The organism is Streptococcus merionis DSM 19192, from assembly GCF_000380085.1.
GTDB classification, from domain to species: Bacteria; Bacillota; Bacilli; order Lactobacillales; family Streptococcaceae; genus Streptococcus; species Streptococcus merionis.
Genome location: NZ_KB904539.1, coordinates 172,162 through 229,832, shown reverse-complemented (window position 1 = coordinate 229,832; position 57,671 = coordinate 172,162). Strand labels below are relative to the sequence as shown.

At 42.2% G+C, this 57,671-nt stretch carries 50 protein-coding genes (2 of these 50 only partly in view); 12 read left to right on the top strand and 38 right to left on the bottom strand.

Going from position 1 to position 57,671, the window contains the following annotated elements:
• The 6 genes from A3I5_RS0102920 to A3I5_RS0102895 form a co-directional block, all read right to left on the bottom strand.
• Nucleotides 1–825: the start of a hypothetical protein gene (locus tag A3I5_RS0102920; RefSeq protein WP_026216895.1), read on the bottom strand. 1,314 nt of this gene lie to the left of the window's left edge; the window shows 825 of its 2,139 coding nt (coding positions 1–825); it begins with the start codon at nucleotides 823–825; its stop codon lies off the left edge, out of view.
• Between the two features lie 10 nt (nucleotides 826–835).
• Complete coding sequence (locus tag A3I5_RS0102915; protein ID WP_018373130.1) at nucleotides 836–2,245, bottom strand: CotH kinase family protein; 1,410 nt, start codon at nucleotides 2,243–2,245, stop codon at nucleotides 836–838.
• Nucleotides 2,246–2,257: 12 nt separating this feature from the next.
• Complete coding sequence (locus tag A3I5_RS0102910; RefSeq protein ID WP_018373129.1) at nucleotides 2,258–2,935, bottom strand: DUF4956 domain-containing protein; 678 nt, start codon at nucleotides 2,933–2,935, stop codon at nucleotides 2,258–2,260.
• 561 nt (nucleotides 2,936–3,496) lie between these two features.
• A complete protein-coding gene (locus tag A3I5_RS0102905; RefSeq protein ID WP_018373128.1) occupies nucleotides 3,497–4,192 on the bottom strand; it encodes a polyphosphate polymerase domain-containing protein in 696 nt (231 codons plus the stop codon).
• Between the two features lie 664 nt (nucleotides 4,193–4,856).
• A complete protein-coding gene (locus A3I5_RS0102900; RefSeq protein WP_018373127.1) occupies nucleotides 4,857–6,875 on the bottom strand; it encodes an ABC transporter permease in 2,019 nt (672 codons plus the stop codon).
• 1 nt (nucleotide 6,876) lies between these two features.
• A complete protein-coding gene (locus tag A3I5_RS0102895; RefSeq protein WP_018373126.1) occupies nucleotides 6,877–7,632 on the bottom strand; it encodes an ABC transporter ATP-binding protein in 756 nt (251 codons plus the stop codon).
• Between the two features lie 638 nt (nucleotides 7,633–8,270).
• On the opposite strand from A3I5_RS0102895, the gene A3I5_RS0102890 reads away from it, so the two are divergent.
• Nucleotides 8,271–8,549 (top strand): hypothetical protein, encoded by a 279-nt coding sequence (locus A3I5_RS0102890; RefSeq protein ID WP_018373125.1) that lies wholly within the window; start codon nucleotides 8,271–8,273, stop codon nucleotides 8,547–8,549.
• Nucleotides 8,550–8,661: 112 nt separating this feature from the next.
• Here the strand turns inward: A3I5_RS0102890 and A3I5_RS0102885 are convergent, their stop codons facing one another.
• On the bottom strand, nucleotides 8,662–9,633 hold the full coding sequence (locus A3I5_RS0102885; protein WP_018373124.1) for a sensor histidine kinase: 972 nt from the start codon (nucleotides 9,631–9,633) through the stop codon (nucleotides 8,662–8,664).
• A 1-nt stretch (nucleotide 9,634) separates the two neighbouring features.
• Nucleotides 9,635–10,324, bottom strand: coding sequence for a response regulator transcription factor (locus tag A3I5_RS0102880; RefSeq protein WP_018373123.1), 690 nt, complete (start codon nucleotides 10,322–10,324; stop codon nucleotides 9,635–9,637).
• 328 nt (nucleotides 10,325–10,652) lie between these two features.
• Between A3I5_RS0102880 and A3I5_RS11525 the strand changes: the two genes are divergently transcribed.
• Nucleotides 10,653–11,864: a DUF2974 domain-containing protein gene (locus A3I5_RS11525; protein ID WP_018373122.1), complete on the top strand. Its 1,212-nt coding sequence runs from the start codon at nucleotides 10,653–10,655 to the stop codon at nucleotides 11,862–11,864.
• A 111-nt stretch (nucleotides 11,865–11,975) separates the two neighbouring features.
• Here the strand turns inward: A3I5_RS11525 and A3I5_RS0102870 are convergent, their stop codons facing one another.
• A complete protein-coding gene (locus tag A3I5_RS0102870; protein WP_018373121.1) occupies nucleotides 11,976–12,911 on the bottom strand; it encodes a manganese-dependent inorganic pyrophosphatase in 936 nt (311 codons plus the stop codon).
• Nucleotides 12,912–13,076: 165 nt separating this feature from the next.
• On the opposite strand from A3I5_RS0102870, the gene A3I5_RS0102865 reads away from it, so the two are divergent.
• Nucleotides 13,077–14,771, top strand: coding sequence for a M3 family oligoendopeptidase (locus tag A3I5_RS0102865; RefSeq protein ID WP_018373120.1), 1,695 nt, complete (start codon nucleotides 13,077–13,079; stop codon nucleotides 14,769–14,771).
• A gap of 323 nt (nucleotides 14,772–15,094) precedes the next feature.
• Here A3I5_RS0102865 and pflA read toward each other — a convergent pair whose 3' ends face one another.
• From pflA to A3I5_RS0102835, 6 genes are all read right to left on the bottom strand, one after another.
• The gene (pflA, locus tag A3I5_RS0102860; RefSeq protein ID WP_026216892.1) at nucleotides 15,095–15,889 is read right to left on the bottom strand and encodes a pyruvate formate-lyase-activating protein; all 795 of its coding nucleotides are present in this window, start codon (nucleotides 15,887–15,889) and stop codon (nucleotides 15,095–15,097) included.
• A gap of 144 nt (nucleotides 15,890–16,033) precedes the next feature.
• Complete coding sequence (locus tag A3I5_RS0102855; protein WP_018373118.1) at nucleotides 16,034–16,234, bottom strand: cold-shock protein; 201 nt, start codon at nucleotides 16,232–16,234, stop codon at nucleotides 16,034–16,036.
• A 426-nt stretch (nucleotides 16,235–16,660) separates the two neighbouring features.
• Complete coding sequence (locus A3I5_RS0102850; RefSeq protein WP_018373117.1) at nucleotides 16,661–17,992, bottom strand: hemolysin family protein; 1,332 nt, start codon at nucleotides 17,990–17,992, stop codon at nucleotides 16,661–16,663.
• 418 nt (nucleotides 17,993–18,410) lie between these two features.
• On the bottom strand, nucleotides 18,411–18,950 hold the full coding sequence (hpf, locus tag A3I5_RS0102845; protein ID WP_018373116.1) for a ribosome hibernation-promoting factor, HPF/YfiA family: 540 nt from the start codon (nucleotides 18,948–18,950) through the stop codon (nucleotides 18,411–18,413).
• Between the two features lie 80 nt (nucleotides 18,951–19,030).
• Nucleotides 19,031–19,585 carry a ComF family protein gene (locus A3I5_RS0102840; RefSeq protein ID WP_231869669.1) on the bottom strand — a complete coding sequence of 185 codons (555 nt, stop codon included), beginning with the start codon at nucleotides 19,583–19,585 and terminating at the stop codon, nucleotides 19,031–19,033.
• A gap of 107 nt (nucleotides 19,586–19,692) precedes the next feature.
• Entirely contained in the window at nucleotides 19,693–20,997 is a 1,305-nt protein-coding gene (locus tag A3I5_RS0102835; RefSeq protein WP_018373114.1) for an ATP-dependent helicase ComFA, read from the bottom strand.
• A gap of 55 nt (nucleotides 20,998–21,052) precedes the next feature.
• On the opposite strand from A3I5_RS0102835, the gene A3I5_RS0102830 reads away from it, so the two are divergent.
• Both A3I5_RS0102830 and cysK read left to right on the top strand, forming a co-directional pair.
• A complete protein-coding gene (locus A3I5_RS0102830; RefSeq protein ID WP_018373113.1) occupies nucleotides 21,053–21,682 on the top strand; it encodes a YigZ family protein in 630 nt (209 codons plus the stop codon).
• 281 nt (nucleotides 21,683–21,963) lie between these two features.
• Nucleotides 21,964–22,887 carry a cysteine synthase A gene (gene cysK, locus A3I5_RS0102825; protein WP_018373112.1) on the top strand — a complete coding sequence of 308 codons (924 nt, stop codon included), beginning with the start codon at nucleotides 21,964–21,966 and terminating at the stop codon, nucleotides 22,885–22,887.
• Between the two features lie 242 nt (nucleotides 22,888–23,129).
• Here cysK and A3I5_RS0102820 read toward each other — a convergent pair whose 3' ends face one another.
• The 6 genes from A3I5_RS0102820 to A3I5_RS0102795 all read right to left on the bottom strand — a co-directional run bounded on the left by A3I5_RS0102820 (nucleotide 23,130) and on the right by A3I5_RS0102795 (nucleotide 30,816).
• Nucleotides 23,130–23,495: a S1 RNA-binding domain-containing protein gene (locus tag A3I5_RS0102820; protein WP_018373111.1), complete on the bottom strand. Its 366-nt coding sequence runs from the start codon at nucleotides 23,493–23,495 to the stop codon at nucleotides 23,130–23,132.
• Nucleotides 23,495–24,895 carry a bifunctional Cof-type HAD-IIB family hydrolase/peptidylprolyl isomerase gene (locus tag A3I5_RS0102815; RefSeq protein ID WP_018373110.1) on the bottom strand — a complete coding sequence of 467 codons (1,401 nt, stop codon included), beginning with the start codon at nucleotides 24,893–24,895 and terminating at the stop codon, nucleotides 23,495–23,497. The genes A3I5_RS0102820 and A3I5_RS0102815 overlap by 1 nt, the downstream gene beginning before the upstream one ends.
• 451 nt (nucleotides 24,896–25,346) lie before the next feature.
• Nucleotides 25,347–26,438 carry a glycerol dehydrogenase gene (locus A3I5_RS0102810; RefSeq protein WP_018373109.1) on the bottom strand — a complete coding sequence of 364 codons (1,092 nt, stop codon included), beginning with the start codon at nucleotides 26,436–26,438 and terminating at the stop codon, nucleotides 25,347–25,349.
• Nucleotides 26,439–26,817: 379 nt separating this feature from the next.
• The gene (locus A3I5_RS0102805) at nucleotides 26,818–27,486 is read right to left on the bottom strand and encodes a fructose-6-phosphate aldolase (RefSeq protein WP_018373108.1); all 669 of its coding nucleotides are present in this window, start codon (nucleotides 27,484–27,486) and stop codon (nucleotides 26,818–26,820) included.
• 20 nt (nucleotides 27,487–27,506) lie between these two features.
• Nucleotides 27,507–29,963, bottom strand: a complete 2,457-nt coding sequence (locus tag A3I5_RS0102800) for a glycyl radical protein (RefSeq protein ID WP_018373107.1) — start codon at nucleotides 29,961–29,963, stop codon at nucleotides 27,507–27,509.
• Nucleotides 29,964–30,072: 109 nt separating this feature from the next.
• Complete coding sequence (locus tag A3I5_RS0102795; RefSeq protein ID WP_018373106.1) at nucleotides 30,073–30,816, bottom strand: DeoR/GlpR family DNA-binding transcription regulator; 744 nt, start codon at nucleotides 30,814–30,816, stop codon at nucleotides 30,073–30,075.
• Nucleotides 30,817–30,941: 125 nt separating this feature from the next.
• Between A3I5_RS0102795 and A3I5_RS0102790 the strand changes: the two genes are divergently transcribed.
• The 5 genes from A3I5_RS0102790 to A3I5_RS0102770 all read left to right on the top strand — a co-directional run bounded on the left by A3I5_RS0102790 (nucleotide 30,942) and on the right by A3I5_RS0102770 (nucleotide 35,058).
• A complete protein-coding gene (locus A3I5_RS0102790; RefSeq protein WP_018373105.1) occupies nucleotides 30,942–31,721 on the top strand; it encodes a glycyl-radical enzyme activating protein in 780 nt (259 codons plus the stop codon).
• Nucleotides 31,722–31,735: 14 nt separating this feature from the next.
• Nucleotides 31,736–32,707, top strand: a complete 972-nt coding sequence (locus A3I5_RS0102785) for a sugar-binding transcriptional regulator (protein ID WP_018373104.1) — start codon at nucleotides 31,736–31,738, stop codon at nucleotides 32,705–32,707.
• 353 nt (nucleotides 32,708–33,060) lie between these two features.
• Nucleotides 33,061–33,387 carry a PTS lactose/cellobiose transporter subunit IIA gene (locus tag A3I5_RS0102780; protein ID WP_018373103.1) on the top strand — a complete coding sequence of 109 codons (327 nt, stop codon included), beginning with the start codon at nucleotides 33,061–33,063 and terminating at the stop codon, nucleotides 33,385–33,387.
• A gap of 16 nt (nucleotides 33,388–33,403) precedes the next feature.
• A complete protein-coding gene (locus A3I5_RS0102775; protein WP_018373102.1) occupies nucleotides 33,404–33,733 on the top strand; it encodes a PTS sugar transporter subunit IIB in 330 nt (109 codons plus the stop codon).
• Nucleotides 33,733–35,058, top strand: a complete 1,326-nt coding sequence (locus A3I5_RS0102770) for a PTS sugar transporter subunit IIC (RefSeq protein ID WP_026216891.1) — start codon at nucleotides 33,733–33,735, stop codon at nucleotides 35,056–35,058. The genes A3I5_RS0102775 and A3I5_RS0102770 overlap by 1 nt, the downstream gene beginning before the upstream one ends.
• Before the next feature lie 166 nt (nucleotides 35,059–35,224).
• Here the strand turns inward: A3I5_RS0102770 and A3I5_RS0102765 are convergent, their stop codons facing one another.
• The 11 genes from A3I5_RS0102765 to A3I5_RS0102705 form a co-directional block, all read right to left on the bottom strand.
• Nucleotides 35,225–35,863 (bottom strand): response regulator transcription factor, encoded by a 639-nt coding sequence (locus tag A3I5_RS0102765; RefSeq protein ID WP_018373100.1) that lies wholly within the window; start codon nucleotides 35,861–35,863, stop codon nucleotides 35,225–35,227.
• Nucleotides 35,850–36,860: an envelope stress sensor histidine kinase LiaS gene (locus A3I5_RS0102760; protein ID WP_018373099.1), complete on the bottom strand. Its 1,011-nt coding sequence runs from the start codon at nucleotides 36,858–36,860 to the stop codon at nucleotides 35,850–35,852. The genes A3I5_RS0102765 and A3I5_RS0102760 overlap by 14 nt, the downstream gene beginning before the upstream one ends.
• Entirely contained in the window at nucleotides 36,857–37,558 is a 702-nt protein-coding gene (gene liaF / locus A3I5_RS0102755) for a cell wall-active antibiotics response protein LiaF (protein WP_018373098.1), read from the bottom strand. Before liaF ends, A3I5_RS0102760 begins: the two co-directional genes overlap by 4 nt.
• A gap of 256 nt (nucleotides 37,559–37,814) precedes the next feature.
• Entirely contained in the window at nucleotides 37,815–39,644 is a 1,830-nt protein-coding gene (gene pknB, locus A3I5_RS0102750) for a Stk1 family PASTA domain-containing Ser/Thr kinase (protein WP_018373097.1), read from the bottom strand.
• Nucleotides 39,644–40,381, bottom strand: a complete 738-nt coding sequence (locus tag A3I5_RS0102745; RefSeq protein WP_018373096.1) for a Stp1/IreP family PP2C-type Ser/Thr phosphatase — start codon at nucleotides 40,379–40,381, stop codon at nucleotides 39,644–39,646. The genes pknB and A3I5_RS0102745 overlap by 1 nt, the downstream gene beginning before the upstream one ends.
• Before the next feature lie 24 nt (nucleotides 40,382–40,405).
• Nucleotides 40,406–41,722 carry a 16S rRNA (cytosine(967)-C(5))-methyltransferase RsmB gene (gene rsmB, locus A3I5_RS0102740; protein WP_026216890.1) on the bottom strand — a complete coding sequence of 439 codons (1,317 nt, stop codon included), beginning with the start codon at nucleotides 41,720–41,722 and terminating at the stop codon, nucleotides 40,406–40,408.
• Entirely contained in the window at nucleotides 41,715–42,644 is a 930-nt protein-coding gene (gene fmt, locus A3I5_RS0102735) for a methionyl-tRNA formyltransferase (RefSeq protein ID WP_018373094.1), read from the bottom strand. Before fmt ends, rsmB begins: the two co-directional genes overlap by 8 nt.
• 488 nt (nucleotides 42,645–43,132) lie before the next feature.
• Nucleotides 43,133–45,526, bottom strand: a complete 2,394-nt coding sequence (locus A3I5_RS0102725; protein ID WP_018373092.1) for a primosomal protein N' — start codon at nucleotides 45,524–45,526, stop codon at nucleotides 43,133–43,135.
• 921 nt (nucleotides 45,527–46,447) lie between these two features.
• Entirely contained in the window at nucleotides 46,448–46,762 is a 315-nt protein-coding gene (gene rpoZ, locus A3I5_RS0102715) for a DNA-directed RNA polymerase subunit omega (protein WP_018373090.1), read from the bottom strand.
• A gap of 37 nt (nucleotides 46,763–46,799) precedes the next feature.
• Nucleotides 46,800–47,429: a guanylate kinase gene (gmk, locus tag A3I5_RS0102710; protein ID WP_018373089.1), complete on the bottom strand. Its 630-nt coding sequence runs from the start codon at nucleotides 47,427–47,429 to the stop codon at nucleotides 46,800–46,802.
• Between the two features lie 91 nt (nucleotides 47,430–47,520).
• Complete coding sequence (locus A3I5_RS0102705; protein WP_018373088.1) at nucleotides 47,521–49,128, bottom strand: ribonuclease Y; 1,608 nt, start codon at nucleotides 49,126–49,128, stop codon at nucleotides 47,521–47,523.
• A 239-nt stretch (nucleotides 49,129–49,367) separates the two neighbouring features.
• Between A3I5_RS0102705 and A3I5_RS0102700 the strand changes: the two genes are divergently transcribed.
• Nucleotides 49,368–49,850: an S-ribosylhomocysteine lyase gene (locus tag A3I5_RS0102700; protein ID WP_018373087.1), complete on the top strand. Its 483-nt coding sequence runs from the start codon at nucleotides 49,368–49,370 to the stop codon at nucleotides 49,848–49,850.
• Between the two features lie 286 nt (nucleotides 49,851–50,136).
• On the opposite strand, the gene gatB is transcribed toward A3I5_RS0102700, so the two are convergent.
• The 6 genes from gatB to A3I5_RS0102670 all read right to left on the bottom strand — a co-directional run bounded on the left by gatB (nucleotide 50,137) and on the right by A3I5_RS0102670 (nucleotide 56,748).
• Nucleotides 50,137–51,573, bottom strand: coding sequence for an Asp-tRNA(Asn)/Glu-tRNA(Gln) amidotransferase subunit GatB (gene gatB / locus A3I5_RS0102695; protein ID WP_018373086.1), 1,437 nt, complete (start codon nucleotides 51,571–51,573; stop codon nucleotides 50,137–50,139).
• Complete coding sequence (gatA, locus tag A3I5_RS0102690) at nucleotides 51,573–53,039, bottom strand: Asp-tRNA(Asn)/Glu-tRNA(Gln) amidotransferase subunit GatA (RefSeq protein ID WP_018373085.1); 1,467 nt, start codon at nucleotides 53,037–53,039, stop codon at nucleotides 51,573–51,575. The genes gatB and gatA overlap by 1 nt, the downstream gene beginning before the upstream one ends.
• Nucleotides 53,039–53,341, bottom strand: a complete 303-nt coding sequence (gene gatC, locus A3I5_RS0102685; protein WP_018373084.1) for an Asp-tRNA(Asn)/Glu-tRNA(Gln) amidotransferase subunit GatC — start codon at nucleotides 53,339–53,341, stop codon at nucleotides 53,039–53,041. The genes gatA and gatC overlap by 1 nt, the downstream gene beginning before the upstream one ends.
• Before the next feature lie 478 nt (nucleotides 53,342–53,819).
• Nucleotides 53,820–54,374, bottom strand: coding sequence for a cysteine hydrolase family protein (locus tag A3I5_RS0102680; protein WP_018373083.1), 555 nt, complete (start codon nucleotides 54,372–54,374; stop codon nucleotides 53,820–53,822).
• A gap of 1 nt (nucleotide 54,375) precedes the next feature.
• Nucleotides 54,376–55,164, bottom strand: coding sequence for a GTP-sensing pleiotropic transcriptional regulator CodY (gene codY, locus A3I5_RS0102675; protein WP_018373082.1), 789 nt, complete (start codon nucleotides 55,162–55,164; stop codon nucleotides 54,376–54,378).
• Nucleotides 55,165–55,533: 369 nt separating this feature from the next.
• Nucleotides 55,534–56,748 carry a pyridoxal phosphate-dependent aminotransferase gene (locus A3I5_RS0102670; protein WP_018373081.1) on the bottom strand — a complete coding sequence of 405 codons (1,215 nt, stop codon included), beginning with the start codon at nucleotides 56,746–56,748 and terminating at the stop codon, nucleotides 55,534–55,536.
• A 740-nt stretch (nucleotides 56,749–57,488) separates the two neighbouring features.
• On the opposite strand from A3I5_RS0102670, the gene A3I5_RS0102660 reads away from it, so the two are divergent.
• Nucleotides 57,489–57,671, top strand: the 5' portion of a protein-coding gene (locus A3I5_RS0102660; RefSeq protein ID WP_018373079.1) for a universal stress protein. It continues 267 nt past the right edge of the window; only the first 183 of its 450 coding nucleotides appear in the window; it begins with the start codon at nucleotides 57,489–57,491; the stop codon falls past the right edge of the window.

Genomic DNA, 57,671 nt, shown 5'->3' with positions numbered 1-57,671 from the left:
TGCTTCAAAAGCTTCCCTATAGACAAACGGATCTGTCCCTGGAGAATTAGCAAAAGAAACTAGGTGCTGGCACTGATACTTAGCACTTTCATAGCTCACCAAATCCTCCATGACACTCACTAATAAAGACTCAAAAGTAGTGGCCTTATCAGTCGTCTGGAAATAGTTGCCCTTTACTGACTTTGCATTCTCCTGATGATTGGTATAAACAATCATCCCACTATTCCAATTCTCACCTACCACAAACCCCAAAACCCATTTGGAGATATCCTTGGTATAGTTCCTAATCCCAAAGTCGGTGTTCCAGAATTGTCGGCGGCCATGAATGATATCTACAGCCGCCCGGGCATCTCTGAGAAGTTGACCAATATAACGATTGTCCGAACCAGAAATAGCTTGGTTATTGCGATAGTCATCTATCCGAACACCTTGGATAAGGTAAAGAGGATGCTTAGGATTCTTCTGATTGTGAGCGTGCAAGGCATCGTAAAAAGCCACATCCATAAGCGTCTTAACACGAATCGTGTTAGCGCCCATCTCAGAAATTTGATCCAACCATTCCTGATATCTTTTCTTGCCTATGGCAAATTCATTATGATGATAGCCAGGGTAAGAACTTTCTAGATCAACCCCCTTCACCAAAAAGGGAGTGTCTTGACCATCTTTCACTTGTATGATTTGACGATTCTGGGTTTTGAAGTTGATGTTCAAGTTGGCCTGATCTTTCTGGTGTGACAGATAAAGGCTTCCATCAAAATAATAAAAATAGTAGCCCAGCATCAAACATAGGGTCAATAAGCCAACAAAGCTCAAATACCGTTTCAAAAGTCTAACCTCACTCTACTAATGTATTGACGTTTTTAGATGGAGAAGAATATTGGTAGAGGGTATCGATGTGTTTATCCAACCAACGCCCTCTCTGCCTGATAAAATCTTTTAGTTGCTCAAGGGATTCTTGGTAACTAGTGACATTTCGCTCATAGGGCATCAGGTAATTTTGACTGTCAGGGTGCTCCAATCTAAAAACATAGCCCCATTTATCGTAATTTCGCTCAATAGCTGGCCCTAGAAAAGCTACTGTCTCATCGATGTAACGATGCAAATATTCTGTGCTAAAAACTGATTCTCGTAATTTTCGATATTTCAGAACAATAAGATTAACAAAGGCCTCATCTTTAAGCAGTTGATTGAACCATGGAACGTCAACCATGGTGAAACCAGCTGCGTCGTAATTGACGTCCATTTGGTTGTCTAAAGCGTTATTGAAATCCCACACAACTGGCTTCATCTTATCTCTTAAATCCTTATAAAAATAAGTCGAGAATTTCCCTGCATCTGTATTTCTGAAAAATTCATTGATGATAAAATAATCCGCAAAAGCTTCTCGATCCAGATATTGAGGATACTGCTTTAAATCGTACGAATAGAGAGTTCGTTCTATCTGGCTAATGTCTCTTTCAATAAATTGCTTTTGTTCTGGTGTAAGGCGATTTGGACCTGGATACTTGACATCTAACCCTGACTTACCTGCTTGGTGAATAGATTGGACATAATTATCCAAGAGATTATTTGCCTTGTGTTTTCTACCCCACTCAACAATGTAGGAAGTCTGAGGAGAGCGTTTATCGCTTTTTTCAATACGAATACGGTTGCTCCCTTGCTCGATATTTTCAACCGCTAAATAAAGTCCCTGATACTCACCATTTACCACCAGCTCGCAATACCTCACATTAGGAGCGTAGTCCATGATCTCACCGGAAATATTATAACCAATGTAATTTCTTAATAAACTACGGTCAAGAAAGGGGCCGTGCAAGACCCACTCGGAATGCTCTGCCATTCCTGCTACTGCAACCGAGCGATCCTTGCCCTTATCAGTCACAAAATGAAGTTTGAGAGATTTCTTATCAAAATGCCAAGAGGAATTACCTCGATAACCAATCAGCGCTTTGCTAGACTCTCTGGGCTTGGAGGCCTTTGTATCATAAAGCTTGACCTTGCCCTCTACCTTATCTTGGATGGCTACCGTAGAGCCTGAACTTTGGACCAAAGGAATAGGAGACTCTGTTTCAATAGCAATGACTGGGAGGTGTGTCGTGATATCAGCAACATTTCTCTGTGGAAATGGCTTTTGACGATGATGATGCTTTCGAAAATCCTGATGTCTAGGTTCAAAACGCACCAATACCGCTCCCACAACAATAAGGGTCAAGCATGTGATCAGATAAATTACTTTATGTTTCATATCTTTTTACGTTTAGCCATTAATTTCATCGCTTTGGGTGACAATGTTTACATAGTCCATGTGACCGATTTGGTACAACTTGTCTGTTAAATTGTTGTCCGCCTGATGGTATTTATCATAATCTTTCCTAGAAATTTCAAAAATCATCTCAGCTGACGCCTCACTGGTATTTTTGACACGTTGAACGACCTTACCTTCAAAGTATTGGAACACCAGTGACTCCACAGCCATTTCCTGATCGCGCAGCGTACGGACAATAAGCAGCATACGATTTTCATTTTTGACTTTCCCCATAATCAAGAGGATTATAAAGATAAGGGCGCTCCCTGTTGAAGCGACATGGTAATCTCCGACGCCACAACATATCCCAACAACAATGGTCCAAAAAATATAGACCGTGTCTCTGGAATCTTTAATCGCTGTCCGAAAACGAACAACGGATAAAGCACCGACCATCCCTAATGAAAGGGCGATGTTATTTCCGATAACAGTCATGACCGTCGCAGTCAACACTGTCAGTACCATTAGTGAAACATTGAATTTCTGACTATAGCTTGTACCACTATGAGTGTAAGCGTACGACACATAAATAGCCAAGCTAAGCAAAGCTGCAACAGTCAAGTGCATGATGATCTCTTGCACTGTTAATGTTCCATTTTGTTCTAGAACATTTCTTAAAATTTCTCTCATTTTATACTCCTTATAAAGTAAGATACAAAGCCCGTTAAGAAAAGCGTTGAAAAATGAAAAAATTGACGACGAGTCCGTAGACTCTAGGAAATTTTTGAATTTTATCTAGCTTTTTAGGGCGTGTTCAGTTGGTTAAGATACAAAGGGCGTCTAGAAATGCGATGGAAAATAAGGGAGTGACCGATGAGTCCGAAGACTCAAGGGAACTCACGCATTTTACCGAGCATTTTAGCCTGTGTTCAGTTTTAAGATACAAAGCCCGTAAAAAAAGCGTTGAAAAATGGCGGTAAGTCAGTCATCTTTGAGGACGTAGACGCCCCCGACCAGGACGACTAGGATTTTCACAGATGAAATCGAAGAAAATCCAGACGGCTAAAGCCCAGTCATACATAGCTAAATCAAGCATTTTAGCCTAAATTTATTTCTAAGATACAAAGCCGTCAAATTTTCGATATGGCTAGGCAAAAATCCGTTACTTATAAAAACCTTAACTTCGATACTCTATGTCATCATTGTTGGCACCCTACTTTCTCCGCACAGCTCCTAGTTTGATAGCTCTTTTTAAAAGTGATAGTGCTTGCTGATTGCTCTTCCCAAACAATATTTGCTCGCGCTTAACTCACTAGCATCAGCCTGATTGATTAACTCTTTGAGATAGGACAGCAAGAATCCGTTATATTTTACCTCCATGATCACAAGTCCAGCATCCAAGACGGGATATTGTAACAGGGTTGGCGAAAAAAGATCGAAACAACTTTCTGTTACCGAAATAGAGTGATCGAATGTTATTCGGATATTATTTTCCTTAGTCATAAAGGCTTTTCTCCGATAATCAATAACAGTCTTTGGGCGGTAACAATGCGCGGATAATCTGGCATAACACTCGGCTGCAAAAGGGGTCGGATGTTGCAAAAGCACACCGAATTGGCCAGCAATCAAGGCTTCTGCCTCGGATTGAGATAGCGTCAAAGAACGCTTCTTTTGATTAGCTCCTTGCTTTTGCTTCATTTCTAGCTTGGCAGAAGAGCTTCCTTTATAGGTCCTTAGGCGGAGCTTCCGCCTGAGAGCTACCCCATCTTCTTTTTCATGCCAATCCACATCTTCTAAAGAATCAAAATAAAGCGAGCGGATCCAATAGCCGTCCTCTTGGCTGTGAGAATCTTGGTGCAAAAATTGTTCAAATTGGCGTGACAAACGATAGTAATCTTCTATAGTGATGATATATTTTTTCTCTTGCCTCAATACTTCTTGTAACATAAGTCCTCATTTCATATATAATCATCCAGACAAGCTACCATAGATTTGGTTTCGAAAGTTAGTTTCTGCCCAATTTTGTCTCTGACAAAAGCAAGGATTTATACTGGGCTACCCACTAAATCTAGGGGAAGAGACTAAAAAACATCTCACATACGTAAGTGCCGCCTCCTCTTTGTCTGGATTATTAGGATAGCATTGCATTCTTTGGTCAATCTTTATTTTATATATTTTTTTCATACTTTTTAAACATATTTCTAGGTAACCTGATTCTTCAAAAAAGGAAAAGATGATGGACTAAGAGCCCGTGTTCACAATGATTATTGACGATTTACCAATCTTGTCTATCCTTGTCCTAAGTACTCTCTATTTTAGTTTCACCTTAAAACTCTTTATATTTGTGTATTATTTTACAAAGAAATTATGAATACAATATGAAATGAATAAACATTTTTCTTTACATCAAATTGAATAGGCTAAAAACTCAATGGAAAAACTGCTATGCTTCTAGTGGAGAAATTAGAGTAGCAGCATCAGATTTTGATTTTCACAGCAGATCACTTATTTTTTTCGAAAAGAAAGGGAGTAAGACAGAAGTCGATTTCAGTGAAATCAGCTTCTAGCTTACTCCTATAATTTTTTATTCAAAACGATTTACAGCTTCCTACTAGCGACTAACAATCTTGCGGTAGCTGCTAGAGGTGAGGGCAAAGACGGCTAGGTAAACGACTAGGAAAACGAAACAAACTCCGACTGTCACCGTCAAGATTTGCAAGGTAGACATGGGAACAAAGATGTGTAGAATCTTATCCAGCATCTTAAAGGCTGCGGCTAGGTGGACAAAGGCACAGACCAGAGGCAAGAGGAAGACGGCTAACACCTGTTTGCGAATGGTCTGATTCGTCTGTTTCTCGTCCAATCCGACCTTTTGCAGAATGACAAAGTTTTCACGGTCTTCATAGCCCTCAGACACCTGCTTGTAGTAGATGACCAGAACCGTTCCCAGCATGAAAATCATGGTCAGCATCATGCCAATAAAGAAGATCGAGCCAAAGAGACTGGTGATTTCCTTAGCTGTTCTGGCCTTACCAGAGGCAGACACAAGACTCGGAGAGTCTGTATACCTTTCTGCAATCACCTGATTCAACTGATTTTCAAGGTCTAGCTGCTGATCCTTAGTGAGATTGGTGTTAAATCCAGTATAGAGGTAATTGCTGAGACGGGTCACTTGGTCACTATCTGGATCATAGCTATGCAGGCTCGCAAGTGTCGTCTCCAAGTTATTGACAACGAGATAAACTCCCTGACTAACTACGCTTCCGAAGTTATCAGGAACATTGTCTTTCATAAAGTTCTTGGCAGGCTGATCCACAATCGTGAACTTCTGCCCGTCTAGGATTAGAGGTTGGCTTTTATCAATAGTAGCTCCACCCTCTGCTAGAACCATCACTTCTCCATCTGCTAAAGTGACCTTGTCTCCTGTCATGGCATGATAGTTAGCACTATCCACCATATAGACAACACCTCCTGGCATACCTTGGGAAGTTCTTCCATAAAGTGCTAATGTATTGTTAGCGACCGCATCCAACACTCCCATTGCAAATTGATAGGATACGGTTTTGCTGGTTGGCACGTGATGGTCACGGATAAATTGGTCGGTAAACTGGTCAATCTCCTCTAAACTGATCGGATCAGCTGGAACCTTTGACACAGCCACTCCAAAATCGTGAGGGTTGCTTTTTTCTATAAAGCTGTTGGTTCCCAAAAAGATACTGGAACCACCCGATAAGGTCACTAGAACCATGGTGGACAAAATAGCAATCGTTGCCAGACCCATGGCGTTTTTCTTCATGCGGAAAATCAGGTTGGAGGTTGAAATAAAGTTCTTAGGTTGGTAATAATAGCGATCGCGCTTTTTCAACCATTGGAGAAAGACAGTAATCCCTGCGTTGAAAAGCAGATAAGTCGCTGCCATCACCAAAAGGACTGCTAAAAAGAAGATAGTGATCGCTGCCACAGGATCCTTGACTGTATTGGCTAAGTAGTAGCCTGCGCCTAGAAGTCCCAAGCCAAGTAAGGTCTGCAATCCCAGCAGGCGGCCTTTCTTCTCTCCTTTTTTGCTTTCTCGGTTGAGTTCGAGCGCATTGAGTCGCGCCAGCTTAATACTGTTAAGGATAAAGGTCAAGAAAAAGATCCCTGCAAAACCAATTCCTGTCACGATGACGCTCAGCCATTGGAAAGTCGAAGCTAAAATAACTGGCCAATCCATGAGTTTAAGTAAAAGAGCATAGATGAGCTGATCCAGAGCAAGGCCTAAACCTAGACCAGCAAGACCACTGACCAAAGCAAAAATCAGTAACTCTAGCCCCATCATCTGTACCAGATGACCTTTGTTAAGGCCCAAAATCTCATACAGCCCCAACTCCTTGGTCCGATTTTTCATGACAAAGCTATTGGCATAGGTAATGATGGCCACAGAGGCTAAACCGACAATAACCAACCCCAAGCCCATGACCACGATGATTTGACCACCACCATAGACATCTCGCAAGCCCGGATTCAAGGTTAGGGAAACAAAGATGTAAAAGATAGCTACGGTCAAACTAGTCGCAAGGGCAAAAGGATAGTAGAGTGAGCGATTTTTGATAAGATTGCTCCAAGCTAATTGGCGAATAAGTCCAAACATCCTACTCACCTCCTGCCATAACGGTCAAGGTATCTGAAATTTGCTGGAACATCTGCCGCTCGGTCTTGTCCCCACGGAAGATTTGGTTATAAAGCTTGCCATCCTTGATAAAGAGAACACGGCTCGCACGGCTGGCAGCGCTGGTTGAGTGAGTCACCATGAGAATGGTCTGTCCGGTCTGGTTGATCGTCTCAAAGACATCAAGTAGGGTGGCTGAGGACTTAGAGTCTAATGCTCCTGTCGGCTCATCTGCCAGAAGAATTTCAGGTTGGCTGATAATGGCACGCGCCACTGCTACCCGTTGCTTTTGACCGCCAGACAGCTCATAGGGCATCTTATCTTTGAGGCTGGCAATCCCTAACCGTTCAAGCACTTGCAGCATGCGCTTGTTCATCTCACTGATTGGAACTCTTGACAAGACCAAGGGCAAAACGACATTATCCTTAACCGACAGGGTGTCTAGCAGGTTAAAATCCTGAAAGACAAAGCCTAATTTTTCCCGACGAAAAGCTGACGCGTCCTTAGCTTTGATAGACTGGGTATTGATCCCTTTGAGCAGGACCTGACCTGATGTTGGCGCATCTAGCATGGCTAGGATGTTGAGCAGGGTTGACTTCCCAGAGCCTGATTCCCCCATGATAGCGACATACTCGCCCTCTTCAATGGAGAAATGAATGTCTTTCAAGGCCTCAACTTGATTACTGGAAAAGCGCGTCTTGTAAATTTTTTGCAAATGTTGGACATCTAATAGTGGCATGGTGCTACCTCTTTCTAATTTTATCTGGGACTTCGTCCTCTTTCTGATACTAGTTTACCGAAAAAGAAAGTTGCCTGCCTTAGATTTACCTTTCATTTGCCCCTTTTAACCTTACATCTTCGTAAGGTACTTGGCGAATACTCAAAGTTGGGAGTGGGAGAAAACTCAATCAATCAAAAAGAGGCCGTTTTCCCACCCCCGCACAGTTACGGTGGTAACACTGGTTCAAACCGAGAAGATCCTTCGTCTTGCCCTTTCCAGTATTAAACTCTAATCGCAGTAGCTGATTGGCTTCTCATTCACCTCCTTAGTAGGTTTTGACAAGCCTAATCAGCCTTGCGGGGGTGGGACATCAAAATTGAAGCCTTTGGCTTACCAATTTTTGTCCCACTCCCAGATGTTCCACCTATGCGATAGCTGTCCAAGAGTTGCGCACTACAAGATACAAAGGCCATTATGAAAAGCGTAGAAAAATGGCGGTAAGTCAGAAATCTTTGATTTCGTTGACGCACCCCCGTCAGGACGACTAGGTTTTTCACAGATGAAATCGAAGAAAAACCAGACGTCTACGACGACAAGGTAATAAGACAGTATCCCCTGACATCTAGCTTTTTAGGCCGTGTTCAGTTCGTTAAGATATGAGGCCGTTTAAAAATGCGATGGAAAATAAGGGAGTGACTGATGGGTCTGAAGGCTCAAGGAAACTCACGCATTTTATCGAGCATTTTAGGCTGTGTTCAGTTAGTAAGCAAACGATTGGAGACAGCGAACCGCTGAGTAGGGTTCTAAACTGGATTATCCGTGTATTAGAGCCTAATCAGCAGTGGTTCATTGGTGCTAAAGCACCTAATGATCTTTGCAGGGGTAAGACTAAGTTGGCATGGCCAACAAGTCTTCTCCCAACCACTGCGATGTGATATGAGAGGTGAGGTTGGCTTTTTTCCCAGCCTCTTTCAAAAGATTGGCTGCTGTGGCAACCGTTACGCCTATTTTTGATTTTGATAGCGTACTGGCATCTTTCTTTTCTTGTCAATCCAACTGCAGGTCGGCCTGCTTGAGTCCAATGCGAACTTGAGTGCCCTCTCCAATCTGTGATGTCAAGGTCAGGCTGTGACCTAGCTTATCTGCGATAATCTTGGATAAATAGAGCCCCAAGCCAGAAGACTGCTGACTAACTCGACCATTGAAGCCAGAAAATCCGCGTTCAAAAACGCGCTGGAGATCGCCAGGCTGAATACCGATTCCCGTATCTGCAATTACTAAGTCGTCTCCTTCAACATAGATCGCAATTTCGCCAGACCGCGTGTACTTAACACTGTTGGATAGGACTTGTTCAAGAATGATCAGAAACCACTTGCAGTCCGTGACAATCGTTTTGTCAAAATCTGCTAAATTGAGCCTGATCTGCTGGCGAATGAAAAAGATAGCGTACTTTTTGACCGCTTCGCGAATCAAATCGTGCAAATCTTCTCTAGCTAACACCAGATCATCATGAAAGCTCTCTAAGCGCAAATAAGTCATAGCCATATCTGCATACTGGCCAACTTTGAAAAGCTCTTGCTCCAAGGCTTGCTGGCTATCTTTATCGGCTAATTCCTCAACTAAGAGTTGACTGGCTGTCAGCGGTGTCTTGATTTGATGAGCCCACAGGGTAAAATAATCAAGCAATTCCTCCTGCTTGGCTCGCGCCAGCACTTGGTCAGCCTTTTGCATTTCAAGAACGCTTGCCAATCGGGTCTGCAAGACCCGCTCACTAGGACTGCTACTCGCGCTTGGGACAGCTTGGTCTCTAAGAGCCAACTGGTATTTGCGCCAGTCTCGAACCAAATCCCAGCCTAGGAAAAATAGCGCTAGAACAGCTAACAAGCTCATCTGGTAGGTTAATATAGCCTGAAGATTTTCAAAAAGAAAAGCAAAACCAAAATGGCTCATAAAAATAAGAAGCAGCAAGACCAACCACGGTAAGCGAGAACGAAACCAAGCTCTGATGAATGGGCGCATGCTACACCTCCAACTGGCTCAGGCAGTAGCCTAGGCCTTTCTTGGTCACGATGAGCTGATCAAGACCCAGATCAGCCAACTTCTTGCGCAGGCGGGTGATGTTGACCGTCAAGGTATTGTCATCAACAAAAAGATCGCTTTGCCAAAGAGCTCGCATAAGAGCATCTCGACTGACCACCTGACTTCCATGAGTCATGAGAATTTGGAGAATTTGGAATTCGTTCTTGGTCAAATCCAGCGTCTCCCCCTGATGGTGCAACTGAGCAGTCTTCAAGTCCAGAACTAAGCCCTGATAGTCCAGCAAGCTACTGTCAATCTCCGAACCAAACTCATAAGATCGCCTCAAAATTCCCTGAATCTTAGCCAGTAGCACAGTCATCTCAAAGGGCTTGGTCACATAGTCGTCAGCTCCCATATTGATGGCCATGACAATGTCCATAGGCTGCTCATGCGAGGACAAAAAGACAATCGGTACCTTGGAAATTTTGCGAATCTCCTGACACCAGTAATAGCCATTGTAAAACGGCAACGTCAAATCCATTAAAACCAAATGTGGCTCTGTCTGGGTAAAGACCTGCAAGACCTGATTGAAATCTGCTATATCAGTCACCTCATAACCCCACTGGGTCAGATTTTTCTTGACCAACTGATTGATCGTCGCATCGTCTTCGACCAATAAAATTTTGTGCATAGAACACCTCTCTTACTTTTCACCGCGACAAACGCATGAAAAATTGTCCATTAAAAAAGTTATGAAAATGCAAAAACGGATTATTTATATCGTTTTAAAAAAGGATTTAAAACACTTTCGGCAACCAGCTCTTTGTTTCAAGTTCAAATCATTCAATGAAACTATAGCTGTCTGTAGATACAAGACTTACTTTTCCCTGTTTTGGAATATCAGCCTATATTTCTGAAATTTTTTCGTCATGCGTTTGTCCTGACTTCTCACTTACTATTATACCGATTTGGGCAAAAAATGGTATAATTTACTAAAATCAGCTCTTGAAAGGAAGCCTATGGCAAATCTCATTCAGTATGTAGCCGATGTGGCTCATCTCAATTTTTACGACTTGGCCCCTAGCGCATTAGACGCGCTCGTCTTGACCGAGCTTTCTTATCTACTTTTTGATGATTTGGCGCCGTCAGGGTTCGAGCCAGCAGGCCAGCTCAGACTAGCTGACCTGGCAGAGGGTTATTTCAAGAAATTTGGTGATAAGCCGACCTCTGTCATCTCCCATCACAATCGCTTGACCTTGCTAAAATCAGCTGCTGCAACCAAACGCTATAAGAATATCAAGGTTTTGGGTTATGTCAATGACTATGATTTGGATCTGCAAAAGCAGTTTGCAGCAGTGACTTACAAGTGGCAACCTGGCCATTTCCATATCGCTTTTCGGGGAACGGACGATTCCATCATCGGTTGGAAAGAAGATTTTCACATGACCTACATGCGAGTCATTCCTGCTCAGCTGGCCGCACAAAGCTATCTAACAAAAGCCATGACGCAGCTCTCTGGAATATTCAGCATTTCAGGGCATTCCAAGGGTGGCAATCTCGCCCTCTACGCAGCCAGTCAAGTCTCTCAAGCCCTACAAGATCGGATCCAATCTGTCACCGCTTTCGACGCTCCGGGCTTGCATCAGGACTTGCTAGAATCTTCTGGCTATCGCCACATTGAACCCAAAATCCAGTCTTTCATTCCTCAAGATTCTATCATCGGAATGATGATGACTCCTCCGCGACACGCTCGCATTGTCAAAAGTCGTGCCGCTGGTTTGCTCCAACACGATACTTTCAATTGGATCATCGAAGATAAACAGTTTGCCCTAGCTGAATCCCTCACGACTAACAGCATTCAGACTGACCAAGCGATCAAAAGCTGGACAGAACAGCTGACTGAAGACGAACTGAGAGATTTCTTTGATATTTTATTCGGTCTCTTTCTGGATGCTGGCATTGAGCGCATCGGAATGGCCGATACTAGTAGTCTTCAACAGCTTCAAACACTCATTGCCCAGAAAAAAGGCCTGCCCATTGAGCAAACAGAACTTCTTGACCGCTTAAGCAAGCAATTAGTGGACAACCTGATTCAAGTCAGACGAGAGCAACTCTTTAAAACCGATATTTCTGGCTTAAGAAATATACCTGAGCAAATTTCAAGTCTAACCAAAGATCTCTCTAAAATCACCGCTTCTAAAGAAAAAGCAACCAGCCAGAATGACCACTAAGGCCGTCCTGACTGGCTGCTGTTGTTTTATAAACTTGAATCAGGGGGTGATATGGCGCTTTTTAAGGAATATCAGCCTAATCCTAGATTAATTTTAGATCATACTAGCAAATTACCCTTCAAAACTTTCCGTCAACTGAGGTACGACTTGCTTTTTACGTGACACAGCTCCTGGAAGGAAGGCGTGATTATTCTCAAGTTTGAAATTGAAGGCTGCTTCAACTTTATCCATGTTGTTCCCAAGCGCTAGGATTTCAGAGTTTGAATTGACAATATCAGTAATCATCAAGACAAAGTCAGAATATCCTTCTGCAACAATCGCTGCTGAAATGGCGCTTTCTAGCTCATCTTGACGCTCCAGCACTTCAGCAATATCCACCGTATTGACCTGAGCCACACGCACAGCATTGCCACTAAGTTCAAAGGTTTTAGCGTCAATATCAATCAGTTCTTCTGCTGACTTGCTAGCCAGATTGGTTCCTGCTTTCAATAGAGCCAAACCGTACTCTTCCAAATTAACCCCTGCTAATGCCGCCAACTCTTCGGCCACTTTATGGTCACTTTCATGGGTTGTTGGTGATTTGAGCAAAAGCGTATCCGAAATTAATCCTGAAAGAAGTAGGCCAGCAATGGCTTGAGGAATTGGTGTTCCTGTTTCTTTATAGGCGCGGTAAACGATAGATGAAGCAGATCCAACTGGCTCTAAGCGCATATAAAGTGGATTTGCTGTCTCGAAATTAGCCACACGGTGGTGGTCAACAACTCCCAAAACTTCGACCTCGCGAATATCCTCGATAGATTGCTGAAACTCATTGTGGTCTGTCAACACAACCTGGTTGACACCTTCTGCCTTAGCAGATGTTACCACACGCGGCGCTTCAACGCCAAAATAAGACAGAGCAAAGGCTGTCTCTTCATTAGGTTCTCCTAGCAGGACTGCTTCTGCATCACGGCCAAAAGCTTCACGCTCTAAATTCGCCCAAGCGTAAGATGATGCTGTTGCATCTGTGTCAGGATTCTGGTGACCAAAAACAAAAACTTTAGACATGTTTTACCTCATTTTTTCTTGACCAGAGCAGAACCTCCAGTCCAAACTTATATTGGCCTTATTCTAGCAAAAAAAGCCTCCAAAGTCAATTTGTCAGTAAGTTGATATTTGGCAAGACTGCTCAAATAAGGTAAAATGAAAGAAGATTCAAGAAAGGGGTTTCCTATGAAATTTTCAGATTATACCTATAAGCGTCCTGACTATGAAACAGTCAAGGCAGAACTCACCCAGCTCACCGAGCGATTGACTCAGGCAAAAACTGCCGACGAGGCCTTGGCTGCAGTCAAATCAATCAATGCACTCAATGCTAGCATTGAGACCCAAAACACCCTCTGCAGCATCCGTCACTCGATCGATACCAACGATACCTTTTATGAAGCTGAAACTAACTATTGGGATAACCATGGTCCGCTTTATCAGGAGCTGACAACCAACTACTACAAGGCGGTCATTGACAGCCCTTTTCGTACCACATTAGAAACAGTCTTACCGGAAACGTTCTTCAAGTCTGCTGAAAACCAGCTCAAGATTTTCTCGCCTGAGATCATCCCTCTCCTGCAAAAGGAAAACGAGCTATCTACCCAGTACGATAAACTGATCGCTTCAGCTCAAATTCCCTTCCAAGACAGTGTTTACACCCTGATTCAGATGGGACCTTTTGCTCAGTCAACTGATCGCGAGACTCGTAAGGCTGCAGCTGCCGCCACAACCCAATTCTTTGTGGACAACGAAGAAGCATTTGATGAGATCTACGACCAATTGGTCAAAACTCGCGATCAGATTGCCAAAACACTTGGTTTCAAGGACTATGTCGAATACAGCTATCACAGCATGAATCGTTTTGACTACAACCGCGATATGGTCAAAACCTATCGGGAAGAGATTAAGAAACATGTCGTTCCCGTGGTGGAGAAGCTTTATCAGCGGCAAGCTAAGCGTATTCAAGTGCCAACTTTGAAGCACTACGACCTAGCTCTGGAGTTTCCAGATGGTAATGCCACTCCACAAGGAGACCCTGATTTTATCATCAAAAACGGTATTAAGATGTATCACGAACTCTCACCAGAAACGGGAGAATTTATCGACTTTATGGTTGAGCGAGATTTACTGGATCTGGTTGCCAAAAAGGGCAAGCGCGCAGGTGGCTACTGCACTTACTTGCCCGATTTCAAGAGTCCCTTTATCTTTTCAAACTTTAACGGTACCAGTGCAGACATTGATGTTTTGACCCATGAGGCTGGCCATGCCTTTCAGGTCTACCAATCTCGCTGGATCGAAAATCCTGAATCCATCTGGCCAACTTATGAGACCTGTGAAATCCACTCCATGTCTATGGAGTTTATCACCTGGCCTTGGATGGAAGGTTTCTTTGGTTCTCAAGTTGATAAGTATAAATTTAGCCATCTCGCTGGGACGCTCTACTTCTTGCCATACGGTGTTCTTGTTGACCACTTCCAGCACGAGGTCTATGAGCATCCTGAGATGACCCCTGCTGAGCGCAAAGCGACTTGGCGTCGTCTGGAAAAGGAATACTTGCCTTACAAAGACTACTCCGAAGCGCCTGATTTAGACCGCGGGATCTTCTGGTTCCGTCAGGGGCATATCTTTTCCTCACCATTCTACTACATTGACTACACTCTGGCTCAAGTCTGCGCCCTCCAGTTCTGGAGACGTACACAGGTAGAACAGGACAAAACAGCTTGGTCAGATTACCTTAAAATCTGTCAGGTTGGTGGCACTAAGTCATTCCTCCAAGTAGTTGCATTAGCCAATCTCAATTCACCATTCACCCCAGGCGCTCTTGAAGCCACTGTTCAAGCCGCAGCTGATTATCTGAAAGCTCTTGACGATAAAAAATAATATGAATCGTCATTTTGCCAAATTGATTTTGGCGTCTTCGTTTTCTGATTGCTAAGCTCAGCTATTATCATTCAGTAAAAAACAGGGCGCTATTAGCTATCTTATATACAGATGGCACAAATCACAAGATTGTACTACTCTTCAACGAGTATTGGTTTTTGTACATGAAGCCGAAGTCATTATAGTTACCTATCCCAGTCTCTTGGGAAATATGATACTCAAAAAAGACTCCATGATTTCTGTTAGAGGCCCCATTCCAGAAAGATAGAACCAATATTTAAAAGACCAGTTGGAACATCCAGCTGGTCTCGCTTTTTACATCATTACCCACGAACACGGTCCAGATACTCCGTGTAAGTCTCGGTCTGCATAAGGTCTTTAGCATTTTGGACACGCGCCTTAGTCGGCGGTTTAACACCTTCCAGAGGGTATTTAATCCCCAGTTCTCGCCATTTGAATTCCCCCATGGTATGGTAGGGCAAAACTTCAAAGCGTTCAACATTGGTTAAGTTTTCTTTGACAAAATCTCCTAGACCTTTCAAGTCATCATCTCGATCTGTCAACCCCGGTACGAGGACGTGACGAATCCAAACAGGTTTACCAATTTTGGAGAGGTACTTAGCACAAGCAAGGATAGTCTCGTTGCTATGGCCTGTCACAATCTTGTGTTGAGCTGGATTGATTTCCTTGATATCAAGAAGAACCAGATCTGTTACAGCCATCAACTTATCATACTTAGCTAGGTATTCAGGCGTTTCTTGGAAGGTCAAGGCACAAGTGTCAAGGGTCGTGTGGATTCCTTTTTCCTTTGCCAGAGTAAAGAGAGCCGTCACGAAATCAATCTGCAAGGTCGCTTCACCACCTGAAACAGTGATGCCCCCGTCTGCTCCCCAAAATCCACGATAGCGAAGGGCTTCAGCCAGAACGTCTGAGGCTGTTCGCTTCTTGGCCTTGTCATTTTTCATGGCCCAAGTATCAGGATTGTGGCAATATTGACAACGCATCTTACAGCCCTGCATGAAGACGATAAAGCGAATTCCCGGTCCATCCACCGATCCGAAACTTTCCGTGGAATGCACCAAACCCGTCACTTGCCCATAATCGATTACTTCTTCCATGACAATCCCCTTCTTTGCAAACGTTTTTACACTTTTCATTATAGCATTTTCACAATCAAAAAACCAGTACCAGCTCCTGTCAGACACAAGCCCAACCAGCTGAAAATAAAAAAACTGGACAGATAGCCAGTCTTTAAATGTGCATTACAATTTTGTAATGTTAACAGCTTGCAATCCACGTTGACCTTCTTCAATGTCAAAAGACACTTTTTGACCTTCTTCCAACGTTTTAAAGCCGTCTGATTGGATTGCTGAGAAGTGCGCAAACACATCCGCACCTTCTTCTTGAGTGATAAAGCCAAAGCCTTTTTCTGCGTTAAACCATTTTACAGTTCCCTGTGCCATTATGAGTTACCTCTTTTTTCTTATTTGTAAATCGTTAAGGAGAAAAACATCATATGACTAGATACTTTGACTCGAAATTTCATTACTTACCTACTTTAGCAGGAATATTGGCATAAGTCAAAACAAAACCTTTAAATCAGCGATTTTTATACTGGGTCATACACTTTCGTTTCATAAGAACACGCTGGTAACACTTTGAATTTGATAAGTCATCGTCTGAATCGCATGTCATCTGAGTACATAACCAAAAGACAAACCCTTTCATTGTGAGTTTGCCTTTTACTCATAGCTGAAAATCTATCTTTACTAGCAAAATGCTTGGGTAAGATGATCTTTTCAATCATCAGTGACAGAAAATGAGCTACATTTCAAAAAACTGACGGTGAGTCAACTCAAGAGCCTTTAACTTTGGCTACGAATACAGGCCTAGTTTGCTTCTTCAGCTTCCATATCGGTAATGACCAGCTTAAGCTTGGTCACTCGGCCTTCTTTGACCTTGTCATTGGTTAAAATCAGGTGTTTATTATGATTTTCAACGACAATGCTCTCTTTTTCTGACTGATCCGGAATCGAACTCATCCCTGTCAGATAAAAGCCAGCGATTGTGTCAACATCTTCACTTTCAAGTTCGGTATCAAAGTATTCATTAAAATCATTGAGGGTCATAGTCCCCTCGACGATGTAGGTATGCTCACCGATTTCACGAACTTCAAGCTCAGAACGGTCAGTTTCATCATAGATTTCACCCACAATTTCTTCCAGCAAGTCTTCTAAGGTCACGAGACCCGAAACCCCACCATATTCATCTAAGAGAATGGCCATCTGCTTTTGATTGCTACGAAATTCACGCAAGAGATCATCTACGAAAATAGTCTCAGGCACAAAGAGCGGTTCTTGTAAAAGCTTACGCAGATTGATCTGGTCAAAGCCTTTTTCATAAGCAGCAGACAGAAGACTTTTCGTATGGATAATTCCGATAATCTTATCTCGATCATCATCGTAGACAGGCACACGAGAGTAAACCTGCTTGAGAATAGCGCGGATAATGGTCTCGGTGTCATCATTGATGTCTACCATGAAGGTATCTGTCCGGTGAACCATGACCTCACGCGCCACTAGTTCGTCTAAGGAGAAAATCCCCTGCAACATCTCGATCTCTTCTGCCTCTAGCGTTTGTTCAGAATTGGTCAGCATGTAAGCAATCTCATCACGGGTCATATTTTCATCTGCGTCGTCTAATTTCATAGGCGTTATACGACTGAGGAGATTCGTTGATGCTGACAAAAGCCAGACAAAAGGCGCAGCTATTTTACTTAAAAAAAGGATAATCGGCGCTGAAATAACAGCTAAATTTTCCTTAAGATTGAGAGCGATCCGCTTGGGGTAAAGCTCACCAAGCACGATAGAGATATAGGTCAAGAGAGCCAGGGCTGCCACTTGCGCTACAATTTTCATGGTCTGACCACCACCGAACCAAGCTGTAAATTGCGTGGCTAAAGCATCTGTGAAGCTAGCACCGGTCAAAAGCGAGATGATGGTGATGCCAACTTGAATGGTCGAGAGAAACTTATCAGGACTTTCCAAAACCTTAAGAAGCCGAACATACTTGCGCTCCCCATCTTCAGCTTTTTGCTGAACGCGGCCACGATTGAGTGACACCAAGGCCATCTCTGAAGCCGAGAAAAAAGCATTGAGCAAGGTCAAGAAAAGCAAAAGTAAAAATTGTAGCCAGATGTTCTGACTGCCAGGGTCTTCCATGGAAGAAATCCTCCTTAAAAAATCTGTAATGAAGATATTATAGCATAAAATCTGAACTTTGACTAATTTGATGATAATTTGGAAAAAACGTTAATTTCCATTTTTTATTCCCGCCCATTGTTGCACATTTTTTATTCTTTTTCATTTCTCTATAGTTTCCCTATTTCCTTTGACATCTCCTCCATTTCTTACGAATCTGACCCTTTTTGGGTCATCTTTAGATTCCCCCGAATTGCTAGTGTCTAATAACTGTAGCTCGTCTGACTTAGGTCAAATTCTTGACCTATCGCATAGGAGTTTAAGCTCTATTCGAGTGATTGACCGTTGACTAACTATATAGGATCGAGCTCTCACCCTCACACGAAAAAAGCCAACCTATTCTATAGGTCAGCTCTGCGTTGCATTTCGTTAATGTCTATCACTTTGCTTCTAAGAGGCCAATATCGCCGTCTTCACGTTTGTAAAGCACATGGGTCTCGTTACTTTCAACATCTGTGAAAATAAAGAAGTCATGCCCTACCAATTCCATTTGGAGAAGTGCTTCATCAACACTCATCGGTTTTAAATCAACTTGTTTCGTGCGAACTACTTTTGCTTCGGGTTCTGTTTCTTCAACTAACGCTTCGGTAAAGAGGTGAGCAGCTGGCACTTTTTCACGATGGCGACGCTCAATTTTAGTTTTATTTTTACGGATTTGTCGTTCAATCTTATCGACTACAAGATCAATCGAACCGTACATGTCTTGGGAAATATCTTCTGCTCTCAGAGTCACATTTCCAAGAGGAATAGTCACTTCAACTTTTGCTGTTTTTTCTTTATATACTTTGAGATTGATTTTAGCACTCAAGGCTACCTCTTCGCTAAAATATTTTTCAATCTTGCTAAGTTTTAACTCTACATAATCACGAATCGCTTCGGTAACTTCGATATTCTCGCCACGGATATTATATTTAATCATATAGATTCCTCTTTCTACGCGTTAGCGTTTTCTTATATTAATATTATATCGCTTTCATTTGCTTTTAGCAAATGTTTGCCTTACCTTGCCAAAGAGAAGCTGAGAATTTCTTGTGCTCCTGCATTTTCAAGAATTTCTGTGGCTAGCTGAATGGTTGCTCCTGTTGTATAGATATCATCTATAATGATTACTTTCTTTTCTAGAGCAGCACTTTCTTTTATCGAAAAGGGTTGTGCTGCTTTTAGGCGTTCTTTCCGTGTTTTGCTAGATTGTTTTTCTGTCTCTTTTTTATCTAAAATATCCGAATACTTTATTCCTGCAGCATCAAGAAAGCCAGTTACTTGATTAAAGCCTCTTGTTTCAAAATTCTTTTGACTAAGAGGAATCGGTATCAATTGATGACTTCTCTCAAAAGGTCTCAGCACTCTTTTGATTTCCGATGCAAATATTTCTCGTAAGAGATAATCACCAGAAAATTTGTAGGTTTTAATATAGGACTTCATCGCTTCATTGTACTGATAAAGCGCTTGGTGATGTACGGTTTTCCCTTTTTGAAACCATAATTGACAGTCTGCACATGTCGTCGCAGCGCCATTTTTATAGCAATTTGGGCAATGAGCTTCTTCTATCTTCATAAATTCATTTCTGCAATTCTGGCAGAGTTTGCTATTGCTCTCTTTTAATAGAAGTAACTTGGTAAAACTCCTTTTTGAAGACGTGTTATTACGGCAGATGAGACAAGTCATACGAGGCCACTCTCCTTATTCATGAGCTTTATTTCAACAATTGCTTTTTCAATAGCGCGGTTAGTTCCATTTTGGTAAAAATTAAGAAGCCCTGTCGGTCGTTCAGAACTCCTGCCGACTCGTCCGCCAATCTGAACTAGACTCGATTTTGTGTAAAGACGATGATTGGCCTCAACCACAAAGACATCAACTCCTGGAAAGGTTACTCCTCGCTCTAAAATAGTTGTTGATACTAAAATAGTTAGTTCTTGATCCCGAAAAGCTGTCACGATTTCCAAGCGATTTTCGGTTTGGCTAGAGACAAAACCGATTTGTTCTTGAGGGAAGTCGTTTTTCAAGACTTTAACGAGATGCTGCCCTGTAGCAATCTCTGGCGCAAAGATAAGCAACGGATGGCCTGTCTGACGCTGATTGGTGATGTCTGTTATCAGTTTGGCTGGTAATTTGTTTTTAGAAAGGTATTTCATAAAAGAGTTGAGCCAGACCTTCTTTGGAACAACCAGCGGATTTTCATGAAAACGCCTTGGTAATCGCAGTAAACTGAGTTCTCCTGACCTCACTTGCTTCTCCAAGGCATCTGTCGTGGTTGCTGTCAGAAAAATTTTGCACCCATTTTCTGAAATACATTGATCCACTGCATGGTAAAGCGTAGCATTGTCCACAAAAGGAAAGGCATCTACTTCATCAATGATAAGCAAGTCAAAAGCGCGGTAAAACTTGAGCAATTGGTGAGTCGTCGCAATGACAAGGGGTGTTCGAAAATAAGGCTCGCTCTCACCATGTAGAAGGGCAATGGGGCAGCTGAAATCTTGAGAAAGTCTCCGATAGAGTTCAATACAGACGTCAATCCTTGGCGTAGCAATACAAACAGCCTTTCCCTCAGCGATATGATCAGCAATCACCTGATAGATCATTTCTGTCTTACCTGCACCCGTAACAGCGTGTACTAAAGTATTTTTTCTCTGTCGTGTGTTTTCGCACAACCCTTCTGAGATTCCCTGTTGCCATTTAGTCAACTGGCCCTGCCATTTCAGAGTACACTGAGGTTCAAAGGGAGCTTGAGGAAAATAATAAAGCGGCTGATCACTGCGAACTCGCCCCAGAATGAGACACTCCCTGCAATAGATCGCTCCCATTGGCAGGCGATTTTTTTCTTGATCAAGCTCGCTACCACAACGCTCACAAAAGTGTTTTCCTTTCTCTTGTCTCACAGCAGGTAATTGTCTTGCATAGGGCAATAATTCTTCTGGAACTTGCTCTTTTGTCAACAACCTTCCTTTGTAATCATCCAATGTTTCCATACTTCTTTATTCGTAAATTTTTGAAAAAATAAGGTTTTCTTGGTACAATCATCTCATGGAGTACAAGACAATTGCACGAGACGGCGTGGCCGAAGAAGACATCAAAAAATCGCGTTTCATCTGCCACATCAAGCGAGTGGAAACTGAAGAAGAAGCGCGTCAGGTAATCACACAAATCAAAAAAGAGCATCACAAGGCTAACCATAACTGCTCTGCTTTTATCCTTGGTGAAAAGAGTGAGGTTAAACGAACGAGTGACGATGGTGAACCTAGCGGCACAGCTGGTGTACCCATGCTAGGTGTTTTGGAAAATTTAGAATTGACCAATGTTGTCGCTGTTGTTACACGGTATTTTGGTGGTATTAAACTAGGATCCAGTGGACTGATTCGAGCTTATGCTGGCAGTGTGGCTCATGCTGTCAAGGAGATCGGCCGCATCGAAATCAAGGAACAGCAAGGCATCCGTCTCAAACTGACTTATGCTCAGTATCAAGATTTTTCTAATTTTTTAAAAAACAACGGGCTCTCGGAAGTCAATCCGCAATTCACGACTGATGTGGAAACTGAAATCTTTGTCAACAAGGAGAAAACAGAACAAATTATTGCTGATTTGACAGAGTTTTTCCAAGGAAAGGCTAGTATCGAAAAGTCTTCTCTTCAAGAAGTGGAGGTCCCTTTAATATAAAAAGGCTATCATCTCGATAGCTTTTTTATATTTTACAAAGTTTACTGTGAGACTTATACTTAAAACAAGAACCTGTATTTACAGTCCATATCCTCCATTTAAAGTTATTTTCACTACTCAACGTTTGTTTTTGGAACTGAACTCAAGTCTCTTCCTATTCGGTAAAATCGGTAAAAATGGATTCTACTCCCCAAAACAGCCTTGATTATTAGAAATAATCTGCTGAACCAGAGGACCTCGCTTGTGAATGCAGGCTCTAAGAAAACTGCAAGGAGATTTCTATGCCTATTTATCAAAATATTACAGAACTGGTTGGCAAAACACCAATCATCAAACTTAATCGTATTGTCCCTGAGGGTGCTGCAGATGTCTACGTCAAACTAGAAGCTTTTAATCCGGGCTCTTCTGTGAAGGATCGTATTGCTCTTAGCATGGTCAAGGACGCTGAAAAACGCGGTGTCCTAAAACCTGGTGATACCATCGTTGAACCAACTTCTGGAAATACAGGAATTGGCCTAGCTTGGGTCGGCGCGGCACTTGGTTACAAGGTAATCATTGTCATGCCCGATACCATGTCCATCGAGCGTCGTAAGATCATTCAAGCTTACGGTGCTGAGCTGGTTCTAACGCCCGGTGCTGAGGGCATGAAAGGCGCTATCGCTAAAGCTCAAGAAATCGCTGAGCAAAAAGGCGGCTTTATTCCTCAACAGTTTGAAAACCCTGCTAATCCTGCTGTCCACGAAACAACAACTGGGCCAGAAATATTGGAAGCTTTTGGTAAAACTGGACTTGACGCCTTTGTTTCGGGAGTCGGTACCGGTGGTACGATTTCAGGTGTCTCACACGTCCTTAAAAAAGCCAATCCTGATGTGAAGATTTTTGCTGTTGAGGCTGACGAATCAGCTGTCTTGTCAGGCGACCAACCCGGTCCTCACAAGATTCAAGGAATTTCAGCTGGTTTTATTCCAAGTACACTAGACACTGAAGCTTACGATGACATCGTTCGTGTCCCTTCTGATGAGGCCATTGCAACAGGACGCCTTATCGGAGGACAGGAAGGATTCCTTCTGGGAATTTCATCATCTGCAGCAGTGTATGCCGCTCTTGAAATTGCTAAAAAACTTGGATCAGGCAAAAAAGTTCTTGTCTTGGCTCCAGATAATGGAGAGCGTTACTTGTCCACAAGCCTTTACCAATTTGACTAACTGAGAAAAGAAAGAGAGTAACCAACTCCAACCAGCTTTTCTCTGCTAGTTACTTTCAGACTCAGGCGAGTCTGAGACAAAAATTCCTCCCTAAATGACAAAAACGAACAAAGGTAGATTTCAGATGACCGAAATGCTACTTTTGTTCGTTTTTAGATGGTCTTCATTGAAAACTAAGAATCGGCCAAAATCTTTTTGTCTAAGATAAGACTGTTGAAGCATTCGGCTTCCCAATTTTGGCTCTATGTATCTTCTTCTTTGTTTAAAAATGCTAACGCTTCGTCAGTCCATTTAGGTATAGCCTTGCGGAGTGGCTCGAATCCGTATTTTTTTCTGTCACTGGAGAACCGATGTTTGCGCGGGATTCGATGCCTTTCTTCTTCTAAGCTTCGGATAGAAAAACTAATCTTGCCCGTAAACTCATCCACGTCAATAACCTGAACTTGAACTTCTTGCCCAATGTCAAGAACCTTGTAAATGTTATCAACATAACCCGTCTTTAATTCTGAAATATGAACCAAACCTACGATTCCATTCTCCAAACCAACAAAGACACCATAGGGCTGAATTCCAGTGACTGTTCCTGTCAGTTTGTCGCCTATTTTCATTAGTCAACAACCTCGACTGTTTCGATGACAACATCCTCAACAGGCTTGTCTTGAAAGCCTGTCTCAACGGCTGCAATTTTATCCAAAACAGCATAGGATTCATCATTTGCCAGCTGGCCAAAAACAGTATGTCGGCGATCCAAATGCGGCGTTCCACCTTCTGTAGCGTAAATAGCTGCAATTTCTTGTGGCCATCCGCCCCGCACCAATTCTTTAGCAGAATAGGCTAGACCAGCATTTTGCACGATAAAGAATTGACTACCGTTAGTGTTTGGCCCAGCATTAGCCATGGAAAGAGCTCCGCGGATATTATAAAGTTCTTCTGAAAATTCATCTTCAAACTCAACACCGTAGATGGATTGCCCACCCATACCAGTACCAGTTGGATCACCGCCTTGAATCATAAAATCCTTGATGATACGGTGGAAAATGACACCATCGTAGTAACCTTCTTTAGCTAAGCCGATAAAGTTAGCCACTGTTTTTGGTGCCTGTTCTGGGAAAAGCTTAATGGTCAAATCTCCAAGATTAGTTTTGATCGTTGCAACTGGACCATTGTGCGTGTCAAGGTTGACTTGTGGGAAAGTGAGCTGTTTGTCAATCATTCCTAATTCCTCCAAGGCATACTGGATGCCATCTTCTTCTACTTTTTTAGTGATAAAATCTGCTTTTTCTTGCAAGGCTGGGTGCGAAACTCCCATAGCAATAGCAATTCCTGCATAATCAAAGAGTTCTAAGTCATTGAGTTCATCCCCAAAGACCAAAACGTTCTCAGGTTTGAGACCGAGATGTTCCACAACTTTAGAAACCCCCAATGCTTTTGAGGTTCCTTTTAAAACAACATCCGACGAATGATCATGCCAACGAACAAGGCGCAAGTCTTGGGCTAATTCCTCTGGAAATTGTAAGTTATCCCCTCGATCTTCGAAAGTCCACATTTGATAAACATCATGCTCTTGATCAAAATCTGGCTCTACTTCTAATGACGCGTACACAACATCAATAGCATCACTAATCAAATCATTTCGGTAGGAAAGGACAGCTTTATGACGACCAGCCAAACCAAAGTGAACACCTTCTGAATCAGCCCACTCTTTATATTTGGCAACTAGCTCTTTTGGAATAGGCCGTTTAAAAATGATATTCTTTTTGTTGTCCTTGACATAAGCCCCATTGAGTTTCACACAATAGTCTGCATCGAGAGCTTGAATTTCTGGAGGCACACCATAACGGGCACGTCCAGATGCAATACCGACAATAATCCCTCTAGCTCTTAGGGCTTCAAAAACATGCTTAATAGAGTCGGGCATATACCCTGTGTCTTTCACACGCAATGTATCATCAATATCAAAAAATACAACTTTGATCTTCTTAGCTTTGTATTTAAGCTTTGCGTCCATCTTTCTCCCATCTTACAACTTTTGATACTTCCATTATAGCAGATTCTAAACAAAACCAAAAGAAATCACCCTTTTGAATCAATTTTTGTAAAACCTTAAAAATACGTGGCAAATGACCTCATATTAGTGCTTTAGGAGTTGGAAAGATGCTTGAAATTCCTTGATAAGACTGGGTGAGGAATATCGAAATTGATTCTTCTTAACCCGACATTTTAGAGAAAATAAAAAAGAGTGAGTAACAGGTATCCTGTAGATACTACTGTCTCACTCTGAATAAAAGGATTTCTATGGGTAACTGATTGTTGTCAAACGTTACCGAACTCGTTTTAAAATCAGTATTCACGCTATCTTAAAGACTATTGTCGCTGGTCATCACTAACTTTTCTTAGAAGACGACTAGTAGCCACCCAAAAGTTGTTTGGATGCTCGCTTAAGTTAATAATACAGGACATTAGCCTAGCTGTCTGACAAATTGATCAACAGCTAATAGGGCATTAGCGACATCATCTGCTGTGAAATCCTGAGCCATTTGGTGAATAGTCTCACCCTCAACAGTTGCTTGGCGACCAACCTTTAACAACTCCTCATAAGAAACATCTTGAAGGTGCAACTCAGCAAGAGTAGTCGGCATGCCGATTTCTTGGTAAAATTTCACGTATTTTTCAATTTCTTCGGCAGGTCTGTTTTCTAAAAATAGTTGGGCAAGGGTACCGTAAGCAACTTTTTCTCCATGAGTCAGGTGATGAATGTCCCCAGATAAAGCTGTGAAGCCATTGTGAATCGCATGAGCTCCAGCCAAACCTGCACTTTCAAAACCTAAACCACTTAACAAAGTATTGGCTTCAATGATATTTTCTAAAGCGGGTGTGACTACTTTTGCTCTACAGGCTGCTAGGGCTTTTAAACCATCAGAAAACAAGGTCTCTTCACAAGCTTGAGCAATAGCTAATCCAGCCAAGGTCTGGTGACCTCCTGCCATTGTCTCGCCGTGGTTTTGAAGAACTGCTCGAGCTTCAACCCATGTCGCTAACCCATCTGCAATGCCTGAAGCAAGCAGACGCTCCGGCGCCTGACTAATGACTTGTGTGTCAACCAAGACTAATTCTGGATTTTTGGTATAAAAAAGATATTTTTCAAAAACGCCCTCGTCAGTATATATGACTGATAAGGCTGATGTCGGCGCATCTGTTGATGCAATTGTAGGCGCAATAATCACAGGAATTTTAGTTAAATCTGCAATAGCCTTGGCGCTGTCTATCGTTTTTCCGCCACCTAGTCCAATAATGACATCACTTCCATAGTCATTGACAATTGCTGCAATACGCTCAATTTCATTATTGGAGGCTTCTCCCTTAAAAGAAGCGTGGTGGACCAAAAAATCTTCTTGTTCCAGATATTTAACAAAATCCTTTCCGACAATATCATAGACAATATCATCACAGAGCACTAGAGGTTGAACTCCTAAGTTTTTAATGATTTTGCTACATTCAAACAAGACATTCTTTCCTTGAATATAGCGTGATGGACTTGCAAAAATTTTCATGATGAGTGAACTCCTATCGTTATCGTTTAAAATACTTCTTTCCTGTATAAACCTTGAAGAAGTGAACATTACCTATGTGCAGGTATCTTTATCATGTTAATACCATCATTCCGCTTATCTTTCATGACATTATCAACTTATCGTTTCCTAACTTCAGTTATGGCTACGGTTCGTTTCCAACTACCTAAAAGTGAGCTGAAAGACGGTACTTAACTTGTGTTTTTGGGATTTGCTAAGATAGTAAAGAAGCAGATCAACCTAATGAAATTCAGCCTAGATTCCTAGTAATTATATTATTTTGCACTTTCTTCGTTTGTTACTTCTTTCAAGTAATACAGAACTGCTAACTTTCTTTCTGACTGATTTCTTTTCAGGAAATCTAGATATAATCCCGTCCCTGACTAGCTTGCCAATCTGATGCAAAATCACGGACAGCTTTGCTAATGGAAGGATTAGCAAAACCTGCCTCATAAATATCTGCCCCTACTGTCACAGCCTGGGCGCCTGCGGCTAAGGCTTTAGTTACTTGGGATACATTTTTAAAGCTAGCGGCTAATATCTTACTAGAAGAGCCTTGCCTTTCAATCGCAGTCGCTAGTTGGTAAATAACCTCTTCTGCATTCGTATCAAGGTTTTCCATACGATTATAATAAGGAGCTAAATAATCTGCTCCTGCTTCAATAGCCAGAAGCCCTTGAAAAACAGTATAGATAGCAGTTGCAGTAATCTTGTAACCTTCTTTTTTGAGCTCTTTTATAGCTGTCAAGCCTTCGGGGGTGACAGGGACCTTAATATAGAGATTACCTCCTATGCTGTCTTTTAAATTTTTGGCATCGGCTAAGATACCGTCAACATCTGCTGCTACAACTTGAGCATGCAAGCCGACAGCTTCACCAACTATTTTTCTAACTTCTTTGATATGTTCAAAAAAGTCCGTTTTTCCTAATTTTTTGACAATCGTAGGGTTAGAGGTCACTCCTGCTAGCGGCAGAATCGCTGACCACTTCTTTATTTCCTCTAAATTTAAGGTATCAAGCATAAATTCCATGAACTATCCTCTTTTCTAGCTTATAGGGCATGTTCTGTACGAGCAATAATGTCGTCTTGCGTCGCCTTGGACAAAACATTAAAGAAGGCGGAATAACCAGCAACACGGACAATCAGATCACGATGTTTTTCAGGATGTTTCTGAGCATCAATCAAGGTCTCACGAGACACCACATTGTACTGAATGTGATAGCCGTGAAGACGATTGAAGAACGTCCGTAACAGAGCAATCAATTTTTGCTTATCTTCTTCTTTGGCAAGCGTCTGCGGGTTAACTTTCTGATTAAGCAGGACACCGCCTACAATTTCTTCTGTCGGTAATTTAGACACTGACTTCAAGACTGATGTTGGACCATTTTTATCCATATTATGAGATGGCGAACAGCCCTCAGCTAAAGGCGTTCCTGCATGACGTCCATCAGGCGTTGCCAAGGTTCCACGTCCTTGACCGACATTGGCTGAGATAGAGGACGTTCCTGAATAACGAATACCTCCGATTGGACCACGCCCGTACCGCGTATTAGGGTATTTCGCAATCTCATCAACATAAATGTCATAGGCTTCCCGAACTAACTGATCCGCATAGTCATCATCATTACCGTACTTAGGTGCATCGTTGATTAGCATTTGGCGGATCTCTTCCCCACGTTCACCTGCAAAATCAGACTGCAAAGCTTCCCATAGCTCTTGCGTGGTCAAGCGTTTGTCTTCAAAAACTAATTTTTTAATAGCTGCTAGTGAATCTGACAGATTGGCAATACCGACCTGTAAGCCAGAAATGTAGTCATAAATAGCTCCGCCTTCTTTCAAGTGCTTTCCTCGACCAATACAATCGTCTGTTAGAGCTGAACAAAGGATATCTGGCACTTCGCGTTCTAAACTAATATCAATTGCATTTTCAACAATGACACTCATGCGGGTCAAATAACGAAGACTCTTCTCCCAAGCTTTTTGCAAATCCTCAAAGGACTTCATTTCTGTAAAATGTCCATAAGCAGGCGTGAAGCGTTTCCCAGAAGCAGGGTCAATACCATCATTCATCGTAATCAATAGAACTTTAGGGAAGTTCATATAACTCATTCCTGTACAACGATAGCCCCATTTACCTGGCACCGCAGTCTCGACACAACCAATCGCAGAATAATCGTAAGCATCTTCTTCCAAAACACCTTTGGTGATAAAGGATGGAATAATGACCTCGTCATTGTTGAAAGCAGGCATTCCAAAGCCAAGTTTCATCACCTCAATGGCTTCATTCATAAAATCTTTGTCAAGTCCAGCATGATAGCGGACAGTCAAGTTAGGTTGTGGCAAGTGCGTTTGGGCTACTGATTTAAGAACCAAGTAGGAAAGCGGATTGACCGCGTCCTTTTTATCACGCGTTTGACCCCCGATGGTGACATTTTGATAAAGCGGACTACCTGCAGAAGAGAAGGTGTGAGATTGGCTACGAACCTTATTAATCGTAATCGTCTTAATCCAGAGATTGGTTAAGCGTTCTACAATGGATTCTTCCGTCTCACGACCAGCTTCTAAATCTGCTTTGACATAGGGATACATGTATTGGTCAAAACGGCCGTAAGACAAGGAATGCCCATTGGATTCAATTTGTAGGATACATTGGATAAACCAGACAGATTGCACAGCTTCAGCAAAGGTTCGAGCTGGATAGTAAGGCACGCGCGCACAAATATCTGCAATTTGCAATAATTCTTTTTGCCGCTTCATAGGGGCCTTTTGAGCCATTTCCTTTGCTAAACGGACAAAACGCTCAGCGTAGATTTTAACAGCTTCGATAGTAATTAAGACAGAATCATAAAAATGATATTTATCAATACTTGCGGGATCTATTAAATCAAGACTAGCCTTTGCTTGTCGCGCCCTTTCCTCAAATCCAATGAGACCTTCTTCGAGCAATTTCTGATAGTTAACAGCCAAATGGGCATCGCCAGAGTTCATCTTCCCTTCCATGCCAAAGAAGCCTGTTTCCATATAAACTTGAACTTCATCTGGAAGCATGACACCAGCACGTGAGCGCAAATTATTATTTTCCCAAAATGGGGCAATTTCGCGGAGCTGGCGCTTAGTTTCCTCAGTGATATAGAAAACGTCACCGTCTCGTTTTTCAAATAAATCTAGCTCATTAAGGACAAACTCCAAGGTATATTCAGGGAAAATCGGCGCATCCTTATCGCTGGATGCTTGGTTCCCAACGATCATAGTCTCATCATCAATATAAAGAGACATCTTCTCTAAAATATTTTTGAGCATGTAGGCGCGTTTTAGCACATTCGGTTTTTCTTGATGCTCCTGGTAGCTTTCTGTTGCCAAGATAGCTCGCTCAGCATCAATGTAAGGTTTCTTGTCTAAAACACGGTCACGATAAGCGTACATCCGCTCTGTCAAATAACCAAAATGCCTTTGAGACTTGGTTTGCACATCGTTAGTATAGTGTTGGGTCAAGCGTTGACTGGTCATGATAGTCTCCTTTTGTTTGCAACTTTTTTTGTTTCGTTCGAAATTATTATACTACCGATTTTTAGAAAAAGCAAGCAAGTATATCAAAAAAACTGAGATTTTCTCTCAGTCATACTAATTCTAAGACTAAATTGGACGCGCTTAAATGATTTTTCATCTCCTCTGATAAGCTTTGGTCTGTAATGATGCGCGATACCTGATCCAAAGTAAACTGTCTAACCGTGCCTTGATTTGAAAACTTGCTGGCATCGGTTAAAATGATAAGCTCATTACTCGCTTCACGCATGTAGCGAACAACTTCCGAGCGCATCAAATCCTTACTGGTAAATCCAGATTCGATAGTATAGCCGTCCGTTCCAACAAAAGCCTTGTCAACATGAAAAAGATGAATCATCTCCTTGAGCAGTGGACCTACAGTTACCTGTGCTTCCTTTTGATAATCGCCTCCCAAAAGAATGATTTGGCAATTGTCATACTCCTGCAAATAGGAGGCAATAAAATAAGAATTGGTAATAATCTTTATATTCTTCTTGGTTTTACAAAGCTCTTCTGCTAGTAACACACACGTAGAGCCGGATTCGATCATAACTGTTTCATAATCATCGACAAGCTGGGCTGCCTGTTGGGCAATCCTTTTTTTGATATTGTAATGGATGGTCAAACGTAAGTTTAAGTCATCATCACTATTTCGTACCGCAAACCCATGCTCTCTGTGAAGCAATCCTTTTTCTTCGAGCTTATCTAAATCTTTTCGTATCGTCACCTTCGACACCCCTAATTGCTCAGAAAGGGTATTGACATCAATTCTTTGATAAGTTGAAACCAACTGGATAATTTCGTCTAATCTGTTCATTTTTCACCTCTCTTTTATTATATCATATTATTTCCCAAGTTCAAAATAGATTTAATTTCGTTCGTAATTGACAAAGTTTCGTTTAGATAGTAAAATTAGGATGTATCAAAAAGGAGAGCGACTATATGAGACAAGAAAAAGGGATCGTCTTTAATATTCAACATTTCAGTATTCACGATGGACCGGGTATTAGAACAACTGTTTTTTTGAAAGGGTGTCCTTTGCGGTGCCCATGGTGTAGTAATCCAGAATCTCAAAAAGCTAGCATTGAAACCATGCAGGACGCCACCAATCCGAATTTAGAAACACTCGTTGGCGAGGTTAAAACTGTTGATGAGATTATGGACGAGGTCTTAAAAGATTGGGATTTTTATGAAGAATCCGGCGGAGGGATGACCCTTTCTGGTGGTGAAATTTTTGCCCAATTTGATTTTGCGCTAGCACTGCTTAAAAGAGCTAAGGAGCTTGGTCTTCACACCGCTATCGAAACAACGGCTTTTGCAAAACATGAACAATTCGTTACTTTGATTGAGTACGTCGACTTTATTTATACCGATTTGAAGCATTACAACAGTCTCAAGCATAAAAGAGTCACTCACGTTAAAAATGAGCAAATTATCCAAAATATCCATTATGCTTTTAAAACTGGTAAAGAGATTGTCTTACGGATTCCAGTTATCCCCAATTTTAATAATTCCTTGGAGGATGCGAGAGCTTTTTCTGAATTATTTGACGAACTGGATATTCGTCAAGTTCAGTTGCTGCCCTTTCATCAATTTGGAGAGAATAAATATAAACTTTTAGGCCGAACTTATGAAATGGCTGATGAACAAGCGCTTCATCCTGAGGATCTCCTTGACTATCAGGCCATTTTCCAAGAAAAGAATATTCATTGTTACTTTTAATGGTAAGGAGTCTTATGCTAAACGAATCTCAAAGGGTGTTAGCTAAAGTGGCTTATTTATATTATATAGAAAATAAAACGCAAAGTGAGATCGCCCTAGAACTTAACATCCATCGCAGTACTGTCAGTAGAATGCTGGAAAAATCCAAAAAAGAGGGCATTGTTGAGATAACGATCAATAACTATAATCCTGAAACATTTGCGCTTGAAGAATACTGTAAAGAGAAATACCACCTTAAGCGAATCGAAATTGTTTCTAATTCATACTATCCTACTGATAAGGCATTGGCTGAAGCCATCTCCAAACGCGCCTCAGCAGTTATTCGCAATGTTATTTCAGATGGCGACATCGTGGGATTATCGTGGGGTGCTTCCGTTAGTAAAGCCATTGATGCTATCAAACCCAGACAATCAAAAGATCTCCTCTTTTGCCCCTTAGCTGGAAGTCCGAGCCACATTAACACCCGTTATCATGTTAATACCTTGATTTATAAACTAGCGCGTAAATTTCACGGAGAAACTAAATATATCAATGTCACTGCGATACAGCCAAATACTCACATGGCTAAGGATATTTTAAAAACGGAAGAATTTAAAACCCTGCAATTTTTATGGAACTCCTTAGATGTGGCCATTATCGGGATAGGCTCAGATAGCTTCGAAACTGCCAGTCAATGGAGGGATCAGCTATCAATGTACGATAGACAGATTCTGATAGCTGCTAATGCTGTCGGAGATATCTGCTGTCGCTTCTTTGACCAAAAAGGTAGAGTCATCTATCCCGAACTGCAAAAAAGAACAATTGGGCTCAGCTTGGACCAACTATTTTACGTTCCAAATGTTATAGCGATAGCTTATGGTGCACATAAAGTTGCTGCTATCCAATCCGCGCTGAATCAGAAAAGACTTGACTACCTTATCACCGATAAAAAAACGATGCTAGATATCCTACGTCTTGAAAACGACAATTTTTATCCCCAAATATAACGTTCTGATTTGAAATTCCCTTGACATAGAATCTCATGAAAATATGCTTTAGCTAGCAATCTTTATCCAACAAAACTGTAATCAGAACGAGAATTCAGTAAGGCAAGATAACAAGATTTTTGACAAGTGTAACACTGTTTCAAATTAAATATTTCATCTAAAAGAGCTGGTTAGACAGGCACAAGACTTGTCTGACCAGCTCTTTTTTAGCATTTATTTGTTTCATTTTGCACAAATGTGCAAGAATCTATCGCAACTGAGAGTTCTATTGACAGTGTGATGAAGCTGTGATAATTTTTAATTACTAAAAAAACTTTTAAAGTTTCGTTCAAAACTAAAAAGGAGGTTTCCAAATGGAAATGATTGTAGCCGATCAATTGATCATGGGGCTGATTTTAAATGCGGGTGATGCTAAGCAGCATGCGTATTTAGCACTGCAAAAAGCAAAGGAGGGCTTATTCGATGAGACATCTAGTGAGCTAGAGCTTGCTGACCAAGCGCTCTTAGAAGCGCACAATCTTCAAACATCCTATCTTGCTCAAGAAGCAAATGGACATAAGCAAGACATTACAGGCTTATTCGTTCACTCTCAAGATCATCTCATGACCACTATTACTGAAATCAATCTTATCAGAGAAATCATTGAGCTGAGAAAAGAAGTTTGTCAAAAACATATTTAAAAAAGGAGAAACGATAATGGTTAAAATTGGATTATTTTGCGCAGCTGGATTTTCAACAGGTATGCTGGTTAACAATATTGAACTTGCAGCAGAAGAACAAGGGCTATCTATTACTATTGAAGCTCATGGCCAACCTAAATTAAAAGATCTTGTCACTCACTACGATGTTGTTTTGCTCGGACCGCAAATTGCTTATACCTTCTCTCAATCCGAAGCGATCTGTAAAGAACATCATGTTCCTATTGCCGTTATTCCTATGAGCGATTACGGCATGTTAGATGGTCATAAGGTTCTTAATCTAGCCATGAAACTTTACCAAGATAGCCAAGTAGCGGAGGGCGCATGATGAATCAAGAAAAGTTACAAAAGTGGATTATTCCTATTACCCGATTTGTTAATATGAAAGGTGTCATTGCTCTTAAAGATGGGATGCTCGCTATCTTACCTTTAACGGTTGTTGGCAGTATTTTTCTCATTATTGGACAATTGCCTTTTGAAAACCTCAACAGTACTATTGCCAGTGTCTTTGGAGCAGAATGGACTGAACCTTTTATGCAGGTTTATGCGGGGACTTTTGCCATTATGGGGTTAGTCTCCTGCTTCTCAATTGGTTATTCCTATGCTAAAAATAGTCAGGTTGAACCTCTCCCATCAGGTGTACTGTCTTTATCTGCATTTTTTATCACTCTGAAATCATCCTATGTTCCTGATGTTGGTGAACCAATTAGCGATGCCATTAGTAAAGTATGGTTCGGGGGACAAGGTATCATCGGAGCGATTATTATAGGGCTGAGCGTCGGTGCTATCTACTCCTACTTTATTCAGAGAAGATTCATTATTAAAATGCCAAAGCAGGTTCCTGCTGTCATTGCCAAACAATTCGAAGCGATGGTTCCAGCCTTTGTCATCTTCTTATTAGCTATGCTAATTTATATCATCTCTAAAGCCTTGACAAATGGTGGCACCTTTATTGAGCTGATCTATAACGTTATTCAAACACCGCTACAAGGCTTAACAAGTTCCCTTCCTGGAGCAATCGGTATCGCCTTTTTTATCTCTTTATTATGGTGGTTCGGTGTCCATGGACAGTCAGTTGTCAATGGTATCGTCACAGCTCTGTTACTCTCTAATCTTGATGCCAATAAAGCATTGTTAGCTAGTGGCGAGCTGAGTGTCTCAAATGGGGCACATATTGTCACCCAGCAGTTTTTAGACAGTTTTTTAATTCTATCTGGTTCTGGCATTACATTTGGAATTGTTATTGCCATGCTCCTCTCAGCGAAGTCACAACAATACAAGGCACTAGGAAAAGTCGCTCTTCTGCCAACTATTTTTAATGTTAATGAACCTATTGTTTTCGGGCTTCCAATCGTTATGAACCCTGTTATGTTTATCCCATTTGTACTGGTTCCTGTTCTGTCAGCTATCATTGTTTATTTAGCGATTGCAGTAGGCTTTATGGCTCCATTTTCAGGCATTATCCTTCCTTGGAGCACACCGGCTATCATTTCAGGATTTATGGTTGGGGGTTGGCAGGGAGCACTGATCCAAATCATTATTTTATCACTCTCGACAGCTGTCTATTTTCCATTTTTCAAAATCCAAGATAACATTGCCTATAGAAATGAAATCGCCCAAACGGCTGATGTTATGAACGGAACAAATTCGTAAATCATAAAAAAGTGACACACAACTTTGGCTGAGCAACTCATCTTAGAGTCTCAAGCATTGTTTGTGTGCCACTTTTTTAGTTTACAAAAATCAATATCTAACGAAACAAGGAAACCTTAGGTAAATTGAGTCCAGCATGGTCAACTCATGTGATTTTTGACAAGTGCTAATTATCATCTTCTACAAGGCCGTGCTCAAAGGCATAGACAACTGCTTGAGTCCGATCAGAAACATCCAGTTTAGCCAGAATATTGGACACATGGGTCTTGACAGTTTTGAGGGAGATAAAGCTTTCATCAGCAATCCGTTGATTGTCATAGCCTTTGGACAGAAGGGCCAGGATATCGCGTTCGCGAGCAGTCAGTTGCTGATGCAAGGGAGCGTTGACGTTGATGTCTTGGACTTTCTTGTCAACCTCTGTCTCAATAGCAACTTCTCCGACTGCTACTTTACGAATGGCATTTAGAATTTCATCCGCACTGGAAGTCTTGAGCATATAGCCTTTAGCCCCTGCTTCTAAGACGGGGTAAATTTTGGCATTATCCAAATAAGAGGTCAAAACCAAGATCTTCGCTTCTGGCCATTCTTTCAAAATAGCCAGCGTCGCTTCACTTCCAGTCATCTCAGGCATGACCAAGTCCATGATAATGACATCTGGTTTTAATTCTAAGGCCTTTTCAACACCAATACGACCATTATCTGCCTCAGCAATCACTTCAACATCGCTTTGCATATCCAGATAACTTTTCAAACCTAATCGAACCATCTGGTGATCATCAACCAAAATAACTTTAATCGTGTTCATTGTCTCTCCTCCTCATAATTGGAATTCGTATATCCATGGCTACACCCTTGCGGGGAGCTGTTGTTACTCTCACTGTACCAGCCATATCAGCCACGCGCTCTCTGATATTCTTCAAGCCATAGCTAACTTCACCAATTTCCTGCGGGTCATATCCAATCCCGTCATCGGTCATCCGTAGTTGCAGTTCATGGTCATTTTGAAAAAGATAGACAGCTAAGTTTTTGGCTTGAGCATGGCGCAGAGTATTGTTGATAAATTCTTGGGCAATTCGAAAAATGTGAGCTTCCATATTTTTCGGAATCGTAATATCATCGTGGTTAAAAATGACTTTAACATCGCTCTTATCCTTAACTTCTTGGAGAATGAGGTGAAAGCCATCTACCAGCGTTCTGCCTTCAAGCTCAAGCGGCCTCAAATGCAAGAGTAAAATTCGCAACTCTTTTTGGGCCGAGTCTAGAATACCACTGACCGTTTGTAATTGCTGTCCAATTTGTTCCTTTTGCAGAGCGGGCAGCTGACCTGAGAGGCCTGAGAGAATCATACTTGCTGCAAAGAGTTCTTGACTGACTGTATCGTGCAGGTCACGAGCCACACGCTTTCTTTCTTCTTCAACGATGGTTTCCCTACTTTCAAGTTCTCCATTTTCAATCTGTTGTAAACTGGTTGTCACTTCGTTCATCTTGTTAGACAAACGCTGGAGAATCAAGCTATACTCGTCATCTGCTTGTTTGCGCAAGGGCTGATTATTCAAAATCCGTTTGAGCTGACGATTGAGCTGATAACGCGTATTCAGGGTTGCGATTTGAAGCAAAACGAGAACAACCATGGATAAAGAAAGGCCAAAGAGTCCGATGATCAATCCAAATCGCGACAAGAAGAAAGGATTGTCTGCATAGCTCAGCAAATCTATCTGAAAAAGTGACGTCACAGTCGTTGCAATCATAAAGACAATCACCACTGAGTAGACGAATATCAGTAAAACTTGTGATTTTCTCATTGGCGACTTACCTCAATATCACCAAAAAGCGTGTTGCAAACAATCTTGACTTTCTTTTGAGCGTTTAAAAAATCATGGCTCTGGAATTTGACAGATTCATTTCGTAAATCTGTTCCGACTAAGTCTAAAAACTCCAAATGGCCATAAACGGCAGAGGTCGTCAAATCAACTTCCACCCCAACAGGAACAACGATCCGTGTTGTGCCAAAGGTCTTTCGAATGAGAATGACATTATCCATACCAGCCAATGCAACTTCTGTCAAATCAATCACATCGTTTCCAAAAACACGGACAATATTGACATCATCAAAGGGGTAAACCGTACTTTCGCTAAAGTAATCCTGATTACCAAACCACTGCATGCGTTCACGTTTAACGCGTCTCGGAGCTTGGTCGATCTGGATAAACTGATAATTTTCCCTTTTTTGCATGCGAGAAAAGGAGTTGATCATCATGTAAATGACTCCCAAAATAATCGCCAAGATGACATAGGGATTAGCCATAATGGTAAAAAAGAGCAAGAGGGCTGCACTGGTCAGTACAAGATTGCCCGAATCATTCCCAAGATAAAAGCGAATCCCTAAGATGAGTAAGAAGAGAAGTAGGACAAAGCGCGGAAAATCTGTCGACATAATGTCCAGCAAGGCCATCGCTAGCAAAATCGCTTCAATGGTCAAAAAAAGTTGTATTTTTTTCATAATCAGTCCCTATATTCTAGTATTCTTATTTTACCAAAAAATACATATTTTGAATCCGTCTAGGGGTGGAATTTCTACCCAAAGGCTTAAAAAGGGAAGGACGGTGGTTTCTTATGGTGAAGTAGCAACATCAGATATTGATCTTGACAGAGTAATACTCGTTTTTGAGAGTCAAAAAAAGTTAGACAGTCGCTTTTGATACGATTTGTCTAACTTTTATGGAATAGCTTTCTGGATACAGACCCTACGTTTTTAATTATTCACCAGCATTATCGTCATCAGTTGACGCATCCGTATCGGTATCGGATGACGGTTCAGTGCTGCTAGATGATCTTGTCGGTCTTGTTGAGGAAGCATTGGTAGAAGACGACGATGTTGATTCCTCTGCAGCAAAATGAAGAACGATATTAACCGTTTCTGGATAAATTTCTGTGAAAGCGTAGATACTCTGGGATTCTACAACTGCTGTGGCACTAATTGCTTCTGGAACAGTGGTGATTTGATTGGCTTTAATCCCCAATCCAACCAGAACGTTGACGGCCTGTTTATAGGTTAAGCCAGTCAAATTAGGCATCATGACAGTAGACTGCGCTTTAGCAACCTTAAAAGTGATTCTCTTAGGTTTATCTAAATCATACAAAGTCCCTGCTTCAAGCGACTGTTCAATAATGGTTCCGACCTGATGGTCTCCGTTTTCAACCTCTTCCAGTTTGATATAGGATTCATCCACACCTCGCTCAGTTAAGGCATTGACCACATCGCTATAGGCTTGACCGACATAATCTTCCAAAGTAAAATCACGATCTCCTTTGGATACAATAATCTTGACAGAAGAATGCTTGCGCTTGCTGGTTCCACTCTCAGGATCAGTTGCGATAACTGTTCCTTCAGGGACGGTATCGCTAGATTCCTTACGCACTTGATCAACTCTCAAGCCAGCCTTAGCAAGCGTTTGTTGTGCTGCTTCCAGCGTTTGTCCTGCAACATCTGGAACTATCACTGTTGTAGGACTGGTCAGGAAAATTGCCACTAAAGCTAAAAGTGTCAAGAAAATAGCCCCAAAAAGCACTTTAAACCGCATACGCATCCGACGTTTAGGTTTGTAGTCGTCATTGGATTCATAGGGATGCGAGTATTCTTCCTCAGGCACACGCAACTCTTCTTGGCGCGAAACCTCTTGAGGAGGAGGTGTCACTTTTGGCAATACTTTACTGTCTACTTTATTGTCTGAAAAGATTAGTTTACGATCTAGTTGATGCCTCGGCGACAAGCAAGTCACCAGGTCTGTATACATGTCCTCTACAGTTTGATAACGGTCAGATAACTTCTTTGCTGTCGCTTTGATGACAACATTTTCAAGAGCTTGAGGGACTTTTGGATTTTCTGCAATGATTGATGGCAGAGGTTTCTGAAAATGCTGAAGTGCAATGGTAACAGCCGAATCCCCGTCATAAGGAATATGGCCCGTCAGCATTTCGTAAAGAACAATCCCCATGGCATAAATGTCACTTTGGACTGTGGCTTTTGAACCACGCGCCTGTTCAGGTGACAGGTAATGAACAGAGCCTAGCATGGAATTGGTTTGAGTTAGGCTGGTTTCTGCGAAAGCGACTGCAATCCCAAAATCGGTCACCTTAGCGGTGCCTTCTTTTGTCAAAAGGACATTTTGTGGCTTGATATCGCGATGGACAATACCTTGCTGATGAGCAAGCCGCATGGCCAAGAGGATCTGTGCCATAACACGAACGGCTTCCTCATTTGAAAAAGGTGCCTTATCTTGAATATATTTTTTAAGGTCTAAGGCATCAACATATTCCATGGCTAGGTACTGCTGGCCATCTTCCTCTCCGATGTCGCTAATGCGGACGATATTTGGATGATCCAGATCAGCCATGGCTCGCGCTTCACGCTGGAAACGTTGAATCGCTACCTGATCTGTCTGGTAATTGGTTCTTAAGACCTTGACTGCAACTTCCTCGCCGTCTAGAATGAGGTCTCTTGCCAGATAAACATCCGCCATTCCACCTCGGCCAATTTGCTCAATAACCTTGTACCGTCCAGCGAATATTTTCCCGATTTGAATCATTAGCTCTCCTCCTTGTCAATGTAGACAAGTGCGACTGTAATGTTATCCAAACCTCCTGCATTATTAGCAAAGCGAATTAAGGTTTCTGCCTTATCATCCAAGGAAACGTCGCTAACCATGATGTCGTAAATATCCTGATTGGAAATCATATTGGTCAAGCCATCACTATTGATAACGATATAATCCCCCATCTCCAAGGTCTTTATAGCAATGTCTGGCTCCACAGGATCTTTTTGACCAATTGACTGGGTAATGATGTTCTTCTGTGGGTGAGCAGCTGCCTCTTCAGGAGTGATTTGACCTGCCTTAAGAAGGGCATTAACCAGTGAGTGATCGCTAGTTAACACTTCTAGCTCTTCTCCTCGAATCAGGTTAATCCGAGAGTCTCCGATGTGGGCATAAATCATCTGATTATCAATGATAACAACCGCTTCAAGGGTTGTTCCCATGCCGTGAAATTCTTCTTGCTCTCCTTTGGCTCGAATGGTGTGATTAACCGCTTCTAAATGCTCTACATACCATTCACGAACACTGTTTAGGTCAGCAATAGCTGTTTGAACCCATAAACTTCCAAGTTCTGTCGTAGCTAGCTCGCTGGCAATATTGCCAGCCCTGTGACCACCCATACCATCTGCAAGAATGATGAGTTGAACTCCCTGTTTGTTGGCATAAACATTGACATAGTCTTGATTGTTGGAGCGTTTCTGCCCAACATTGGTTAATAATGAAATTTGCATTCTAGGTAAGTTTCCTTCCCATTGTTAAAGTTTTCGTCTAAGCTGTGCGATGAAAAAGCCATCGGATAGATACAGTTCTGGTGTGATGAGGAGACAACCATCCACCATGATATCTTGTCGCTCATGTTGCAACATCACTTGTTCAAATTCTGGGTGGTTTGCCAAGAATTTCTCGATCACTTGAAAATTTTCCTGATGAATAACCGTACAGGTACTATAGGTTATTATACCACCTTTTTTCACTGTTTGACAAACGCTATCCAAGATCTCCAGCTGGATTTTTTGCAAACTCTCAAAATCAGCTAAATCCTTTTGATAGCGAATATCTGGCTTTCTTCGAATCAGACCTATCCCTGAACAAGGCGCATCAACCAAGATTTTATCAAACCGATCCGCTCCAAAAACTTGATGCACATCTCTAGCATCACATTTCTGAGTAGTAATCTTATCCATTACCCCTAGGCGCTTCGCATTGTCACGAATCAAATCCAGCTTATGATCATAAAGATCAAGAGCTGTGATTTGGCCTGTTGTCAGGTAAGAAGCCATATGAACGGTCTTGCCTCCAGGTGCCGCACAAGCGTCTAAGACCTGCTCGTAGCCTTCTAAACACATAATTGGTGCCACTAGCTGACTGGTCTCATCTTGAATAGCCAAAAGTCCCTCTTTAAAATACTGACTAGCTGCAAAATGGCCACTAGCCTTGACCAGACCAACTGGCGAAAGCTCGGATTGTTGGCTCTCTGTCGCTTCAGCTATCTCAGCTAACCGATCAGGGCTAGTCACACGCACACTGGCCTTGTTGCGATGGGCAAGACTTTCAAAGATAGCAAGGCTCCGTTTCTCCCCGTAGGTTTCGATCAAGGTTCTGACCAACCAAACTGGTAGAGAATACTGGATGGAATACCGTTTGTTAACACGTTTGATGGTCTGAAAATCAGGCAAGTTGGCGATGTCTATTTTCCGTAAGATAGCATTGACAAATTTGTCGGCACGAGACCGCTTGGCCTTGGCCAACTGAACAGCTTCATTGACGATTGCATGAGCAGGGAGACGATCCAGATAAAGCAACTGGTAAAGGCTGAGCAAAAGGAGCTGATAAACCCAGCTGTCCAGTTTATCTCGGTCTTCTATGTAATGAGCCAAATACCACTCAAGCGTCAGCTTATGAGCCACTGTACCGTAAACCAATTCTGTCACGAGTGCCTTATCCTGAGCACTTAAAGAACTGCCTGTTAAAGCCTTATTAAGGGCAAGATTAGAGTAAGCTTTTTGATCAAAGACTTCACCCAAAACAAGGAGCGCAGTCCCCCGAGCTGATTTTTGCCAGCTATTACTCAAAATAATCACCTACCTCCAACGTGCGGCCAACACCATTGAGAAAATCGCTAATAGCCATCTGCGGTTTGCCAGCAGGCTGAACCCTTTCTAGACGCAAGGCTCCTTGACCTGTCGCAATGATTAGCTCCTTCTTGGTTTTAGCAATAATCTCACCAGGCTGACCTTCTCCATCGACTGGACTAGCTTTATAGATCTTAAACCGAGTATCTCCTAAGAGTGCATGGGCAACTGGCCATGGATTCATCCCTCGGATTTGATTAAAGAGTTGACGATTAGTCTTGGTCCAATCTAAGCGCTCTTCTTCTGCTGTGATATTTGGTGAAAAAGTGACTTGACTCTCGTCCTGAGGGATGGGCTGAATTTCACCAGCTGCATAGGCTGGCAGCTTTTCAAGGAGAAGATCGCGACCCACGATAGCTAATTTTTCAAAGAGAGTACCGACATTATCCGCATCAGTAATCGAAATGGCCTTGCTGGCAATCATATCACCAGCATCCATCTGCTTGACCATCTCCATCAGTGTTACACCTGCCTGTTCCTCCCCATTGATTAGAGCGTAATGAATCGGCGCTCCACCTCTGTACTTAGGTAAAAGTGATGCGTGCACATTAACCGCAAAGTTAAAATTTTTGAGGAGCTTCTCTGGTAAAAACTGGCCAAAAGCTGCTGTTACAATGCCATCTGCTGTCAACTCTAAAATCGCTTCAAGCTCTGAGCTACCAGATAATTTTTCCGGCTGGAAAATCGGCAAATCATGAGCCAGCGCTACTTCCTTCACAGGTGTCATGCGCATTTCTCGCTTGCGGCCAACTGCTCGATCAGGCTGTGTCACCACTGCAACGACCTCGTAATGACCGTCAGCTAGAATTCCCTTAAGCACCGTTGCTGAAAAGTCTGGTGTTCCCATAAAAATAATTTTCATCTGGCTTTTCTCCTAATCACATTTTTTAACTTTATACTCAATAAAAATCAAAAAGCAAACTGATTGAACACGCTCTAAACTCTGTGCAAAAATGAGACGTAGCCGTTGTGAACTTTATTCGCTTACGGATATGGCTACCTTTAGGTATAATTTCTCCTAGAAACTACAGTTTCTTCGTCTCTTTCCTATTTTTGCTTTGAGTTTTTAACGGGCTTTGTATCTGATAGTGCGCAACTCTTGGACAGTTATCGCATAGGTGACAATGCTTAAATTTGATTTTTGAAGAGTATTACCACCAAAGTGTCAAAATCTCTGTCATACCAATACTCTATCAAAATCAAAATCCATATCACTATCTCATCATAAAGGAGCATCGCCCTCTTTCCCATTTCTTTATCTGATGCAGCTTTTGATTTCCTTTGAGTATAATCCCTTCTATTATACCAAAAAGACAGGCTGTTTTCCTTAAACTAGCCTGTTCTTTGGTGTTACATGACATTTTGCGGTTCATGGTCTATCGAAAGTTTGAGATCTTTATTTTCCCGCTCTTGAGTCAGATCCAAAATGTTATCCAAAACCTGACTCAGGTGCTCTTCAAATCGATATTTAATCAAAATCTGATAATGGAAAAGGTTATGCGTTCGGGCAATGGGTTTGGGAGTTGGTCCCAAAATGACTATCTGGTCAGACAGATGCTCGCGCAGAAGAGTCATGACCCGATAAGCCTGCTTGACCACAAAAGTCTCATCCTTGTGCGAAAGGCTAATTCCAACCGTGTAAACATATGGTGGATAACGCATTTGGTGACGTAATTTCATCTCATACTGGTAAAAGCCTTCGTAGTCTTGATCTTTGGCGTAGCGAATAGCATAATGTTCAGGGTTATAGGTTTGTATGATGACTTCTCCTGCCTTATCAGCTCGACCAGCTCGACCAGCTACCTGAGTGAGGAGTTGAAAAGTCCGCTCAGACGACCGAAAGTCTGGCAGATTAAGAGCCGTATCAGCATTTAATACGCCAACTAAGGTCACATTTGGAAAATCTAACCCTTTAGCAATCATCTGGGTTCCCAAAAGGATATCTGCCTCCTGATTCCCAAATGCCTCTAACAGCCTTTCATGCGCTCCTTTACCTCGAGTGGTGTCCACATCCATCCGTAAAATCCGTGCTTCTGGCAGAAGAAGCTGCAATTCATCAACAGCCTTTTGTGTTCCTGTTCCGTAGTATCTGATAGACCGGCTCTGGCAGTTGGGACAAGTCTGGGGGATGGCTTTGGTAAACCCACAATAATGGCAATGCATGAGTTTCGTGTCCATGTGAAGAGTCAGGGAAATATCACAATTCGGGCACTCATCAACCGTACCGCAATCCCGACACATAACAAAGCTAGAATAGCCCCGACGATTGAGGAGAAGGACAACCTGCTCCTTTCGCGCCAATTTTTCCCCAATTTTTTCCAGCAGATAAGGAGTGAAATTGCCAGCCTCAGTCTCACCGATATAGTCTCTAAAATCTACAATTTGCACACTTGGTACCTGTGCCAGAGGATTAGCTCTCTGACTGAGTACCAACCTCTGGTAAAGGCCTTTGCTGGCCCTTGCTCTGGTTTCTAGACTTGGCGTAGCCGAGCCTAGAACTAAACTGGCCTTATTATAATCCGCCCGAAGCAATGCAACATCTCTGGCATGGTAGCGCGGATGACTGTCCTGCTTATAACTAGACTCGTGCTCCTCATCAATGATGATTGTGCCAATGTTTGTTAAGGGTGCAAAAATCGCTGAGCGTGCGCCAACAACAACCTTAGCCTTGCCCGCCTCAATTTTACGCCACTCATCATACTTTTCACCATCTGATAAGCCTGAATGCAAAATAGCCACCTGCTCTCCAAAGCGACTGATAAATCTCTGAGTCACTTGAGGGGTCAGGGAAATTTCCGGCACCAACATAATAGCTGTCTTACCTTGTCTCAAAGTTTGGTCAATAACCTGTAAATAAACTTCGGTCTTTCCGGAACCCGTGATTCCTTGGAGAAGGAACGTTTGTGCTTTTTGACCTATACTAGCTGTTATAGCCGCTACCGCTGTTGATTGCTCAGCGTTCAACCTTAATGGCTGACTTGATGGCACCGCCTTAAAATAAGCCTGACTTCGGCTAACCTCGCGCAACTCTTCTTGGATCAAACCATGTTCCAAGAAAAACTTAACCACAGGGCCTGAAAAAGACTGTCGGAGATCCACCAATTTCCCAGATTCAGGATTTTCTAGCAAAAAAGTTTTCAATTCTTGACGTTTTTTAGCACGGTTACTGATTTCAAATCCTTCCAATGCTTGACTATCAACCCTATACCAGCTCTCTGTTTTAATGTGCTGTTTATCTGTTGCGATATACTCAACCTGAATTTTCCCAGCTTGAGCCAAGCGCATAACCTTGACTTGCGCCTCCACAGATAAGTCTGTAAAACGCATGTGATCCTCTTGGCCAAACAGAGCGTCTCGCTCGTCATCTGCCAATAGCTCTGTCGCACGCAAATACTTGTCATAGGACGAATTGAGCAGATTAGGCAACATGGCTTTTAAAATGGAAATTTTATAAGAAAAAACGGTCTCACGCATCTGATCTGCCAGAACTAATTGTTCCTTGTTGAGGACGGGGCGAACATCAAGGACTTCAACGATGTCTTTCAAGCCATCCTGATCTGACACATTCCCCGTTTCTACCTCAATGACAAGTCCCTGAACCAAGCGATTTCCGTTGCCAAAAGGCACATGAACCCGCATACCAGCTTCTATCAAGTCCTCAAACTCAGTTGGTACCCGATAGGAGTAGGGCTGATCTGTTTGCATCAGAGGCACATCTACGATCAGTTTTGCAATTCGAACCATTCTTTCTCCTTTATTAAGATACAAAGGGCGTGGAAAAATGCGTTGGAAAATAAGGGAGTAACCGATGAGCCCGAAGACTCAAGGGAACTCACGCATTTTACCGAGCATTTTAGCCCGTGTTCAGTTATCAAGATACAAAGCCCGTTAAGAAAAGCGTTGAAAAATGAAAAAATTGACGACGAGTCTGTAGACTCTAGGAAATTTTTGAATTTTATCTAGCTTTTTAGGGCGTGTTCAGTTCGTTAAGATATGAGGCCGTTTAAAAATCCGATGAAAAATGAAAAAACAGACGACAAGTCTCTGGACTTGAGGAAGTTTTTGAATTTTATCGAGGATTTTAGGCCGAATTCAATTCTAAGATATGAGCCCGTAAAAAAGTGTGGAAAAATGAAAAAATTGACGACGAGTCTGTAGACTCTAGGAAATTTTTGAATTTTATCTAGCTTTTTAGGGCGTGTTCAGTTCGTTAAGATATGAGGTCGTTTCAAAATCCGATGAAAAATGGCGGTAAGTCAGGGAGTGAGACAGAAGACGTGATATTATTGAAATCGACTATCCTCACTCTTTTATTTCTAGGTTCGGGCTAAAATAATCCACTGGATTATTTTACTCTCACCCCGCAAGGTTGGGAGTAAGACTTGTTGGCCGTGCCAACTTAGCCTTACCCCTACACAGGTCATTAGGTGCTTTAGCACCAATGGACCGCTGCTAATTAGGATTTTCACAGGTGAAATCGAAGAAAATCCAGATGCCTACGGCCTAGTCATTCCAAACTCAATTTAACTTTTTAGACCGAATTTAGCTGACTTATCATCATAGCCTTATTACTCTATCGCTTCTCCCACAAAAATGCTAAAGAGATAAGGCTGGATGATAGTCGTCCAGCCCCATAATTCTGTTTTAGTTGACGAATCTATCAACTTAGATTTTTTCACCATCTTCTTTTTCTTTGGCAATTTGTTCTTTAATCTTGCGCTCTTCTTCTTCACGGCGCAAACGTTCTTGCTCAGCACGACGACGAACCGCTTCACGTTTGGCCTCTGGATCTGGATGAATCACAACGTTACCAGATTCAATCTCTTCCAAGGCACGAAGCGTAGACTTTTCTGATTTGAAGGTTTGGGTCGGTGTCGCACCCGCTTCCAACTCATGAGCGCGTTTGGCTTCTAAAATAACTAATGAGTACTTTGACGGCACCTTATCCAAAAGGGTGTCAATTGACGGTTTTAGCATCATAATCTTGATCTCTTTTCTATTCTTTTACTTATCGTTCTTACTTGACCTGAACAGGGAGGGCACACATCATGTCGGCATAGCGACCAATCACACGCTCCACACGGAAATGCTCAGCTTCGATGATACGCCGAACACGCTCAGCAGCTAGAGAGACTTCATCATTGACCACCGCGTAATCATACTCGCGCATCAGGGCGATTTCTTCCTTGGCACGAGCAATACGTTGATTGATCACTTCCTCACTATCAGTCGCACGACCAACTAGGCGATCTCGCAATTCTTCCAAGTCAGGCGGTGTCAAAAAAATGAAGACACCATCTGGAACCTTAGCCTTGACCTGAAGCGCCCCTTGCACTTCAATTTCAAGGAAGACATCCGTCCCTTGATCTAAGGTCTCATTGACATAATTAAGGGGAGTCCCATAGTAATTGCCGACATATTCTGCATACTCTAACATCTGACCTTGACGGATTAACTCTTCAAACTCTTCTCGGGTACGGAAATGATAATCCACACCATCCACCTCGCCTGGGCGCTGCGGTCTCGTTGTCATCGACACCGAGTATTTAAACTTGTTGTTCTTATGTTCAAAAATTTCCTTACGAACAGTTCCCTTACCGACACCTGATGGGCCAGAAAAAACGATTAGTAGTCCACGCTCAGCCATGTTCACTCCCTTAATTGCTTTCCTAATAGTTTAACAAAAAAAACACTTGAAATCAAGTGCTTTTTCTGTTACTTAGCTGACTTATCAGGGCTTACTTGGCATAATCCACAGCGCGTGTCTCACGCACCACAGTAACCTTGATATTTCCTGGATAGTCCAAGTTTTTCTCAATTTTTTGACGAATGTCATGTGCTAAAATTGTCATTTTATCATCTTTGACAATATTAGGCTTAACCATGATCCGAATCTCACGGCCTGCCTGAAGCGCATAGGCTTGATGAATACCCTCAAAACTTGTTGCAATTTCTTCCAAGTCTTGGAGACGCTTGATATAGTTTTCCATTGACTCACTACGGGCACCTGGACGAGCTGCACTGAGTGCATCTGCTGCTGCAACAACGACTGCGATGACAGATTCAGCTTCCACATCACCATGGTGGCTGGCAATCGTGTTGACAACCACTGGATGTTCCTTAAACTTACGAGCCAATTCCATACCGATCTCAACATGACTACCTTCAACCTCGCGGTCAAGGGCTTTACCAATGTCATGAAGGAAGCCAGCACGACGAGCAAGGGCTACATTCTCACCGAGCTCACCTGCAATAACACCTGCCAGCTTACCTACTTCAATAGAGTGACGAAGAACATTTTGCCCGTATGATGTACGGAAATGCAGGCGACCCATAATCTTAATCAGGTCTGGATGCAGGTTTGGTGCGCCAATTTCATAGGCTGCTTCTTCACCGTATTCACGAATACGCTGATCCATCTCAAGACGTTTTTTCCCAACCAATTCTTCAATGCGAGCTGGATGGATACGCCCATCTTGGAGAAGGGTCTCCATGGTCATGCGGGCAATTTCGCGGCGAATAGGATCAAAACCAGATAGGATGACTGTTTCTGGCGTATCATCAATGATGACATCAATCCCAGTCAAACTCTCAAAGGTACGAATGTTGCGACCTTCACGACCAATGATCCGTCCCTTCATATTTTCATCAGGTAGATGGAGAGTGGTCACCGTTTGTTCTGTGACATATTCTCCAGAAATACGCTGCATGGCCTGAACCAAGAGATCCTTAGCAACCTTATCAGCCTTCTCCTTGGCTTCTGCCTCTGCAGCTTTAATATAACCTGCAATTTCATGATCCAAGCCTTGGCGGGTGTCTGTGAGGATTAGATCTCGCGCCTCTTCTTGGCTCAATTGAGCGACTCTTTCTAACTCTGCAGCCTTTTGGGCTTCCAGCTCCGTTAGTTTTGCTTCACGCTCATCAATATGTTTAGTTTTATCTGCGAGACTCTGCTCTTTTTTCTCGAGTGTCTTCTCTTTTGTTGTTAAATTATCATCTTTACGATCAAGACTTACAGAACGTTCTGCTAAACGATTTTCTGCTTGTTTTAACTCGTGTCTTTCAGACTTAAATTCGTTTTCGATATCTTCTCGATATTTTCTCGCATCTTCCTTAGCTTCAAGCTGCGCCTCTTTTTTGAGGGTCAATACATCACGCTCAGCTGCTCGGACAAGTTCCTCTGCCTGTCTTTCTGCTTGAGAGCGACGATTAGTTGCATCTTGTTCAGCGTTTAGAAGTGCTAACTCAGCTGCCTCCTTTAAAGCTTTCATCTTCAAAGAAATCAGTAAGCCACCGATTGCTAAACCTATGAGCGCAAAGACTACAGCAATAATGAAATTGTTCATGTCTTTACCTCTTTATTTTATAATGTTGACCTTTCTAGCTTGCTGCTCTTACCGCTAAGCAGGCAATCTCAGCTTCATCATAATCAGGCTGAAACTCCAGCTCTTCTTAAAATGTCTTGCAATAAGCCAGAAAATGAATTTAGACAAATTCCTTACTATTATATCATAAATATATCAAATCCACAATTGAAATTTACAAGCTATGGTATAATGAAAACAAATAAAAAAGGAGTCTTCCCATGTCTAAAGAAGTTATTGTTGAAAGTTTTGAACTAGACCATACGATTGTAAAAGCCCCTTATGTGCGCTTGATTGGTGAGGAAAAAGGGCCAAAAGGCGACATCATTTCCAACTACGATATTCGTCTCCTCCAGCCGAATCACAATGCCATAGATACTGCTGGTCTACACACCATTGAGCATTTGTTAGCCATGCTGATTCGCAAACGCATGGATGGCATGATTGACTGCTCACCTTTTGGTTGTAGAACTGGCTTTCACATGATCATGTGGGGTCAACACGACAGTGAAACGATCGCTCGTGTGATTAAAGACAGCCTCCAAGAAATCGCTGAGTCAACCACATGGCAAGACGTTCCTGGGACAACCATCGAATCTTGTGGCAACTACAAAGATCATAGTCTCCATTCTGCTAAAGAGTGGGCCAAGTTGATTTTGGCAGAAGGAATTTCCAGCGACGCTTTTGAACGAAAAGTGGTTTAAGTTTCTAGCATAGTTGTACCATTCTTGATTCAATTGACTATCTTTACAAGTCAAGTCTTTCGTTTGATACTCTTCAAAAATCAAATGCAAATTACCGTACGTCAGCACAGCCTTCAGCTAGTTTTCTAGTTTTCTTTTTGATTTTTATTGAGTATAAAGTGCGATTAGACCTATGTCTTTGCAAATGAACCACTCCCGTATAAACCATAAAAACTGCATGAAATCTTCGGTAAGTAACCGTTATCTTCATGCAGTTTTACTGTTTTTTAAAATTTTACCGATTCTTTTACTTCAACTTAGCTAGCTCTTCTGCCAAGAGTTTCAGAGCCACTTGTGGATTGGCTTGTCCTTTGGTTGCTTTCATGAGGAAACCTGTGAAGGCTTTATCCGCATTGCGTTTCCCAGACTTGAAGTCTGCGACAGCCGCTTCATTGTCTGCAAAGACTTGATGAATAATTGGAATCAAGACAGCAGGATCTGAAATCTGCACTAAGCCTGCTTTTTCCACATATTCACGCGCAGAACCACCATTTTTTGCCAAATGCACAAAGACTTTCTTAGCAATTTTAGATGAAATCGTTCCATCTGCAATCAAACCCAGCATTTCGACCAGATTTTCTGGTGATAAGGCAATTTCTGGCAGGGTCTTTTGCTCGGCATTCAAGAATTGAGCTACTTCTCCTTGCAACCAGTTGGACACCTGCTTGGCATCACCACCAAGCGCAACAGCTGCTTCAAAGAAGTCTGATAAGGCTTTCGTTGCAGTCAATTGACTAGCATCATAGCTTGACAAGCCCAAACGTTCCCTATAATCTGCACGACGCTCCTTAGGAAACTTCGGCAAGGTTGATTTAACTTCTGCAATCCAGTTATCGTCAATCTCATATAGCGGAAGGTCTGGTTCTGGGAAATAGCGGTAATCAGCGGATCCTTCTTTGACCCGCATGAGAATAGTTTCCCCAGTTGCCTCATCATAGCGACGTGTTTCCTGCTGAATTTGACCACCAGAACGCAAAATCTTAGCTTGACGTTCGACTTCATACTGCAACCCTTTTTTGACGTAATTAAAGGAGTTCAAGTTTTTCAGCTCAGTTTTGGTACCAAAGGCTTCTTGACCGTAGGGACGAAGAGAGATATTGGCATCAACCCGCATAGACCCCTCTTCCATTTTCACATCTGAAATGCCTGTATACTGGATAATTTCTTTCAGGGCTGTCAAGTAAGCATAAGCCTCTTCTGGACTGCGCATATCTGCTTCAGACACAATCTCAATCAGAGGCACACCTTGACGGTTCAAATCAACATAGGAATAACCATCTGTCCCGTGGGTATTTTTTCCTGCATCTTCTTCCAAATGCGCCCGTTCAATGCGAATTTTCTTAGTAGAGCCGTCTTCTAACTCAATCTCAATCCAACCATTATAGCCGATCGGCTCATCAAACTGAGAAATTTGATAGGCCTTAGGGTTATCAGGATAGAAGTAATTCTTACGGTCAAAGTGCATGTGCTGGTGAATAGCCATATTCAAAGCTAAAGCTGCCTTAATCCCGTAATCAATCACCCCCTTGTTCATCACTGGCAAGACGCCTGGAAAAGACCAGTCGATGATATTGGTGTTAGCATTTGGCTCCTCTCCAAAATGCGCAGATGATGAGGAGAAAATCTTTGAATTGGTATTCAATTCAACATGGACCTCAAGCCCGATAATGGTTTCAAAGTTCATTAATTTTCACCTCCAAAAATCACGGGTTGTTGCTTATGATAGTCTGTCGTTGCTTCAAAGGCTGCTGCCACTTGATAAATGGTTTCCTCACTATGTTTTGGTCCAATCAATTGCAAACCAACCGGTAAGCCTTCTACAAAGCCAGCAGGAATCGAAATTCCCGGTAAACCTGCCAAGTTGACTGGAATCGTCAGCAAATCAGCCAAGTACATGGCAACAGGATCGTGGCTAAGACTATCCAAATCAAAGGCCACCGTTGGAGCTGTTGGCCCCAAAATCAAATCATAATCCGCAAAGACTTTTTCAAAATCCTGAATAATCAGTGTACGCACCTGACCAGCTTTTTTGAAGTAGGCATCATAGTAACCAGATGACAAGCTAAAGGTACCAAGCATGATTCGGCGTTTGACCTCCTCACCAAAGCCTTGACTGCGTGTCTTTATATAAATCTCATCCAGATTTGTCGCATCTTCTGCACGGAAACCATAGCGAATCCCATCAAAACGTTGCAAGTTTGAGGAAGCTTCAGACGAAGCGATGATATAATAAACCGCCACACCATACTTGCTATGCGGAAGGCTGACTTCCTCAACCACTGCGCCCAGACTTTCCAAATGTTTAGCTGCTTGTAAAATACAGTCTTTAATTTGCGGGTCAATCCCTTCACCGATATACTCTTTCGGAAGTGCAATCTTGAGTCCTTTGATCTCTTGACCAATTTTGCTAGCATAATCTGCCACCACAAGCTGAGCTGATGTGGCATCCTTGGCATCGTGCCCTGCAATCACATTGAGCAACTGAGCATTTTCTTTAACCGTTTGCGAGAATGGTCCAATTTGATCTAGGGAACTCCCAAAGGCAATCAAGCCAAAACGAGACACTGTTCCATAGGTTGGCTTCATTCCGACCACACCGTTAAAAGCTGCTGGTTGGCGAATAGAGCCCCCCGTATCCGAACCGAGTGACAAACGCACTTGACCAGATGCCACTGCTGTCGCAGAACCGCCTGATGACCCACCGGGAACCTTAGTCTGATCCCAAGCGTTCTTGGTCTTTTTAAAGTAAGAGGTCTCGGTTGAGCCACCCATAGCAAACTCATCCATATTGGTCTTTCCGATAACGACCATATCTTTTTCATAAGCATTAGCTACAGAAGTCGCATCAAAAATCGGTTCATAATTGTAGAGCATCTTAGAAGCTGCTGTTGTCAAAATTCCCTTGGTGGAAATATTATCCTTAACAGCTAGAGGAATTCCTGCCATGACATTATCTACATCAATTCCTTTTTCATCGATTTTTGCAGCCTGAGTCAAAGCCTCGTCTTCGGCAATAGTAATAAAGCTGCCGACGGCTTCTTCACGCGCTTTGATATCGTCCAAGGTCGCCTTGGTCAACTCAACAACCGATACTTCTTTATTGACGAGAAGCTCATGCAACTCACCAACCGTCTTATGTTTCAAAGTCATTAAGCATCCCCTCCGTCTTCTAGAATAGCTGGTACCTTGATTAAGTTATTTTCATGCTCAGGAACATTTTTGAAAAGCTCGTCGCAACTCCAGCCAGCCTCCGCCTTATCCTCGCGCATGACATTGACCCGCTCAGCCATAGTCGTTGTAATCGGCACCCCTGTTGTATCCACTTCATTTAATAATTCCACCATATCAACGATCTTAGTCAAACTCGTCGCAAAAGCTGTCGTTTCTTCTTCAGTGAAACTGAGTTTGGACAGCTTGGCCACATGGCGTACTTCTTCATCAGAAATTTTCATTCTAGCTCCTTTAAAAGATTTATAGTTTATTTTACCATATTGTAGGGGATTTTTCCTAGTTCAAGAAAAGCTTTCTAAACAAGATACAGCCAAAAAGGGAGTGAGACAGACCACCATGATGGTCTCGTCCTCACTCCAAAAACGTATAATCGTTGAAGATTACGTATAAGAAGTCGTGATTTCATTAAAATTGACTTCGTTGCCTTACTCCCAACCGTTGCGTCTTGCCACTAAATCTAAAAATATAGGAGCTTGGATTACTTTGGTTTCAAACTCATTTTATAAACCATACAACTACTGCATCAAACTTGGCAAACTACAAAAAATGAGACTGAGTACATCTGTCTCAGCCTCTACAAAATCATTTAATTACCAAGCAAGACCGCACCAGCCATTAAAATCACTGCTAAGCAAACTCAAATCCACTAATTTCAACAGCTTTTACAGTCCATTTCCAACATCATGCACTATACCGAGTCTAAGGCAAAATGGTCGCACCAAGCACATGTTCCAAATGATTCAGTGCAAAAGCGTGCGCTTCTTCTGTGATAGAAGCGATAGCTGATGCAATAATCTCTATCTTATACCCGAGATTGTAGGCATCAATAGCTGTATGAAGGACACAGATGTCCGACAAAACCCCTGTCAAAACAAGAGTTTCGACCCTTCGCTCTCTAAGGCGAATATCCAAATCCGTCCCTGAGAAAGCCGAATAATGCCGCTTGTCCATCCAAAAGACCCGCGCATCATCCTGATGCTCTGCATAAAAATCTGCCAAAGGGCCATACAATTGCCGTCCGCTCGTTCCCTTGATATTGTGCGGAGGAAAGAGGCGACTTTCTGGATGAAAACTATCAGCTTCATCATGTGAATCTATGGCAAAAAAGATATAATCCCCTTGCTCAAAGGCTTCTTGGGTGACTTGAGCAATCCGCTCTGAAATCACCTGTGCTAGTTTACCAGCCGTCAATTTGCCATCCTCAGCTACAAAATCATAGGTATAATCAATCAAGATTAAAGCTTTCTTGGTCATTTTAATAATCTCGTTTCTTGATCTCCTCGAAGATATCTGGAATGAGCACCTTGAGATAGGTTCCTTTCATTCCTAGTGAGCGGCTCTCAATGATCCCAGCCGACTCCAACTTACGCAGAGCATTAACAATGACTGATCTGGTAATACCGATGCGGTCTGCAATGACGGATGCGGTCAACTGCCCTTCGTTTCCATCTAATTCGCGTAAAATCGCTGAGACAGCCTTCATCTCAGAGTAAGAAAGCGTGTTGACCGCCATGCTAACAGCCGTGCGCTTACGAATGCTCTCTTCGCCCTTTTCACGTTGGAAGTTGAGCAACTGAATTCCGACAACGGTTGACGCCATCTCAATCAAAATGAGATCCTCGTCCTCAAATTTATTATCGTTACGCCAAATGATTAAAGAGCCAAACCGAATTCCTGAAACGTGGATTGGGACAATCGTTGTCAAGCCATTGGGATAAATATCAAGCGATTCTTCTGGAAAAACAGATAAGTTACTATCAACAGGCAAGTTCGCCTCTGTATCGTAAATCATTGCAGCTGAGCGGATATAATGCTCTGGAAACTGATGTTTTTCAAAGATTTCTTCAACACGGTCATTATTGGTCTTGTATTTCATAAAGTAGCCCAGGATTTCTCCTGAACTATTGATAATACAAGCATTACAATCAATGATATCAGCTAATTCCTCAACCATCGGATTGTAGGGCAATTTCTTTTGCAACTGTTCCTCAGAACGTTTCAAAATCGCTGTAATACTACGTGTTTTCTCTAATAGAGTTGTCATAATGTCCACCTTGTTTTTGATTACCCTTATTATAACAAAGTCTGACCTATACTGCAATTAATTATCAGAAAATTTCCTATTGTTTTAGGGGATATAATTTTCTTACTTTTCATGCAGTTGACGAACGGTTGCGTAGATTTGTTCGGAAAACAACTTCCTGCTCTGATAAAAAAAGAGTGAGAGAGGCTGGGCTCAAGTCCAATCTCACCTCTCATCGTTTGCGTAAACACCTTAGCGCAGTGGTTGATTGGCAGATTTGTTCGTGTTTTACACTCCAAATCTGACCTAATCAACTGTGCGAGGGGTGAGAAAACGAACTCTTTTTGGGTTGTTCGAGTTCTTTCCCACTCCCTCTCACTTCCTTTGACATTATCGTCGGTATTGGTAAAGATGACGGGTCAATTTTTCTTGCAGCTCTGCCAATTCATCCACACGAGGTAAGAAGACAATACGGAAATGATCTGGTGTTGCCATGTTAAACCCGCGACCGTGGGTCAACAGAACCTTTTCTTCCTTGAGGAAATTGAGCACAAACTGCTCGTCATTTGAAATATCGTACATCTGGCTATCAATTTTAGGGAAAATGTACATGCCAGCCTGAGGCTCGACTGCTGATAAGCCCGGCACTTCGTTAATGGCCTTGTAGATAAAATTACGCTGTTCAAAAAGACGACCGCCTGGCAAAATCAGTTTGTCTGCGGACTGATGACCTCCCAAAGAGGTCTGAACAACCTGCTGAGCTAAAACATTGGAGCACAGGCGCATATTAGAAAGCATATTAAGGCCTTCAATATAGCCTTTAGCCCGCCTTTTGTCTCCAGATATTAACATCCAACCGACACGGAAGCCTGCAATCCGATGAGACTTAGACAGTCCAGACATCGTTACTGTCAAAACATCATCAGACAGGGTTGCCACAGGAATATGACGACGACCATCATACAAAAGACGGTCATAAACTTCATCTGAAAAGATAATCAAATCGTGCTGGCGAGCAATTTCAACAATCTCAGCCAAAATATTAAAGGGATAAACAGCACCAGTCGGATTATTCGGATTAATCAAAACTATCGCCTTGGTATTACTAGTGATTTTAGAGCGAATGTCGTCTAGATCAGGGTACCAATTGGCCGCCTCATCACAAACATAATGCACCGCGTGGCCACCTGCCAAGCTGACACAGGCAGTCCATAGCGGATAATCTGGCATAGGAACTAAGACCTCATCTCCATTATCCAAAAGAGCCTGCATTGACATGGAAATCAGCTCGCTCACACCATTACCAATGTAGATGTCTTCAACATCAATATGCTGAATCCCTTGAAGTTGATAATACTGCATGACTGCTTTTCGGGCAGGAAAAATGCCTTTAGAGTCTGAATAGCCTTCGGAATGGCGTGCATTAGAGATTAGGTCGCGAATCACTTCATCTGGCGCAGAAAACCCAAACTCAGCTGGATTACCTGTGTTTAACCGCAAAATCTTTTCACCGTTTGCCCTCATGCGATTGGCTTCATCAAGCACCGGTCCACGAATATCGTAGGCCACATGATCAAGTTTACTGGATTTATCAAATGTTTTCATAGTGTCCTCCACGGAATCTGCTTTCTATTGTAGCGCAAATTTGAGGATTAAACAATTAAAAGACTGTTGCTTAACTTCATTGAAAATGCTAAGCAGGAAAAAATTTAAATGACTCATAAAAGCTAATGAATGGAGGCCTTACCAAAATGTCTCTAGACTTTCACCCAAAGCCAGTTTTCTGCTATTCATCGTTCGCTTTTCAAAATAAAATCAGCACTTACATTTCTTGATACAAAAGAGAACACTACTGCTAGAAAAGAGTCAGTTCATTTTCTTCTATCTGACGTTCTATATAACCCCATCAACAGTAAGAAAAAGGAGAAAACTTCGACTAAGCAATAAAGCAGATTATTTTTCACAAAAATCTGGTAACAATTTAAACCAGTGACAAACAAAAATAAGAGCAGGATAAAAATTCTAGGACCGTTTAATTTCATGCTTCTCCTCCTTGACTGATACTTTAGTAAAATGTTTTCTTACGTTTATAGGCTTTCTATCTTTTATCATAGTCTAGCATAGGCCAACCTGTATCGCAAACGCTTACTATCTTTTTATACAAAATTTTTCCTAGAAATTTGCTAGAATGATTAGATTAGCGATAAACCAAACTAAGATTTATTTTTTAATTGTAAGCCTTTACATTTTTTCTAAAAAGGTTTACAATAGACTTACAAAGAGAACTAGAATTCTGCTTGACCAAAGCAGTCTTCTACTTGCACCCTAAAAAAGGAGGGATTTTTATGATTCAAACTTATCAATGCGTCATGGTCGCTGTTGACGGCTCACCAGAAGCAGAGCTGGCTTTTGAAAAAGCTGTTAATGTTGCTTGGCGTAATCAGGCTCAACTTGTGATCGCTCATGTCATCGATAATCGCGCCCTTCACACCTACTCAGCCTTTGACACCAATGTTTATGTCAATTTA

Coding starts and splice junctions, on each gene's coding strand:
- A3I5_RS0102900 (WP_018373127.1), bottom strand. CDS start 6,875: ATGTTTGGACTTATTCGCCAATTAGCTTGGAGCAATCTTATCAAAAAT.
- A3I5_RS0102760 (WP_018373099.1), bottom strand. CDS start 36,860: ATGAGAAAATCACAAGTTTTACTGATATTCGTCTACTCAGTGGTGATT.
- A3I5_RS0102805 (WP_018373108.1), bottom strand. CDS start 27,486: ATGGAATTTATGCTTGATACCTTAAATTTAGAGGAAATAAAGAAGTGG.
- A3I5_RS0102880 (WP_018373123.1), bottom strand. CDS start 10,324: ATGCACAAAATTTTATTGGTCGAAGACGATGCGACGATCAATCAGTTG.
- gatA (WP_018373085.1), bottom strand. CDS start 53,039: ATGACTTTGAAACATAAGACGGTTGGTGAGTTGCATGAGCTTCTCGTC.
- gatB (WP_018373086.1), bottom strand. CDS start 51,573: ATGAACTTTGAAACCATTATCGGGCTTGAGGTCCATGTTGAATTGAAT.
- A3I5_RS0102915 (WP_018373130.1), bottom strand. CDS start 2,245: ATGAAACATAAAGTAATTTATCTGATCACATGCTTGACCCTTATTGTT.
- A3I5_RS0102795 (WP_018373106.1), bottom strand. CDS start 30,816: ATGAACAGATTAGACGAAATTATCCAGTTGGTTTCAACTTATCAAAGA.
- A3I5_RS0102910 (WP_018373129.1), bottom strand. CDS start 2,935: ATGAGAGAAATTTTAAGAAATGTTCTAGAACAAAATGGAACATTAACA.
- A3I5_RS0102790 (WP_018373105.1), top strand. CDS start 30,942: ATGAGACAAGAAAAAGGGATCGTCTTTAATATTCAACATTTCAGTATT.
- A3I5_RS0102850 (WP_018373117.1), bottom strand. CDS start 17,992: ATGGAAGACCCTGGCAGTCAGAACATCTGGCTACAATTTTTACTTTTG.
- gmk (WP_018373089.1), bottom strand. CDS start 47,429: ATGGCTGAGCGTGGACTACTAATCGTTTTTTCTGGCCCATCAGGTGTC.
- gatC (WP_018373084.1), bottom strand. CDS start 53,341: ATGAAAATTTCTGATGAAGAAGTACGCCATGTGGCCAAGCTGTCCAAA.
- A3I5_RS0102830 (WP_018373113.1), top strand. CDS start 21,053: ATGGAGTACAAGACAATTGCACGAGACGGCGTGGCCGAAGAAGACATC.
- A3I5_RS11525 (WP_018373122.1), top strand. CDS start 10,653: ATGGCAAATCTCATTCAGTATGTAGCCGATGTGGCTCATCTCAATTTT.
- A3I5_RS0102780 (WP_018373103.1), top strand. CDS start 33,061: ATGGAAATGATTGTAGCCGATCAATTGATCATGGGGCTGATTTTAAAT.
- A3I5_RS0102770 (WP_026216891.1), top strand. CDS start 33,733: ATGAATCAAGAAAAGTTACAAAAGTGGATTATTCCTATTACCCGATTT.
- A3I5_RS0102895 (WP_018373126.1), bottom strand. CDS start 7,632: ATGCCACTATTAGATGTCCAACATTTGCAAAAAATTTACAAGACGCGC.
- A3I5_RS0102835 (WP_018373114.1), bottom strand. CDS start 20,997: ATGGAAACATTGGATGATTACAAAGGAAGGTTGTTGACAAAAGAGCAA.
- liaF (WP_018373098.1), bottom strand. CDS start 37,558: ATGAAAAAAATACAACTTTTTTTGACCATTGAAGCGATTTTGCTAGCG.
- fmt (WP_018373094.1), bottom strand. CDS start 42,644: ATGAAAATTATTTTTATGGGAACACCAGACTTTTCAGCAACGGTGCTT.
- A3I5_RS0102885 (WP_018373124.1), bottom strand. CDS start 9,633: ATGCGCCCATTCATCAGAGCTTGGTTTCGTTCTCGCTTACCGTGGTTG.
- A3I5_RS0102810 (WP_018373109.1), bottom strand. CDS start 26,438: ATGAAAATTTTTGCAAGTCCATCACGCTATATTCAAGGAAAGAATGTC.
- codY (WP_018373082.1), bottom strand. CDS start 55,164: ATGACAACTCTATTAGAGAAAACACGTAGTATTACAGCGATTTTGAAA.
- pflA (WP_026216892.1), bottom strand. CDS start 15,889: ATGGAAGAAGTAATCGATTATGGGCAAGTGACGGGTTTGGTGCATTCC.
- A3I5_RS0102865 (WP_018373120.1), top strand. CDS start 13,077: ATGAAATTTTCAGATTATACCTATAAGCGTCCTGACTATGAAACAGTC.
- A3I5_RS0102775 (WP_018373102.1), top strand. CDS start 33,404: ATGGTTAAAATTGGATTATTTTGCGCAGCTGGATTTTCAACAGGTATG.
- A3I5_RS0102855 (WP_018373118.1), bottom strand. CDS start 16,234: ATGGCACAGGGAACTGTAAAATGGTTTAACGCAGAAAAAGGCTTTGGC.
- A3I5_RS0102670 (WP_018373081.1), bottom strand. CDS start 56,748: ATGAAAACATTTGATAAATCCAGTAAACTTGATCATGTGGCCTACGAT.
- A3I5_RS0102800 (WP_018373107.1), bottom strand. CDS start 29,963: ATGACCAGTCAACGCTTGACCCAACACTATACTAACGATGTGCAAACC.
- A3I5_RS0102840 (WP_231869669.1), bottom strand. CDS start 19,585: ATGAAGATAGAAGAAGCTCATTGCCCAAATTGCTATAAAAATGGCGCT.
- A3I5_RS0102725 (WP_018373092.1), bottom strand. CDS start 45,526: ATGGTTCGAATTGCAAAACTGATCGTAGATGTGCCTCTGATGCAAACA.
- A3I5_RS0102785 (WP_018373104.1), top strand. CDS start 31,736: ATGCTAAACGAATCTCAAAGGGTGTTAGCTAAAGTGGCTTATTTATAT.
- cysK (WP_018373112.1), top strand. CDS start 21,964: ATGCCTATTTATCAAAATATTACAGAACTGGTTGGCAAAACACCAATC.
- A3I5_RS0102765 (WP_018373100.1), bottom strand. CDS start 35,863: ATGAACACGATTAAAGTTATTTTGGTTGATGATCACCAGATGGTTCGA.
- A3I5_RS0102820 (WP_018373111.1), bottom strand. CDS start 23,495: ATGAAAATAGGCGACAAACTGACAGGAACAGTCACTGGAATTCAGCCC.
- rpoZ (WP_018373090.1), bottom strand. CDS start 46,762: ATGATGCTAAAACCGTCAATTGACACCCTTTTGGATAAGGTGCCGTCA.
- A3I5_RS0102680 (WP_018373083.1), bottom strand. CDS start 54,374: ATGACCAAGAAAGCTTTAATCTTGATTGATTATACCTATGATTTTGTA.
- hpf (WP_018373116.1), bottom strand. CDS start 18,950: ATGATTAAATATAATATCCGTGGCGAGAATATCGAAGTTACCGAAGCG.
- A3I5_RS0102700 (WP_018373087.1), top strand. CDS start 49,368: ATGTCTAAAGAAGTTATTGTTGAAAGTTTTGAACTAGACCATACGATT.
- A3I5_RS0102705 (WP_018373088.1), bottom strand. CDS start 49,128: ATGAACAATTTCATTATTGCTGTAGTCTTTGCGCTCATAGGTTTAGCA.
- A3I5_RS0102815 (WP_018373110.1), bottom strand. CDS start 24,895: ATGGACGCAAAGCTTAAATACAAAGCTAAGAAGATCAAAGTTGTATTT.
- A3I5_RS0102745 (WP_018373096.1), bottom strand. CDS start 40,381: ATGCAAATTTCATTATTAACCAATGTTGGGCAGAAACGCTCCAACAAT.
- A3I5_RS0102870 (WP_018373121.1), bottom strand. CDS start 12,911: ATGTCTAAAGTTTTTGTTTTTGGTCACCAGAATCCTGACACAGATGCA.
- A3I5_RS0102890 (WP_018373125.1), top strand. CDS start 8,271: ATGAGGCCGTTTAAAAATGCGATGGAAAATAAGGGAGTGACTGATGGG.
- A3I5_RS0102905 (WP_018373128.1), bottom strand. CDS start 4,192: ATGTTACAAGAAGTATTGAGGCAAGAGAAAAAATATATCATCACTATA.
- pknB (WP_018373097.1), bottom strand. CDS start 39,644: ATGATTCAAATCGGGAAAATATTCGCTGGACGGTACAAGGTTATTGAG.